The following is a 53,072-nucleotide window of genomic DNA, read 5'->3' as shown; positions in this document are numbered from 1 at the left end:
CTCACCCAAGCTGCGCTAGCCAGCAGGCTGGCAAGCTCCGCTAACCCTCTCCCCTGTCCAGGGGAGAGGGAAGAAGATGCAGTCCTGAATGTCGATACAGCCTAAGTCTGTGGCAGGCGGTGTCGCTTGGCCTTCGACTTCGCTCAGGCTGAACGGAGGTCCGAGGGTCAGCCCCGGAACAGATTCCCCAACACCCCGCGTACGACCGCCCCCATGATCCCCCCGCTGTTCGACCGCCGCCGCGATCCGCCACCGAACACCTGCTTGCCGATCTCGTTGGCGACCTGTCGCCCGATCGAGGAGCTGGCCGAGCGTGCCGCGCTGGTCGCGATCTTGGCCCAGGGGGAGTTGGCGGCCTCGCGCTGTTCGGCGATGCGCGCGCGTTCGGCCTCTTTGGCGGCCTTCGCCTCGGCCTTGGCCGCCTGCGCCGCCTGTTTGTCGGCTTCGGTCGCGGCCCGCGCTTCCGCAGCGGCGGCGGCGGCTTCCTGAGTCTTGGCGGCGAGCAGTTCCTCGGCCGATTCGCGGTCGATCGCCTGGTCATATTTCGCGCCGACCGCATCGGTCTCGACCAGAACCTTGCGCTCCTCGGGCGTGGCGGGGCCGACCCGGCTGCGCGGCGGGGCGATCATCGTGCGCTCGACCGGCGAGGGCGAGCCGTCGGGCTGGAGCAGCGACACCAGCGCCTCGCCGACCTTCAGCTCGGTGATCGCGCTGGCCACATCGACGCCGGGATTGGCGCGGAACGTCTCGGCGGCGGAGCGCACCGCCGCCTGGTCGCGCGGGGTGAAGGCGCGCAGCGCGTGCTGGACGCGGTTGCCCAGCTGCCCCGCGATCTTGTCGGGCACGTCGATCGGGTTCTGGGTGATGAAATAGACGCCGACACCCTTCGACCGGATCAGCCGCACGACCCGCTCGATCGTGTCGACCAAAGCGGGTGCGGCCCCGTCGAACAGCAGATGCGCCTCGTCGAAGAAGAACACCAGCTTGGGCTTGTCGGGGTCGCCGATCTCGGGAAGCTGCTCGAACAGCTCGGACAGCAGCCACAGGAGGAAGGTGGCATAAAGCTTGGGGCTGGCCATCAGCTGGTCGGCGGCCAGGATGTTGACCACGCCGCGCCCCGCCTCGTCGGTGCGGATCAGGTCGGCGAGTTCGAGTGCGGGCTCGCCGAAGAAATGCTCGCCCCCTTGCGTGCGCAGCTGGAGCAAGGCGCGCTGGATCGCACCGACTGACTGTTTGGAGACATTGCCATAGCTGGTGGTCAGTTCGTCGGCCCGCGCGGCGCATTCGGCCAGCATCGCCTGGAGGTCGTCGAGGTCGAGGAGCAACAGCCCTTCCTTGTCCGCGACATGGAAGGCGATGGTCAGCACCCCCTCCTGCGTCTCGTTAAGCCCCATCATCCGCGCGAGCAGCAGCGGCCCCATCTCCGACACGGTGGCGCGGACCGGATGCCCCTGGGTCCCGAACAGGTCCCAGAACTGCACGGGCGCGGCTTCATAGGACCAGTCGGTCATCCCCAGCTCGGCGGCGCGCGCGGCGAAGGCGGCATGGGTCTTGCCCAGCGCCGATCCCGCCAGTCCCAGCCCCGACAGGTCGCCCTTCACATCGGCGACGAAGCTGGGCACCCCGGCGCGCGAGAAGCCCTCGACCATGGTCTGCAACGTCACCGTCTTGCCGGTGCCGGTCGCGCCCGCGATCAGGCCGTGCCGGTTGGCGCGCTTGAGGTCGATCGCCTGCGGCTTGCCGCCGCCCATGCCGATGAAGATGCCGTCCATGGCCGCATATTATCGCGGCGTTCGGTGACGGGAATAGCAAAAGGGCCGCCGCATCGGGGAGATGCGACGGCCCTTTTCGGACGGGCGGGACCGTTACTTGATACGCAGCGGCATCAGGCGGTCGGCGATCCGGCCGCGGGTGATCTGCGCCAGCACCTGCGGACGACCGGCGGCCTTGGCGGCGGCGACGACGCGCTGGACGTCGGCGGCGCTGCGGACCGGGGTGCCGTTGATCGCCGTGATGACGTCGCCGCGCTTCAGCTTGGAGGCGGCATCGCTCGACGGATCGACCGCCGCGATCACCACGCCCTGGGTCGATGGTTCGACATTGATCGCGCGGGCGATCGCCGGGGTCAGCGTCTGCACCGACAGGCCCAGGCCGCCACCGGCCGCCGGAGCGACCTGCGCATCGTCGTCGCTGTCGGGGAAGGCGTCGGAGCCGTCACCCAGCGACGCGGCCAGTTCCTCGTTGGACGGACGCGTCGCGGCGGTCGCGGTCAGCGAGACCGGCTTGCCGCCGCGCAGCACCTCGAGGTTGACGCGGCCGCCCGGCGGGACATTGGCGATCAGATAGGACAGTGTCTGTTCGGGCGTGACCGACTGGCCGTTGACCTTGGTCACCACGTCGAACGCCTTCAGCCCGGCCTTGGCGGCGGGGCCGTTGGGCTCGACCTTGGCGATGACCTCGCCCTGGTTCTTGGGGATGCCCAGCGACGCGGCGACATCGTCGGTGACCGGGCCGCCGATCTGCACGCCCAGATAGCCGCGCTCGATCTTCTGGCCCTTCATCAGCTTGTCGATGATCGGCTTGGCATCCTCGGCCGGGATGGCGAAGCCGATGCCGATATTGCCGCCCGACTGCGAATAGATCTGGCTGTTGATGCCGATCACATTGCCGTTCATGTCGAACATCGGGCCGCCCGAATTGCCCTGGTTGATCGCGGCGTCGGTCTGGATGAAGCGGTCGTTCGCGCCGCCCTGGCCGGTAACGCGGTGGACGGCCGAGACGATACCGGCGGTCACGGTGCTCGACAGGCCGAAGGGCTGGCCGATCGCCAGCACCCAGTCGCCCGGCCGCGCGCGCGACGAATCGCCGAAGCGGACGAAGGGCAGGTTCTGGCCGTCGATCTTCAGGACCGCCAGGTCCGAGGTCTCGTCGCGGCCGACGACCTTGGCGGTATATTCCTTGCGGTCGTTGAGCGTGACGGTGATCGAATCGACCGAGGCACCCTGCGCGCCCGGTGCGATGACGTGGTTGTTGGTGACGATGTAACCGTCGGGCGAGATCAGGAAGCCGGAGCCCAGCGAGGCGCCTTCGCGCTTTTGCGGCTGCGGCCCGGTCTGGCCGCCGAACTGGCCGAACATGCCCTCGAACGGCGTGCCCGCGAACGGGTTCGGCTGCTGCTTGACGGTGATCGACTGCTTGGTGGAGATGTTGACGACAGCGGGCTGGAGCTTGGCGACCATGTCGGCAAAGCTCATCGGCGCGCCGGCGCGGGGGGCGACCGCCTGGATCGCGCCCGGTTCGTTCTGCGCGACCTGGGCGGTGCCGGGCTGGAGGGCCAGGGTCGCGGTCGCGCCACCGAGGAGGAGCGCACTGGTAATGGCGTAGGCGTAGCGCACTGGGCTAGGGTCCTCTCAAAGAAAATTCAGTTTGACCGTGTCCTATTTGTCACGGTTTGGCTGAACGACGCTTGAATATGAACGAGCGGAAAGGCGGGAAAACCGCCTATCGACCCGGCGCGGTGAATTCCTTCAAATAGCTGTTCTGCGGCGACAGAATGATCTGGGTGCTCCCATGTTCCTGAGTCGAGCCGTCCGCGCCGAAGGTATGGCGATAGGACTGCATGGCCCGGTAGAAGTCATAGAAATCCGCATCCTTGCCAAAGGCCTGGGCATAGATTTGCGCGGCCTGGGCATCGGCGTCGGCGCGGACGATCTGCGCCTGCTTCTGGCCTTGCGCGGCGATGGTGATCGCCTCCTGCTGGCGCGCGGTCTGCATCCGGGCGAGCGCGCTTTGCAGCGGGGTGCCCGGCGGCAGCTCGGCTTCCTTGATCCGCACGTCGACGATCTGCACGCCGTACTGGCGCGCGATCCGGTCGAGCCGGACCTGGATCGCGTCCATCACCTGCCCGCGCTCGGGGCTGAGCAGTTCGGACGACCGCCGCTTGCCCAGTTCGTTGCGCAGCGCCGATCCGAAGATCGGGCGAAGCTGGTTGATGACGCCGTCGACGCTGCCCGCCGTCGCCAGCATCCGGCGTGGGTCGATCACGCGGAAACGGGCAAAGGCATCGACGTTCATGCGCAGCTGGTCGGTCGACAGCACCTGGGTCTTTTCCAGGTCGAGGTCGAGCACCCGCTTGTCGACCCAGACGATGCGGTCGATGAAGGGAATGCGTGCGATCAGCCCGGCGCCGCTGTCGCCCAGTTCCTCGTTCGGGCGATAGCCGTTGACGATCCGGCGCGGCTGCTCGAACCGATAGATCACCGCCTGCTTGGTCTCGGGCACGATGGCGAAGGTCGCCGCCGCCACGATCACCGCGACCAGCAGGGCGACGCCCAGCACGATCGGATTGCGCATCGACAGACCGTTCACTGGCCGCCTCCCTGCGTCGCGACGGGCGCGGCGGGTTCGGGCGCCACCATCTCGGGCGCGGGGCGCGCCTTTTGCAGCGGCAGATAGGGCACGACGCCCGGCGCCTCGACGATGGTCTTGTCCGACTTGGCCAGCACGGCCTCCATGGTCTCGTAATACATGCGGCGGCGGGTCACTTCGGGGGCCAGGCGATATTGTTCGTACACCTTGTCGAACTGCGCCGCCTCACCCTGGGCGCGGGCGATCACCTGCTGCGCATAGGATTTGGCCTGGTTCACATCGGCCACCGCGCGCTGCTGCGCCGCCGTCACCTTGTTGAAGTCGTCGACGATCTGCTGCGGCGGGGCGGCCTGCTTGATCGCCACGCCCTGGATTCGCACGCCCGAGCGATATTCGTTCAGGATCGACTGGGTCAGCTCCTGCACCCGCTGTTCGATGCCGGTACGGCCCGACCCCAGCGCCTGGTCCAGCGTCGTCTCGGCGATGACCGCGCGCATCGCGCTCTCGGCGGCGGCGCGGACCGTCTCCTGCGGCTGGGCGAGGCGGAAGGCGAAGTCGCGCGGATTGGCGATGTCCCAGCGGACCGAATAGGTCAGGTCGATGATGTTCTGGTCGCCGGTCAGGACCAGATTTTCGCCCGAGCCCTCGGGGAAATTCTCGGTCCGGATCTTCTGCACGTCCAGGACGCGCACGGCGGCGATGGGGGCGGGGGCGGTCAGCTGGATGCCGGGTTCGAGCACGCCGGTATAGCGACCGAAATAGGTGACGACGCCGCGCTGCTGCGGGCCGATCGGATGGATAGAGGTGTAGAGCAGCCAGATGCCGACCAGGATCGCGGCCCCGATCGCCCAGAGGGTGCGTCCGCCGGGCGCGCCGGGCAGGCCGCCAAAGCCGCCGCCGCCCGATCCGCCGGGGCCTTCGCCCGGTCCGCCGCCGCCCGATCCGCGCGCCTTGCGGATGAACTCGTCCAGCGCGGTCGGCTTGGCAGGGGCCTTGCGACCGCCCGGCGGGACGGCCCAGGGATTGCGGGGCCCGCCATCGGAGTCTTCACCGGACCCGCCCCATGGGCCCTTCGGCGTCTCGGCGGCAAGAATGGGGGGGCGTCGGAAGCGACCCGTCAGCTTTCTCATAGTCATCGTTATAGGAACGGTTCGCCGACAAAAACAGTGCCAAGCCGCGTAACCCATCCTATCTGCCCCCCATGAGCATGATCGAGACGGTGAAGGCGGCGGTGGCCGCGGTGGCGGGCAAGCGCGCGAGCGTGCGGATGGAGGGCGCGCGCGCGGGCGTCGTGCTCGACGCCACGGGGCTGGACGGCGCGGGCCGACAGGCGCTGGAGGACGGGGTCAAGGCGGCCGCGATCCAGTCGGGGGCGGAGGATGTCCGCGTCGTCCTGACCGCCGAGAAACGCGAGCGCCGGATCGTCGCGGTCGCCAGCGGCAAGGGGGGAGTGGGCAAGTCCACCCTGTCGGCCAATCTCGCCATCGCGCTGGCGCGGGGCGGGCGCAAGGTCGGGCTGGTCGATGCGGACATCTATGGCCCGTCGCAGCCCCGGTTGATGGCGGCCGAGGGGGTGAAACCCGTCGCGCAGGACGGCAAGCTGCAACCCGTGCCGACCCCGCATGGCGTTCCCCTGCTGTCGATGGGCCAGCTGGTCGAGCCGGACAAGGCAATCGCCTGGCGCGGGCCGATGGCGGCGGGGGCGCTCAGCCAGCTGGTCGATGGCGACTGGGGCGCGACCGAGCTGCTGGTGCTCGACCTGCCGCCGGGGACGGGCGACGTTCAGCTGACCATGGTGCAGAAGCACCGCCCGGCGGGTGCGGTCATCGTATCGACGCCGCAGGACCTGGCGCTGATCGATGCCCGGCGGGCGATCGACCTGTTCGCCAAGGCCGGCGTGCCGATCATCGGGCTGGTCGAGAATATGGCGGGCTATTGCTGTCCGCATTGCGGCGGCATCTCGGACCCGTTCGGCTCGGGCGGGGCGGAAGCGGCGGCGGTGGAGCTGGGCATTCCCTTCCTGGGGCGGGTGCCGCTGACCATCGCGATTCGCACCGCCTCCGACGCGGGGCAGCCGCCCGCGGCGGGGGAGGGGGACACGGTCTTCGCCCCGCTGGCCGAACGGGTGGCGCAGTGGCTGGACGCGAGCCCGGCGGCGGCATGAAACCGGCGCGGCGGCAGGGCGTTAGAGCCGGATAAGCCGCCCGCATCCCCTTGATCCCGCAAGCCGGACGGGCGGTTCGAGAAAAGGGACCGTCCATGCCGCTGACCGCCGACGAGGATATCCGCGCCCTGCTGAGCGAGGCGCGCACCATCGCGCTGGTCGGTGCCTCGGACCGCCCCGACCGGCCCTCCTACGGGGTGATGAAGCGGTTGCAGGATCATGGCTATCGCGTGATTCCGGTCAATCCGCAGATCACCGGCGAGCATGTGCATGGCGAGTTCGTGTTCCGCGAGCTGGGCCAGCTGGGCGATCCCATCGACATCGTCGACATCTTCCGCCGCTCGGACGCGGTCGGCGCCATCGTGGACGAGGCGATCGCGATCGGGGCCAAGGCGATCTGGATGCAGCTGGGCGTCGTCAACGACGAAGCGGCGGCGCGCGCCGAGGCGGCCGGGCTGAAGGTGGTCATGAACCGCTGTCCGGCGATCGAGATACCCCGGCTGGGCATCGCGCCGGTGACCGGGGGCTGAGGTCGGGGGCCAAGAACAGGGAGATGCGACGATGATGATGCCGTTCCTGATCCTGCTGGCCGCGCCGCAAGCACCGGAGCGTCAGCTGGTGACACTTCCCCGGCTGACGGCGGGATGTGTGCCGGGTCGCTGTCCGATGACGGCACGCCCCTCGCCCTATCGGCTGGGCCCCGACAGGACGAGCGCGATCGATTCCAAGTCCCGCGCCTTTGCCAATGACGGCACCTATTGTGCTGTTGTCGGGGACAAATATTGCACCAGCAAGCCGCGAACCCTGTTCCGGATGCCGATCGACCAGTAATCGGTCGGCACTGGTGCAAAGGAATACTGGCGCGATGCCCGCGAAACAGGCATGATCCCGGCCGTGGCGGTCATCCGACCGCGCGCATGCACGATGCCGGGAGAGCGTCATGGTTGCGACGATTTGGGCGATAGGGATGATGGTGGCTCCTATTCAGGGGGAGATGCCGCCGCCCCAGCCATCGGTCGACGCAATCATGGCCAGGACCCGGCGACTGACCAGCGTCGAGAGCCGCTGCATCTATGATCCCAACGCGACCGATGTGACCGTCTGCGGTCGTCGCAATGCCGATCGCTTCCGCTTTCCTTATCAATCCGCACCCGATCCCGGCGACCCCAGGCATGAGGGGGTGATGGCCGAGCGCACCCGGATGCTGGCGCGCAGCACGCCGTTGAAGGATCTGTCCCCCTTCCAGGTCGGCGGCGGCCTTGCCGGCGTCACGGTCGGAACTGGTGGGCGAAGCGGCGCGCTGACCCTGCGGAAGCCCGCGCCATGATGCTGGTGCCGCTGATCCTCGCGCTCCAGGCGACTCCGGCGGCGGCCGGGCCGCCGCCGGGCACCGAGCGTTTCTCGATCCTGGCTCCCGATCCTTGCCCGCCCTCGGCCGGGACGAAGGACGAGGTGATCGTGTGCGGACGGCGTTTGGGGGACAATCGCCTGCCCCCCGATCCGGATGCGCCGCCCGCCAAGCCGCTGATGTCCAATCCCGACCTGACCGGCATCGGGGCGTTGCGGGCCGCGGGCACGCCCTGCGCCGCGCAGCTTGCGGGGTGCGGGGGGAAGGTGGACGTCGTGACGCCCGTGCTGATGCTGGCGAACGAGGCGCGGATCGGGCTCAGCAAGATCGTCGACAAGGCGCGCGACAAGCGCAACCGCGTGCCGATCGCGCTCGATGGGCCCGGGCCGCGAGGGCATTTGGAGCCATAGGCCGGATCGCCCCCAAATCCTCCCCTTCCAGGGGAGGAATGGACGGAATGTCGATCCGATCGAGACGCCCGCGCCGATGAAGCAGGCGCGCCCCTCAGCCGCGCGCCTGTCGCCGCGACCGGGCCGAGGGCGGCGGGGCGAACCAGTCGGCCAGCGTCAGCCCGGTCTGCGCCATCGCGCGCAGCACCACCTGTCCGGCCGCGCGCGCATCGCTCAGCGCGTCATGGTGGCGGTGTTCCAGCTCGAGGAAGGCGGCCAGCGTGCTCAGCTTGTGATTGGGCAGCTCGGGCCAGGCCCGCCGGGCGATGGTCACGCTGTCCAGCCAGCGCGCGGCGATCGGGGGCAGCGCGTCGCGTTCGCAGGCGCGGCCCAGCGCCCCCTTGTCGAACCCCGAATGCGCCACCGTCACCCGCCCGCCCAGATGCCCGGCCAGTTCGGGATGGAGCGCGGCGAAATTGGGCTTGCCCAGGACATGATCGGCGGTGATGCCATGGATGCCGATATTGAAGGGGCTGAACTCGTCGCACGGATCGACCAGCGTCTCATAGGCGAGCACCTCGACTCCGTCCGTATAGCCGACGATACCGATCTGGCAGATGCTGCTGGTACGCGAACAGGCGGTTTCGACGTCGATGACCACGAAATCGGGGGAAATCATCCCGCCACTTTAGCGCGATCTGGCGTTTCGAGCAATAAAAGGTCGCCTGCCCGCTCGACAGCGACCATTTCTATCCGCTACCCGCCCAGGCTCAACGAACGCTCTGGATACGGGAAAAGATGATGGGCGACGCATTGCGGGTGGCTTTGGCGGGACTCGGTACGGTGGGGGGCGGCGTCATTCGCCTGCTCGACGCGAACCGGGAGCTGATTACCCGGCGTGCCGGTCGCCCGATCGAGATCGTCGCCGTTTCCGCGCGCGACCGGACCAAGGATCGCGGCGTCGACCTGTCGCGGTTCGAATGGGTGGACGACACCGCCGCGCTCGCCGCGCGCGAGGATGCCGATGTCGTGGTCGAGCTGATCGGCGGATCGGACGGCCCCGCGCTGACGCTGGCGCGCACCGCGCTGGAGGCCGGGCGCGGCTTCGTCACCGCCAACAAGGCGATGCTGGCGCATCACGGGCTGGAGCTGGCGCAGAAGGCGGAGGCGTCGAAGGCGGCGCTGAAGTTCGAGGCGGCGGTGGCGGGCGGCATCCCGGTCATCAAGGGGCTGCGCGAAGGCGCGGCGGCCAATGCCATCGCGCGCGTCTATGGCATCCTGAACGGCACCTGCAATTTCATCCTGTCCAAGATGGAGGCGGAGGGCCGCGACTTTGCCGAGGTGCTCGCCGAGGCGCAGGCGCTGGGCTATGCCGAGGCGGACCCCAGCTTCGACATTGACGGGGTGGATGCCGCGCACAAGCTGTCGATCCTGGCCGCCATCGCCTTCGGCACGCAGCCGGCGTTCGGCGATGTCGCGATCGGCGGGGTGCGCCATGTCCTGGCCGCCGATATCGCGCAGGCGGCCTCGCTGGGCTACCGGGTCCGTCTGGTCGGCGTGGCGGAGGAAGGGGCGAACGGCCTGTTCCAGCGGGTGCATCCCCATCTGGTGCCGCTCGACCATCCGCTGGCGCATGTCACCGGATCGACCAATGCGGTGGTCGCGGAGGGCAATTTCGTCGGCCGCCTGCTGTTCCAGGGCGCGGGCGCGGGCGATGGCCCGACCGCCAGCGCGGTGGTCGCCGACCTGATCGACATTGCGCGCGGCGAATATGGCGCGTCCTTCGCCATGCCCGCGCACGAACTGATCCCGGCGGCCAAGGCCGATAGCGGCGAGCGGCGCGGGCGCGCCTATCTGCGCTTCACCGTGCAGGACAAGGTCGGCGTGCTGGCCGAGATCGCGGCGGCGATGCGCGATGCGGGCGTGTCGATCGAAAGCCTGATCCAGCGCGGCGAAGCGGCCGATGGCGGCGTGATGATCGCCATCGTGACTCATGAGGGGCCGGAGCGCGCGGTTGCCCAGGCGCTGGAGCGGTTGCGCGGCAGCCAGAGCCTCGTGGGGCAGCCGCTGTTGATGCATATTCTGGGGTGATTTTTCGGGGGTGTAGGGTCTCTGCGAGGCCCCTTGCCCTCCCCCAGCCCCTCCCGCCTGCGGGAGGGGAGCTTTAAGGTGACGCCTCCCGCCTGCTGGAGGGGAGTTTTAGGGTGATGCCTCCCGCTTGCGGGAGAGAAGTTTATGGAATTCGGCGTTTCGTCCTTGCCGCTCCCCTCCCGCAGGCGGGAGGGGCTGGGGGAGGGCGGTGTCTCACCGAGCCCTTCCCTTACTTCTTGATCAACCCGATCTCGACCAGCCGCTCGTACAGATAGTCATGTGCCGTGATCGGCGTCGGATAGCGGTTCGGATTGTCCGCCGTCACCGTGCCCGGCAGCGTCTCGATCAGGAAATCTGGCGCGGGGTGCAGGAAGAAGGGCATCGAGTAACGCGAGAAGCCGCGCCGCTCGACCGGCGGGTTGACCACCCGGTGCGTGGTCGAGGGCAGGACATGGTTGGTCAGCCGCTGGAGCATGTCGCCGACATTGACCACCATCGCCCCCTCGGGCGGGCGGATCGCCAGCCATTCGCCCGAATCGCGGTCGAGCAGTTCCAGCCCCGCCTCTTCCGCGCCCAGCAACAGGGTGATGAGGTTGATATCCTCATGCGCGCCCGCCCGCACGCCCTCGGCATCCGCCGGGATGGGGGGATAATGGAGCAGGCGCAGCACCGAATTGCCGTCCTTGACCGCCGGATCGAACCAATGCGGATCGAGCTTCAGATGCCGGGCGATGGCCGACAGCAGGCGATCCCCCGCGCGGTCGAACGCGGTGAAGAGTTCGAGAAAGTCGTCGCGGAACCCCTCGGGCCGGGTGGGCCAGATATTGGCGGGCATCCGGTCGGCATAGGCATGACCCTCGGGCAGTTCGCGGCCGACATGCCAGAATTCCTTGAGGTCGACGACCTTGGCATCCTTGGCGATCTCGGTCTTGAACGGGGTATAGCCGCGCGCACCGCCGCCGCCGGGGATGTGATAGCCGCGCTTCTCCTCCTCGGGCAGGTCGAACAGCGCCTTAGTCTGCGCCCAGGCGCGGTCGATCAGCTCGGCGGGGACGCCGTGGTCGGCGACGATCGCAAAGCCGAACCGCTCGAACGAACCGCCCAGCGCGGCGGCGAACGCCTGGGGATCGCGGTCCTGATCGGCCAGGCTGAGCGTCGGGACCTCGGCGGAGCGGGTGTCGGTCATGAATATATCGTCCAGAAATCGAATAGGCGTAAGGCTATATAATGTCCCTACCGGCCCGAACAGGCCAGCCGGTCGGCGGTCAATTTATCCGCCGAGCGTGATCGTGCCCGTCGATCGGTCGCCGCCCGCATCGCGCAGCTCGAGTCGGAAGCGCTTGTTCTCGGCGGTGGTGCCGACCAGCCCCTCGCCGCGATCGGTCAGGGTGAAATCGGCATCCGTCATCTTGTCGCGGAACCAGTCGCGCACCGTCTGCGGATCGGCGGGGCTGTCGAAGGTCATGACGAACGCCTTGTCGCGGCCATTGCCGACATCGACGTTGCGGATCTTCGAGCCGGGATAGAGGTGGACGCCGTTCAGCTCGAAATTATCCGCCTCCAGCGACACCTTGGGCAGCTTGAACGCGCCGGTGAAGCCGGGCAGCGCCAGCTTCACCTCGCCCGACCTGCCGTCGACCGCCGCCAGTGTCTGGCCGTCCGAGCTGTTGATCGTCACCGAGGTGCCGTCGGTCGGCCGGTCGCAACCCGCCAGCGTCCCCGCCAGCGCCAATGCCGTGCCCAGCGAGAGGGGCAGGGCGATTCGATGCAGGATGGTCATGACGGCAAACTCCCTCCAGTGTCCTGTCGGTCCGATACACGTGGGGGTGGTGTGTGGCGCGCGCAAGCTGTCGACGCGCTGAACGCGGTTGAGGGCGAAGGTGATCGGCTCGGTTGGGTTTTCCCGGTTTCCCTGGCGTCCGAACGCGCTTATGGGACAGGCATCATGTCCGAATCCCGTTCCGCTGATCCGGCGACCCCCGTCGCCGCCGACACCCCCGGCGCGCCCATCGGCTTTGTCGAATTCGTCCTGCTGATCGCGGCGCTGATGGCGCTGACCGCGCTGGGGATCGATTCGATGCTGCCCGCGCTGCCCGCCATCGGCGAGGCGCTGAACGCGTCGCCCACCCAGCGGCCGTTCGTCGTCACCGCCTTCCTGATCGGGTTCGGCGTGGCGCAGCTGGTGCATGGGCCGCTGGCGGACCGTTATGGGCGGCGGCGGGTGCTGATCGTGGCGCTGGTCATCTATATCATCGCCAATGGCGCGGCGGCGATGGCGGGCAGCTTCCTGCTGCTGATGGTCGCGCGCGTCTGTGCGGGCGCGGCGATCGCGGCGACGCGGGTGGCGACGGTGGCGCTGGTCCGCGACTGCTATCATGGTCGCGCCATGGCGCAGGTGATGTCGATCGCCTTCATGGTGTTCATGGTGGTGCCGATCCTGGCGCCCGCCTTCGGTGAGCTGGTGCTCTTGTTCGGCAATTGGCGGCTGATCTTCTGGACCATTGCGGGCCTCGCCACGCTGGTGCTGATCTGGTTCGCGGTCCGCATGCCCGAGACGCTGAAGCCCGAGGCGCGGCTGCCCATCTCGCTCGACCGGATCTGGCGCGGCTGGCGGCAGACGGCGGCCGACCGGCTGTCGCTGGGCTATACGCTGGCGGCGACCGCGCTGATGGCGGCGCTCTATGGCTATCTCAACTCGGTGCAGCCGATCATGGCGGTGACGTTCGGGCGCGAAAAGCTGCTCGCGCTGATCTTCGCCACGACCTCGGTGACGATGGCGGCGGCCAATCTGCTCAACTCGCGGATCGTCATGCGGCTGGGCACGCGGCTGATCAGCCACAGCTCGGTGACGATCCTGATTATCGTCTCGGCGCTGCATCTGGCGATCGCGTGGTTCGGTGGCGAATCGCTGATCGTGTTCGCGGTGCTTCAGGCGATCACCATGGCCTGTTTCGGTCTGGCGACCTCCAATTTCTCGGCGATGGCGATGGAGAATATGGGCGGCATCGCGGGCACCGCGTCGAGCGTGCAGGGCTTTGCCAGCGTCACCATCGGGTCGGTGATCGGCGCCGGGATCGGCCAGGCCTTTGACGGGACGACCCGGCCCTTGACGCTGGGCTTCCTGGTGGCGGGCTGCGCGGCCTTCGCCTTTGTCTTCGCGACCGAGCGCGGGCGGATGTTCCGCCCCCTCTGACACGCGCACGGCCCGCGCCGGGAACCGGCCGGGCCGCCGCACCGTTCCACCCTCCACAGATCACAGGAGGCAAGGATGGGCGGACATCAGGTTTCCAGCCAGGGACCCGGCGACGATGGCTGGGACGAGGAAGGCTATGACGAGAGCCAGCGCGCCGAAATCCTGGAGGCGACGCGCGACGGCCCCAGCGATGGCGTGCTGATCACCGATATCGACCCCGATCTGGGCGACGATACGGTGGAGGACGAGCCGATCGACGAACTCGACATGGACTCCGAAGAGGTGGGCGAGAGCGATGCCTCGGTCGACATGGCCGCCGAGGATATCGACGAAGACGATCTCCAGGAGGATTTCGAGGACGACACCGTCGCCGACGGCGATATCGACGAAGCCGACGACGCCGCGCTGCGGCCATGAACCGCCTGCCTGTCGCGCTGGCGGCCGGGGGGATTGTGTTGGTCGGCTGTTCGACCATGCCCGATCCCCGCTCCTCGATGCCGCCGATGGTCTCGACCGATTTCCGGTGCGAGAATGGCAGCCGCTTCTGGGTCCGTTTCGACAATCGCGATGACAGCGCGCTGATGCGGCTGGACGGCGATCTGGCGATACGCCTGACCGGTCAGCCGGTCGCGTCCGGCATCCATTATGCCGGGTTCGGTCATGATCTGCGCGGCAAGGGGGGTGAGGTTGTTTTGACACGCCCCGCCGGCGATTCCCTCCGCTGCCAGGCCGTCCGCTGAGGCGCAGCCATCATTCAAGGCGAAAAAATGGCGGAAAATCTGGGCCGCCGCATTCTCCCCTCAATTGGTTCATCTAGGTGACAGGAACTGTGTCATCACGGCAACAGGTTCCCACAACGCGACCAAAATGACGATCTTCGTGCAACCCCGCACGGTTTTGCCGGTTAAGCGGGCCTGGGCTGAGCGGTTCGATCCGCCGCCCCACATAGAATAAGAGAAGGGTATCTCACATGCGTAAGCTTTCCCTCGTCGCCGCTGCGGCGGCCGCGTTCGTTGCCGTGCCTGCCATGGCACAGGACATGAACACCACCGACACGACGGCTGCGGCACCCGCCCCGGCCGCCGACACCGCGACCGCTCCCGATGGCACCCGCGCCTTCGGTATCGAGCCGTACGTCGCGGTCATGGGTGGTTGGGAGCAGTTCGATCGCCAGTCGGTCGCCGGCATTCCCACGCAGCCCAAGGGCTATAACCTGGACGGCGCACTGGTCGAGGGCATCGTCGGCTTCAACGTGCCGCTGGGCCCGGTGTTCGTCGGCGCCGAGGGCGCGGTCGCCAAGGGCGTGTCGGGCGACATCGACTGGCAGTATGGCGCCTATGGCCGCGCGGGCTTCCGCGCCGGTGAGAGCGGCCTGTTCTACGGCAAGGTCGGCTATCGCTGGAACAACTTCCACAACTTCGCTCCGGGCGTCGCTGGCGACCTGAAGCGTGACTATCACGCGACCGTCTATGGCGTCGGCGCCGAAGTCGGCCCGAAGGACATCGGTCTGGGCGGCCTGACCGGCAACTCGGGTCTGCGCCTCCGTCTGGAAGTTTCGACCTTCGACGACGCACATTCGTTCCGCCCGATGGCGGGTGTCGTCGCACACTTCTGATCCCTCGGGGTCCAGTTGGCTTAAGGTGGCGGGGTTCGGCAGTGATGCCGGACCCCGTTTTCCTTTGTGGACAGGCTTCCCATATCGATGGCGATGGTCGGTCGGGTAAAACGCAAGGCGGGACTGGCGGCCGCCGCCGAACGGGTCGAGCGGGCACCGCCGCGATCTTGCGCGCTGTGCGATCGGCCGCTGGGGGCGAAGGTGGAATGGCACCACCCCGTTCCCAAGAGCGAAGGCGGGCGCGAGACGGTGCCGGTTCATCCCATCTGTCATCGGACCATCCATGCGACCTTTTCCAACGCGGAACTGGCGCGGGGGTTTTCGGACTTCGTGGTATTGCGGGCGCATCCGGAGATGGCGCGGTTCCTGCGGTGGATTGCCGGGAAACCGGCGGACTTCCATGCGCCGACGCGCGCGGCGCGGTGATTTGGTTCGCGCGAAGACGCGATGGCGCGAAGAAGTTTGGTTCGCGCAGAGGCGCAGAGGACGCGGAGAGAAGAGGGCGGGGATTATATTCTCACATCCGTTCAGCCTGAGCGTAGTCGAAGGCCACGGAATAACGCCTGTCACACTATGAAATGTCGAGTTTGGCCTGCGGCCGTGAGGGCTGTGGGGAGACGGTTTCCCTTGGCCTTCGACTACGCTCAGGCTGAACGGAAGTGGGGAGCGGGCAGCGCACCCGAATGATCTCTGCGCCCTCCGCGCCTCTGCGCGAACCACACCTCTTCGCGCCATCGCGGCTTCGAGCGAAAAAAAAGGGCGGACCGAAGCCCGCCCTTTCGGCAATCACTCCGCCGCGACGCCCGCGGCCGAGAACATGTCGCCGGTCTCGCCCGGCTCCTCGTTCGCCGCCTTGGCGGTCTTGGCCTTTTGCCGCGTGTCGAACGCGTCCCAGACGTCGTTCCACTGGCCGCGCGTCGCCGCCTTCGAATATTCGGTCGCGCGCGTCTCGAAGAAGTTCGCATGCTCCACGCCGTTGAGCAGCGGGGTCAGCCAGGGCAGCGGGTGCTCGTCGATCATGTAGATCGGCTTCAGGCCCAGCTGGCCCAGGCGCCAGTCGGCGATGTAGCGGATATACTTCTTGATCTCCTTGGGCTTCATCCCTTCGACCGGGCCCATTTCAAAGGCGAGGTCGATGAAATTGTCCTCCAGGCGGATCGTCGTCTGGCACACATCGGCGATGTCGTCCTTCACCGCCTTGGTCAGGCACTGGCGCTCCTGGCAGAAGGCGTGGAACATGCGGATGATGCCCTCGCAGTGCAGACTCTCGTCGCGCACCGACCAGCTGACGATCTGGCCCATGCCCTTCATCTTGTTGAAGCGCGGGAAGTTCATCAGCATCGCGAAGCTGGCGAACAGCTGGACGCCCTCGGTGAAGCCGCCGAACATCGCCAGCGTGCGCGCAATGTCCTCGTCGCTGTCGACGCCGAAATTCTGCATGTAATCATGCTTGTCCTTCATCTCGGCATATTCGAGGAAGGCGCCATATTCGCTTTCGGGCATGCCGATCGTGTCGAGCAGATGGCTGTACGCCGCGATGTGCACCGTCTCCATGTTGGAGAAGGCGGTCAGCATCATCTTGATCTCGGTCGGCTTGAACACCCGGCCATATTTCTCGTGATAGCAGTCCTGCACCTCGACGTCCGCCTGGGTGAAGAAGCGGAAGATCTGGGTCAGCAGGTTGCGCTCATGATCGGTCAGCTTCTGCGCCCAGTCGCGGCAATCCTCGCCCAGCGGCACCTCTTCGGGCAGCCAGTGGAGCTGTTGCTGGCGCTTCCAGAACTCGAACGCCCAGGGGTATTCGAAGGGCTTATACTGCTTGGAGGCTTGGAGAAGTGGCATCGGGGTTACTCCGGATACGAATGACGTGAAGAGGGTGAAGGCCGGTTCAGCCGCTGCTGGCCCAGGAGCGCAGAGCGGTGGCGAAACCGGCGAGAATGATCCCGCCCATGGCGAACATGGTGCCCGCGATCAGCCGGGCGTAACGGCCCTGCTCCGACCGGGGCGTGCGGAGCTGCAACAGCAGGATCAAGCCGATCCCGCCCAGCAAGGCGGAGACGGCGTACATGATGAACGCCGATGTCATGCGACCAATTCCGGTGTGGCGCGTTCCGAAACCGAACCCAACACAGGAGATTCAAGATGGTCGATGTCAGCCAGATCAAGGAACATGCCGAAGTCATCGGTGCGGACGGCGTCCATGTCGGGACGGTCGACCATGTCCAGGGCGACCGCATCAAGCTGACCAAGAACGACAGCCCCCAGACCGAGGACGGGCAGGGCGCCAAGCATCATTACCTGCCGATCGGCCTGGTCGCCGAGGTCGAGGGCGATCAGGTCCGCCTGTCGGCGACCGCGCAGAACGCCGTCGACCAGTTCGAAGAGGCGGAGTGAGGCATAGTCTCCCTCTCCCTGTGGGAGAGGGAGGGAGCGCCCGTCAGGGCGCGGAAGGGTGAGGGCGGTGTCGGTCATGCGGCGCCGCCCTTTTCCGTGGGCGATCCACCCTCATCCTTCCCACGCGGCTGTGCCGCGCGGGCCCCTTCCTTCTCCCGCAGGGAGAAGGAGATTTGAGCGATCACGCCTTCAAGATTTTGCATTACCTCCGCGTTGGTCACGCGGACCGTCCGATACCCCTCGCGCGCCATATAGGCTTCGCGGGACGCGTCATGGCCTTCCGCGACGACATGAGTGTCGCCGTCGACCTCGATGACCAGCTTTTCGGAAAAGCACAGCATGTCGGCGAAGAAAGGTCCCAGCGGCGTCTGATGACGCCATTTCAGATGCGGATAGGTTTCACGCAGCGCGCGGAGCAGGCGGCGTTCGGGGTCGGGCGCGTCGCGGCGGAGTTGGCGGGCGCGTTGCACCGTGCCGGAGCGATGATTGTCGTAGTGACGCACACCCTCACCCTTCCGCCGCCTTCGCGGCTCCCTCCCTCTCCCGAGGGGAGAGGGATTGACAGCTCACCTCACTGACAGGCCAGGCACTCGTCGTAATCGGTCGTCTCGCCGATCTCGAACTTGGGTGCGCTGATCGTGTTGTCCGCCTCAACGCCGCCGCTCCCGGCGAAACCGGCGCGCTGCACCGACTTCGAGCGGAGATAATAGAGCGACTTGATGCCCAGCTCCCACGCGCGGAAGTGGAGCATCAGCAGGTCCCACTTCTCCACGTCGGCCGGGATGAACAGGTTCAGCGACTGCGCCTGGTCAATATAGGGCGTCCGGTCCCCCGCCAGTTCGAGCAGCCAGCGCTGGTCGATCTCGAACGAGGTCTTGAACGTGTCCTTCTCTTCCTGGCTCAGAAAGTCGAGATGCTGGACCGAGCCGCCATGTTCGAGGATCGAGTTCCACACCGCGTCCGAGTTCTTCGACTTCTCGATCAGCAGCTTTTCAAGATAGGTGTTCTTGACCGAGAACGAACCCGACAGCGTCTTGTGGGTATAGATGTTCGCCGGGATCGGCTCGATACAGGCGCTGGTGCCGCCGCAGATGATGCTGATCGACGCGGTCGGCGCGATCGCCATCTTGCAGCTGAAACGTTCCATCACGCCGACGTCCGCCGCGTCGGGACAGGGCCCACGCTCGACCGCCAGGGTCATCGACGCCTGGTTCACCTGCGCGTTGATGTGCTTGAACATGCGCAGGTTCCACGACTTGGCCATCGCGCCCTCAAAGGGGATGCCGCGCGCCTGGAGGAAGCTGTGGAAGCCCATCACGCCCAGGCCCACCGATCGCTCGCGACCGGCCGAATAGGCGGCACGCTCCATGCCCGGTTCGTGGCGGTCGATATAGTCCTGCAGGACATTGTCGAGGAAGCGCATCACGTCCTCGATGAACTGCTTGTCGTCCTTCCACTCGTCCCAGGTTTCCAGGTTCAGCGACGACAGGCAGCACACCGCGGTGCGGTCCTTGCCCTTATGGTCGATGCCGGTCGGCAGGGTGATTTCCGAGCACAGGTTCGAGGTCGACACCTTCAGCCCCAGCTCGCGGTGGTGCTTGGGCATGTTCTTGTTCACATGGTCGGCGAAGACGATGTACGGCTCGCCGGTCGCCAGACGGGTCTCGACCAGCTTCTGGAACAGCGCGCGCGCGTCGACCGTGGCGCGGACTTCGCCGGTCTTCGGGCTCTTCAGATGCCATTCGGCGCCGTCGCGCACCGCCTCCATGAAGGCGTCGGGGATCAGCACGCCGTGATGGAGGTTCAGCGCCTTGCGGTTGAAGTCGCCCGAGGGTTTCCGGATTTCCAGGAACTCCTCGATCTCGGGGTGCGAGATGTCGAGATAGCAGGCGGCCGAACCGCGACGCAGGCTACCCTGGCTGATCGCCAGCGTCAGCGAGTCCATCACGCGGACGAAGGGGATGATGCCGCTGGTCTTGCCGTTCAGGCCGACCGGCTCGCCGATGCCGCGCACCTGGCCCCAATAGGTGCCGATGCCGCCGCCGCGCGAGGCGAGCCAGACATTCTCGTTCCAGGTGGTGACGATGCCGTCCAGGCTGTCGGGCACCGAGTTGAGGTAGCAGCTGATCGGCAGGCCGCGACCCGTGCCGCCGTTCGACAGGACGGGCGTGGCGGGCATGAACCACAGCTTGGAGATATAGTCGTACAGCCGCTGCGCATGCTCGGCATTGTCGGCATAGGCCGAGGCGACGCGCACGAACAGGTCCTGATAGCTTTCGCCGGGCAGGAGGTAGCGGTCGTTCAGCGTTTCCTTGCCGAAATCGGTCAGCCGCGCGTCGCGGGCATGGTCGACCTCGACCGGATAGGGCTGCGGCCGGACCGACTTGGTGTCGGCGGGCGTCGGGGCCGGGGCGGCAATGTCCGCCGCCATCTTCTCAAGCATGTCAGTCGTCATGTCGCTATCCCGGTCATCCCTGAAGTCCATCATTGATGCCGCTCCTTTGTTCCTGATCCGTTCGGGTCGGTGCCCCGCCCCCGGCACAGCCGTGCCACAGGCGTCGCGAACGGTGGGAAATGGCATCGCAAAGGCCGTTTTCCGGCGCTTCCGCGATCCCGACCGGGCCTGTCGGTCCGATCCCTTCCTACCAGCGATTGGGGTTGTCCCCGACCTCTTCCACTATCCATAGTGGAAAATCCCGGCGATCACCGCAAGGGGGGTAAAGCGCGGAAAGGGGGTTGGTTGCGACGAATGGCGGTCGTCAAAGCGGTGTCGAAACCCGCGACGCATGGATGTCTGCGGGGTTCGCGAAGCGCAAGCCCCTAAAAATATTTTTGAACGTCGATGGCGCCCGCCCCGGTCAGCCGAGCGACAGCCAGAACAGTGCCGCCAGCCCGACCAGGGCGACCAGCATCTGGGGCGGGCGCAGCCGCGCGAAGTGGCGCGGCGCCCCGCCCCACCGGGCGAGCCAGGGATCGGTCAGCGCGATCGAGGCATAGCCGATCAGCAACAGCGCAAAGCCCGTCGACGGCCCCGCGACCAGCGCCAGCAGCCCCAGCGAGAAGCGCAGGATCATGGTCAGCATCTGCGACACATGGGGGCCGCCGGGCGTGAAGAAGCTCAGGCCGCGTGCCACGCCCGCCAGGAAGATCAGGATCGCCGCCCCCCAGATCTGCCCGATCAGCAGCGCCAGCGGCACCTTCGCCCAGGCGGCCAGCGCCGCGATCGGCAGGACGAGCACCGGCCCATAGCCGAAGATCAGGCTGAGCGGGGGAATCCGCGCGTCGGCGGCCTCCGCCATGGGGAGGGCGCCGGGGGCGGGGGGCGGTGCGGGGGAAGACATGACGGCGCGAACGTGCGGCGACCCTTTCCTATCCCGCCATCCGCCTCATGCCGATCGATGATGCGGCTCGGCCTCGTCGCGCGCGACCTCCAGCCAGGGGTGGTCGTCGGGCAGCGGGGTGGCGAAGGCGATGCCGACCCGTCCTTCGCGCTCCCAACGGATATAGCCGCGCAAGGGCGGGTTGACACCCAGCCGGACACCCACCGCAGCCCCACCCACGATATAGGCGGGGGGCAGTCCCTCGATCATCATGCCGGTGGTCGACAGGTCGCGAAGCCGGACATCGACGGTCGCCCCGCCCGAGACGATCTGCGCGACGCGCAGGACCTTGGTGCGCGGCCGACGGTGAGACTTCATGCCCACCGGCGTGGCGCGCGCGCCCTGTTCGCCCAGCAGGCGGTGGACCTCCTCCACGCCGCTCGGCTTGCCATAGACATAGCCCTGGATCTGGCTGCACCCCAGATCGCGGATCAGCGCGATCTCGTCCTGCAACTCGACGCCCTCGGCGGTCGTCTCCATGCCCAGCGTGTCGGCCAGCGTCACGATCGCGCGGATGATCGCGGCATTGCGGCTGCCGGTCCCGACCGCGCCGCGCACGAAGGACTGGTCGATCTTGATCTTGTCGAACGGCGCATGGCGCAGATAGCCGAGCGAGGAATAGCCGGTGCCGAAATCGTCCAGTGCCAGCCGCACGCCCAGCGCCTTGAGCGTCACGAACTGGCGCTGCGATTCCAGATCGTCGTTCAGGAAGACGCTCTCGGTGATCTCCAACTCCAGCCGCGACGGGGCCAGCCCCGATTGCTCCAGCGCCTGGCCGATCAGCACGGGCAGATGCGGCTTGGCGAACTGGATGGACGAGACGTTGACCGCCACCCGCGCGGCACGCGGCCAGCTCGCCGCCTCGAGGCAGGCGGTGCGCAGCACCCATTCGCCGATCTGTTCGATCAGGCCGCATTCCTCGGCCACCGGCACGAACTGCGCGGGCGAGATGTCGCCCTGGGTCGGATGGGACCAGCGCAGCAGCGCCTCGAACCCGACAATCTCTTCGTCGCGGGTCGACACGACCGGCTGATAGGCGAGGCGGAACTGGTTCTGCGCGATGGCGGTGCGCAGATCCTCCTCCATCCTCTTGCGGCTGCGCGCGCCCTCCAGCATCGCCTCGGCATAGAATCGGTGGACGCCGCGCCCGTCGCCCTTGGCGGCATAGAGCCCCAGATCGGCGTTGCGGATCAGCGTCTGCGAATCGGCGCCGTCCTGGGGCGCGATGGCGATGCCGATCGAACAGCCGATCGTCACGTCATGGCCCTGGATGCCATAGGGTTGCGACAAGGTGTCGATGATGACCCTGGCCAGCGCCGCCAGCCTTTCGCGCGAATCGGTGCCGGGCAGCAGGATCTGGAACTCGTCGCCGCCCAGACGGCCGACCAGCCCGGCATCGCCCACCGCCTGTTCCAGCCGCCGCGCCACCTGTTGCAGCAACAGGTCGCCCGCCTGGTGGCCCAGCGTGTCGTTGACCGCCTTGAACCGGTCGAGGTCCATCAGGAACAGCGCGGTCGGGCGATAGGGGCTGACCGATTGCTTGAGCATCGTGTCGAGCGACAGCTTCATCCGCTGGCGGTTGGCGAGGCCGGTCAGGCTGTCGAACAGCGCCAGCCGGGTAATCTCCGCCTCCGAGCGACGCTTTTCGGTCAGGTCCGAGCCCGAGCCGATAAAGCCGCGGAACCGGCCGATGCCGTCGATGATCGGACGGCCGGAGATCGACCACCATCGTTCCGGATCGCCCGCACCCGAATCGACTGCGCAGACGGTATAGTCGGAAAAACTGGTGCGCGAGGCCATGTGGAAGGACAGCGTCCGTTCGGTCCCCGGTGCCGAGGGGTCCATCTGGAACAGATCGGTCAGCAGCCGGCCCTTGCAGGCGAGGCCGGTGGACTGGAGGTCCTCGGCCACCTTCCTCGACAGATAGGTCAGGCGCCCGTGCCGGTCGGTTTCCCAGAACCAGCCGGTGCCATGTTCCTCGAACTCGGCGATCATCTTGACCGCCTGCTGCCCCTCGCCAAAGGCGCGCGCGCGGGCGTCCGCGACATTATAGTCCAGGCGGCCGACGCGCCGGGCGTTGAGGACCAGGATGATCAGCGGCGGCACCACCGCGCCGAGAATCGGGGCCAGCGGCACCCGCCAGGCCAGCGCCGCGATCACCGCCATGAAGGCGAAGCCGAAGGAATAGCCGATCATCGCCCCGCGCACCGGATGCAGCATCGCGGCGGTCGTCCACATCGCGCAGATCAACGCCAGCGTCGGCGTCCAGGGGCCGGGGGCATGCTGCGACCCGATGACCAGCGCCAGCAGTGCGCCGGTCGCCAGCGCCACGAGGAAACCCAGTCCGACCAGATATTGCTTGAGCCGGTAGAAGGGCCATTGGCGCGCCTCGCCACAGGCGAGCACGATGCCGAAGATCAGCGTGCTGCCGACCAGCACGCCGCTCGCAATCTCCTTCTGGACCTGCATCCAGGATGGGTCGTCGCGCAGGCTGAAGCTGAGGACGAGCGCGACCGCGACCAGATTCTGCAGGATCGCCAGCGGCCAGGTCCGGCACAGCGTCTGCAACCGCTTGAGATGCACCTCGACCAGCAGCTCGTCATTATCCTCGACGAGCCCCAGCAAGGCCAGAAACGATAGGCGGTCGGAAGCGGAAGGCATGCGCGAAAGGGGGTCCCGATCGGTGGTCCCCCGTCTTGCCTCAGCGAAGTTAAGATAGATTAAAGTCTGGCCGGACGCGAAATGCCGTCCTGGCTCCGCTGCGGCGTTGCAAGCCACGCGCCGCTGTCGCACAAGGCGCGCATGACGACCCTGATCCGCGACACCGACCTGATCGAGAGCGTGGCCGACGCGCTCCAGTTCATCAGCTATTACCACCCGATGGATTATATCCGCGCGCTCGGCAAAGCCTATGAGGCGGAGAAGAGCCCGGCGGCCAAGGATGCCATCGCGCAGATCCTGACCAACAGCCGGATGTGCGCGGAGGGGCATCGCCCGATCTGTCAGGACACCGGCATCGTCACCGTCTTCGTCAAATGGGGCCAGGACTGCCGCCTGTCGGGCGACCGGTCGCTGCAGGAAGTGGTCGATGAAGGCGTGCGCCGCGCCTATCTCCACCCGGAGAACAAGTTGCGTGCCTCGATCCTCGCCGACCCCGCCTTCACGCGCCGCAATACCAAGGACAACACGCCCTCGGTCCTCCATGTCGAGATGGTGCCGGGCAACAAGGTGACGGTCGACGTCGCGGCCAAGGGCGGCGGGTCGGAGAACAAGTCCAAGTTCAAGATGATGAACCCGTCCGACTCGATCGTCGACTGGGTGCTGGAAATGGTGCCGCAGATGGGCGCTGGCTGGTGCCCGCCCGGCATGCTCGGCATCGGCATCGGCGGCACCGCCGAAAAGGCCGTGCTGCTCGCCAAAGAATCGCTGATGGGCGCGATCGACATGGGCCAGTTGAAGGAGCGTGGGCCGCGCAACGATATCGAGGCGCTGCGCATCGAGCTGTTCGACAAGGTCAATGCGCTGGGCATCGGCGCGCAGGGGCTGGGCGGCCTGTCCACCATCCTCGACGTCAAGATCCTCGACTGGCCGACCCATGCCGCGTCCAAGCCCGTCGCGATGATCCCCAATTGCGCCGCGACCCGCCATGCGCATTTCACGCTGGACGGCTCGGGCCCTGTCTATCTCGAAGCCCCCAAGCTGGAGGAATGGCCCAAGGTCGACTGGAAGCCCGACCTCCAGGCCGCTCGCCGCGTCGACCTGAACACGCTGACGCCGGAAGAGGTGAAGAGCTGGAAGCATGGCGACCGGCTGTTGCTGAACGGCAAGATGCTCACGGGGCGCGACGCCGCGCACAAGCGGATCAAGGACATGCTCGATCGCGGCGAGGAACTGCCGGTCGAGTTTCGCGGCCGCGTGATCTATTATGTCGGCCCGGTCGATCCGGTCGGCGAGGAAGTGGTCGGCCCGGCGGGCCCGACGACCGCGACCCGCATGGACAAGTTTACCCGCATGATGCTCGACCAGGGCCTGCTGGCGATGGTCGGCAAGGCCGAGCGCGGTCCGGCGGCGACCGACGCGATCCGCGAATACCAGTCCGCCTATCTGATGGCGGTCGGCGGCGCGGCGTACCTCGTCGCCCGCGCGATCAAGGGATCGAAGGTCGTCGGCTTCGAGGATCTGGGCATGGAGGCGATCTACGAGTTCGACGTGGAGAATTTCCCCGTCACCGTCGCGGTCGACTCCGAAGGCCAGAACGTCCACACCCTGGCGCCTTTGGTGTGGCGCGAGAAGATCGCGAAGGAAGGGCTGCTGACCCCGGCGTAAGCCAGTATCGCGGAAGGGGGCGACATCATCCCTCCTTCCGTTCAGGTCAAGCGGGGGGCAGGCATTAGTGGCCCTGCTCATCCTTGTCCCACCGCACCGTCCAGCTGGCATGGGCGGTGGGCATAGCCGAGACGAGCGTCATGAGGAAAAGGGCTGTCGCCGTCAGGGCCATCGACAATCGGGGCATGTCCCATCCAGCCAAATTGGCGCAGGCTGCGAGCAGGATCAGACCGAGCGGCGCTGTGATCGACATGATCGCATAGGTGAAGGCGACGGCCCGGTACCGTGTGGCTTCATCCCATTCGTCGACGCGCTCCATACTGCCCCAGGGCTTGAGCGGTCCGAAGATTCGCATGAAATTCCCGACGGACATGCCGAACGTCAGGATTATATAGCCCGCAAGCCAATAGCGCTGAGACGCGAGCACCATGGCATAGCCCGTCGCCGCCAGCACCAGCGCCAAAGTCGCGGGACCACGCAAGGGCCGACGTCTGGGCTTTCCTTCAGCCAGAGCAGGCACGCCGGTCCAGCGCACCATCGCGTCGAGCCGTTCGAAAAACCGCTGGTTCGTCACAGAGTCTCGTCCTCCGCATCGGGCATCGGGACCATGAACTCGGCGAACATGATGGGCAGGATCAGCATCATCATGACCGTCGCATATCCGACGGCGCCCCATTGCCGGTATGTCTGGGGCATCGGCCAGCCCACACGCGCGGCAAACGTTAGCCATGTGAAGAGCAGGCCGATGACGATCAGATTGACAAGATATGCCCGCCGCGCCGCGGACAGCAGGGCGTCGCGTTCATACTCGTCATAGGATTCGAAACCGCGCTTCGTCAGCCACGATTGCCGCGCGAAAGGCGAGGAAAGAGAGGTGGCGACCAGAAGCATGCTCATCGACATGACATTGGGAAACACGCCATTCGCGTCGCCTGGAACCAGCATCTCCATGACGGGGATGGCGGCGACGAAGCCCAATCCGCCGAGCAAACCCCACCGCACCCAGTAGCGGCGCGGCCGCCGCTTCATCTCGTTGGCGCTCCATTTGTGGATGTCATAGCCGTCGCGATAGCCGGTCATGCGTCGCGCTCCTGTTCGGGCAAGGGAATGGCGATTTCGGCCAGCAGCGCGGGCAGCGTCGTGAACAGCGACGCCAGCGCCATGGCCCAGAGCAGCCAGCATCGCGCGCCGATCACGACCGGCGCACCAGCATGGCTCGCCCAGGCGGCGGCCAGGGTAAGAGCGATCAGAAATGCCGCGATCGCCGCATGGGCGCGTGCTGTGGCGATCCCCAGGGCCGCCGCCTCGAACTCGTCATATCGGCCGCGTCCCGGCAGGAATAATGGCGTGCGGGCGAACGGCGGCAGGCCAAAGGCGTTGGTGATATTGAAGAACGTTACCACCAATAGTGACCCGTCCGGCTCCGTCCCCGCCACCGTGACCGCCAGTGCGACGGCGACCGGCCAGATCATCCCGAAAGCAAGAGCCCAGCGAACCCATTTGCGCCGCCGGATCACCGGGGCAGGCGGCTCTGCGGGCTCGAAGCGGGCATCGTAGCGCATCACGCGTCTCCATCCCGGCGCAGCGCGTCGGTAAGCGAGGGGAAGGGGGCAAGGGAGAAGACCAGCTCGACCGGCGCGTCGAAATAGGCCGCGATCTTCAGGCCGAGTTCGAGGCTGGGCTTATAGTCGCCGCGTTCGAGATAGCCGATCGTCTGCGGATTGACGCCGACCGCCTCCGCCAGCTCGCGTCGCGACACATTGCGGTCGTTGCGGAACAGGGCGATGCGATTGTGCATATAGGTAGGCTATATGCCTTGTTGTGTTTACACAACGATTCGTTTTGAGGGTGCGAAGGTGGAAGCATCCATTTCTTCCCTGCAGGGAAGGTGGCAGGGCGAATCCCTGATGGAGGGCTGTCACGGCTGGCGGTGACACCCCTCCACCACCGCTTCGCGGCGGCCCTCCTCCCCTTGCAGGGGGGAATGGACACGTTCAATTCCGGTAGAGCGCGTCCAGGCGCTCGCCATAGATCTCGCGCAGGACGTGGCGGCGGATCTTCAAGGACGGGGTCAGCTGCTCGTTTTCGATCGTGAAGGGTTCGTCGGCGATGATGAAGCGGCGGATGCGTTCGGTCACCGACAGGTCGCGATTGACCCGGTCGACCGCCGCCGAGACCGCCGCGCGGAAGTCGAGATCGTCGTCCAGCGCGGTGCGGTTGCACCCCGTCCCCGACTTCGCGCACCATTCCGCCGTCCACTCCGCATCGGGTACGATCAGCGCGACCATATAGGGGCGCCGGTCGCCCGCGATCATCGCCTGGCCGATCTCGGGCTGGAGCGTCAGCATCCCCTCGACCTTCTGGGGGGCGACATTCTCGCCCTTGTCGTTGATGATCAGGTCCTTCTTGCGGTCGGTGATGCGCAGGCGACCGGCCGCGTCGAACTCGCCGATATCGCCGGTATGCAGCCAGCCGTCCTTCAGCACCCGCTCGGTTTCGACCGGATTGCGCCAATAGCCGTGCATGACCAACTCGCCGCGCACCAGTATCTCGCCATCCTCGGCGATGCGGACCTCGGTATCCGCCAGCGGCGGGCCGACCGTTTCCATCCGCACGCCGGCGCGCGGCCGGTTGCAGGCAATGACCGGCGCGGCCTCGGTCTGGCCATAGCCTTGCAGCAAGGTGAGGCCGATCGAATGGAAGAACAGCCCGACCTGGGGGTTCAGCGGCGCGCCGCCCGACACCATCGCCTTCAGCCTTCCGCCGAACTTCTTGGCGATCTTGGGCTTGAACAGCGTCGCCACCGCCAGTTGCGCGGGCCGGTCGATCAGCCGCAGCTTGCCGTCATAGCTGCGCGCGCCCAGCGCCAGCGCCTGGTCGAGCAGCCGCGCGCCGAGCCCGCCCTTCTTCTCGATCGCCTTGGCGATGCGGGTGTGCAGCACCTCGAACAGGCGGGGTACGACGAACATGATCGTCGGGCGCACCTCCTCGATATTGGCGGCCAGCTTGTCGAGGCCCTCGGCGTAATAGATCTGCCCGCCCAGCGCGATCGGGAAATGCTGGCCGCCGGTATGCTCATAGGCGTGGGAGAGGGGGAGGAAGGACAGGAACACCTCGTCCTCCCAGCCGAAATCCTCCGCGATCACCGCGCTGCACCCGGCGCAATTGTGCAGGATCGCGCCGTGATGCTGCATCACCCCGCGCGGCGCGCCGCCGGTGCCCGAGGTGTAGATGATGCAGGCCAGGTCCTTGCGGCCGAAATCGGCCTGTGCGGCCACCGCATCGGGCGCGGTCGGATGCGCGGCGATCAGCGCGTCATATTGGCGGCACTCGATCTGCGCGGGGCCGAGCTTGAGCGGCTCGAACCCGATCACCGTCTGGACATGGTTGGAGCGTAGCGCGGCGGGGAGCAGCGTCGTCGCCAGCTTCTGGGTCGAGACGATGACCGCGCGCGCGCCCGAATTCTCGATGATATGGGTATGATCGCGCTCGGTATTGGTGGTGTAGGTCGGCACCGTGACGCAGCCCGCCGCCATGATGGCGAGGTCGGCGATGCACCATTCGGGGCGGTTCTCCGACACCAGCATCACCCGGTCGCCGCGTTGCAGCCCGGTCGCGCGCAGCCCCGCCGACAGGCTGGCCACCTGCCGCGCCGCCTCGGCCCAGCTGATCGCGTGCCACGCGCCGCCCTGCTTGCGCCACAGGAACGGCGCGTCGCCCTTCTCGGCGGCACGGGTGAAGAACATGGTGACGAGATTGGGGAAATATTCGAGCGTACGCATGGTGCCTCTCCCACCGGCCCGTATCGTGCACGTCAACGCGCGATCGGGCTCTTTGTTTGCTGGTTCGTCGCTTACTCGGCCGGACGGCCCGGCTTGTCGCCGACACGCCGGATCGCCGTCATGCGACCCGTCACGTCGATCGCCACGCCCTCGCTGCGCGGATCGGCGGCGCCGACCCAGCGGCCGCCGACGCGCTCGATGGCATTGGCCTTCAGCCCCATCGGCGCGACCGTCACCGTCTCGCCCAGCGCCTGGAGGCCGGGGACCAGCGCGACCAGCGAGGTGCCCTGTTCGACCGTCGCCACATGGCCCGGCGCGAAGAGCAGCCCCTGCGCGATCGCATCCTGCGCGCTCAGCTTCCAGTCGATGACGCCGATGATCGCCTTGGCGACCTGCGCGATGATGGTCGACCCGCCCGCCGCGCCGATCGCCAGCCGGACCTTGCCGTCGGGGCCATAGACGATGGTCGGCGACATCGAGCTGCGCGGACGCTTGCCGCCCTCGACCCGGTTGGCGACGAGGTCGCCGTCCTTGACCGGCACGATGTCGAAATCGGTCAGTTCGTTGTTGAGCATCGTGCCGTCGACCGACAGGCCCGATCCGAACGAGCCCTCGACGGTGGTCGTCACCTCGGCGACATTGCCCGCGTCGTCCACGGTCACGAGGTCGGTGGTGCCGGGCACCTCGCTGACCGGCGCGCGGACGCGCGGCGGGGCACCGGGCGGGGTGCCGGGCGATACCGACGCCATGGTGCGATCGGGCGAGATCAGCGCCGAGCGGACGGCGATATAGGCCGGATCGAACAACCCTTTCAGCGGTACGCGGACATAATCGGGATCGCCCAGATACATGTCGCGATCGGCATAAGCGAGGCGCGAGGCCTCGGCGAACAGATGCCAGGCCACCGGCGAATCCTTGCCCAGCTTGGCCATGTCGAAGCGTTCGAGCAGCTTCAGGATCGACAACATGGTCGATCCGCCGCCCGAGGACGGGCCCATGCTGCAAATCCGGTAGCCGCGATAGGGCGCGCAGAGCGGCGGGCGGGGCTTGGCGGCATAGGCGGCGAGATCGCCGGTCGTCATCTTCGACGGATTGCGCGTCGCGGTGTTGACGGTCGTGACCAGCTTCTGCGCCTGGGGGCCGACATAGAAACTGTCGGGGCCGAGCCGAGCGATCCGCTCGAGCAGCGCGGCCTGTTCGGGATTGCGGATGATGCTGCCCAGCGGGAGGACCTGGCCATCGGGGCCGGTCAGCCGCGCGCGGGTCGCGGCATCGACATGGCCGCCATAGCGGGTCAGCGCGGTCTGGAGCCGCGGGGTCAGCTGGAACCCGTCGCGCGCCAGCCGGATCGCGGGCTGGAACAGCCGCGCCCAGGGCAGCCTGCCGCCCCTGGCATGCGCCAGCGCCATGCCGCGCAGCGCGCCGGGGACGCCGACGCTGCGCCCGCCGGGAACCGCCTCGGCATGGGATAGCGGGCGGCCATCGGGGCCGTAGAACCAGTCGGGTGTGGCGGCCATCGGCGCGGTCTCGCGCGCGTCGATCGTGTCGGTGCCGCGCGCGCCGTGGCGGACCCAGTAGCTGCCGCCGCCGATGCCGGAGCTTTGCGGCTCGACCACGTTGAGCGCCAGCATGGTCGCGATCGCGGCGTCGGTCGCGCTGCCCCCGGCGCGCAGGATCTCGACCCCGGCGGCGGCGGCGCGGGGATCGGCGGCGCTGACCATGCCCTGGGTGGGGGCCTTGGCGGCGGGCTGGCGCGCCTCAACGGGCGCGACGGGGGCCAGCGCGAGCGCCGCCACGGAGAGGAGCCAGTGCTTCATGCCGCCGACCCTAGCGGCAAGGGTCGGCCCCCGCCAAGCCGTAACGTCAGGCGCCGACCGCTTCGGCGATGCTGGCGAAACCGTCGCGGGCGAGCAGCGCGTCGAGATCGGCGAGGATGCGCGCGGCCAGCCCCGGCCCCTCATAGACCAGCGCGGAGTAGAGCTGGACCAGGCTCGCGCCGCTGCGGATGCGGGCATAGGCCTCCGCGCCCGAATCGATCCCGCCCGCCGCGATCAGGGTCATGGCCGCCCCGGTGGCCTTGCGGAACTCGGCGAGCCGCGTGCGGGCGAGCGGGGCGAGCGGACGGCCCGACAGTCCGCCGGTCTCGGCGGCGTTGCTGCTCTTCACGTCCGGCCGGGTGATGGTGGTGTTGCCGATGATGATTGCGTCCAGCCGGTGGTCGATCGCGGCGCGGGCGATCTCGTCGATCTGCGCGGGCTCCAGGTCGGGGGCGACCTTCAGGAACAGCGGCACGGCACCCGCGGCTTCGCGCGAGGCGGCCAGCAGTTCGGCAAGGGCGGGCCCGTGTTGCAGGTCGCGCAGGCCCGGCGTGTTGGGGCTGGAGATGTTGATCGTGACATAATCGGCGATCGGCGCGGCCTGGGTCACGCCGTGGCGATAGTCGGCGATCCGGTCCGTGGCATCCTTGTTCGCGCCGACATTGATGCCCAGCACGCCCTTGCGCTTCGCAGCGCGCGCCCGCGCCAGTCCCGCATCCAGCCCGCCATTGTTGAAGCCATAGCGGTTGACCACCGCCTTGTCCTCGACCAGCCGGAACAGGCGGGGCTTGGGGTTGCCGGGCTGGGGCCTGGGGGTCAGCGTGCCGATCTCCACCATGCCGAAGCCCAGCCCGAAAAAACCGTCGATCGCCTCGCCATTCTTGTCGACCCCCGCCGCCAGCCCCAGCGGATTGGCGAAATCGATCCCCGCCACCCGCGTCGCCAGCCGGGGATAGCGCGCCGGATCGGTCCCCATCGGCGCGCCCAATGCGCCCCAGCGCGACAGCATCGAAACCGTCAGACCATGGGCGCGCTCGGCATCGAGGGCAAAGAGGAGCGGGTGATAAAAGGCCATGTCGGCCCGGTTAGCGGATTGCGGGGGGATGGGGAAGATGTGGGCCGTTACGCCTTTTTCTTCTCCTTCTTGCTCCCCTCCCGCAGGCGGGAGCGGGTCGTGGGGGGCGTGCCAAGAGGAGAGGGCCTGTGCTTGGAAGGAACGCTATCACCCAACATGGGTTGGTGGGGACCCACAGGGAGATCCCCCCGATGAAGACCCCCGTCGCATTCACCCCCCAGGTCGAAGACGTGAAGCCCGATGAAGGCGAAACCGTCGACCAGATGAAACAATCCTTCGCGCATATCCTCGACACCACGTCCAGGGACTATGGTCACGGCGTCCGCGCCGTCCATGCCAAGGCGCATGGCATCATCCGGGGTAAGCTGAAGATCCACGACGCCCTTCCCGCCGAACTGGCGCAGGGGCTGTTCGCGACGCCGGGCGAATATGAGGCGGTGGCGCGCATCTCGACCAATCCGGGGGACATATTGGACGATGCGATCGGCCTTCCGCGCGGACTGGCGCTGAAGGTGATCGGGGTCGAGGGCGAGCGGCTGCCCGGTTCGGAGGGCGATGCGACCCAGGATTTCGTGATGGCCAATGCGTCGGTCTTCACCGCACCGACGGCGGATGCCTTTGCCAAGAATCTGAAGATGCTGGCCTCCACCACCGACAGGTTCGAAGGCGGCAAGAAACTGCTGTCCGGCATCCTGCGCGGAATCGAGGCGACGCTGGAGACGGTCGGGATCGAGAGCGCGACGCTCCAGACGCTGGGCGGGGCCAAGCAGGTCCACCCGCTGGGCGAGACCTATTACAGCCAGACGCCGTTCCGCTATGGCGACCATATCGCCAAGTTCGCGCTATTCCCGGTCAGCCCCGCGCTGACCCAACTGACCGGCGACACGGTCGACACCCATGACCGTCCCGATGCGCTGCGCGAGGTGGTGCGCGAGGTGATGATCGAGCAGGGCGGCCAGTGGGAGTTGCGGGTCCAGCTCAACCGCGATCTCGATGCCATGCCGATCGAGGATGCGACCGTCGAGTGGAGCGAGGCGGACAGCCCCTATGTCACCGTCGCGACCTTCACCGCCGAACCGCAGATCAGCTGGCGTGACGGCGAGACGAATGCGATCGACGATACGCTGTCCTACAGCATCTGGCACGGGCTGGCGGCGCACCGGCCGCTGGGCAATATCAACCGTGCGCGCAAGGACACGTACCGCTTCTCCGCCGAGTATCGTGGCCGGGTGAATGGCTGCCCGATGCACGAACCGCGTGCCATGGCCGAGTTGCCGTGACGGGCGCGCGCAGGCTAGGACGGGCCGCATGATCCGCCTGTTTCATGTCAGCGACGTGCATTTCGGTGCCGAGGACCCCGCCGCGCTCGCCTGGTTCGCCGAGCGCGTGGCGGTGGAAAAGCCCGATGCCGTCATCATGACCGGCGACCTGACCATGCGCGCGACCAAGCGCGAGTTCCAGGCGGGCGGCGCGTGGCTGCAATCGCTCGGCGTGCCGGTGACGGTCGAGGTCGGCAATCACGACATCCCCTATTATTGGGACCCGTTCCGGCGGTTGTTCGCGCCCTATCAGCGCTATGCGGCGGTCGAGCGGATGATCGAGAAGCCGCTCGACCTGCCCGGCGTGACCGTGGTGCCGCTCAAGACCACGGCGCGCGCCCAGTGGCGGTGGAACTGGTCCAAGGGGCGGGTCAGCACGGGGTCGCTGCGCCGCGCGCTGGCGCTGATCGAGCAGGCGCCCAAGGATCACCTGATCCTGGTCGCGGCGCACCATCCGTTGATCGAAGGGCCGACCAAGGGCACCGCCAAGACCCGCAATGGCGATGTCGCGCTGACCCAGCTTGCGGCGGCGGGCGCGCATGCGGTGCTGAGCGGGCATGTCCATGACCCGTTCGACGTGCCGATCGACCGCGATGGCCGGATCATCCGGATGATCGGCGCGGGCACCCTGTCCAAGCGGACGCGCAAGACGCCGCCCGCCTTCAACGAGCTGCGGATCGAGGGGTTGGGGTTCGAAACGCTGGTCCGCAGCCTGGACGAAGCCCCGCCGCATGTCATTACCGAGGATATGCGGGCGGGGTGATCGGTCCGCCCGGGTGAAGTCGGGGCGCGGCCCTTGCGCCGACAGCCGTTCGGGCTGAGCGAAGTCGAAGCCCACGCCCCGACCTCGCCGGAAATCACCCCCGCATCACATGCGGCCGCGCCGCGATCTGGTCGTACATCCGCCCCGGCTGGTCGAGCCAGATCGGCGACAGCTTGGTCGAATCCGCCCGCGCCAGCCCGACCGCATAGGTGCAGCGCGCCACACCCCAGTCGGTATGCGCGGCGGCGGCCAGGATGGGCACGAACATCGGGCGGCCCGCCGCATCGATCACATGGATCGCCTCGCGCGGCAGCGCGGTGACCCCGCGGACCGTCCGGCTCTCGCCTGGCGCCAGCGCGAAGGGCGGGACCACCGGCCGTCCCTGCGGCTGATAGGCGAGTTCGACCAGCTGCTCGTCCAGCCCGGCATGCGCGCTGAGCAGCCGCAGATCGACCGCGACCCGCCCGATCGGCGTCGCGCCGGTGTTGCGGACCGTCACCTCCGCCTCGATCGTCGCCGACAGCATGTTGAGCCCGACGCGCAGCGGCTTGGCCTCGACCGCCAGGAAGCTGGGCTCGGGCGGCAGCGGCGGCAGCGCCGGGGGGGTGACCGGCTCGGGCGTAGGTGTGGCGGGGGCGGGGCGCGGGTCAGGCGCCGCCGAACGCGTCGCCACCGGCTCGGCGGCGGGTTCGGGGCGGGGCGACGGCGCGGGGAGCGCGCGCGCGGGGCGGCTGCGCCGACCCAGCCAGATTCCGATCAGCAAGGCCGCCAGCCCGGTGCCGATCAGCAGCGGCCAGAAGGGCAGGGCGCGATCCGTGTCGACCTGTTCGGGCGCGGTGGTGCCCGGCGCGACGATGGCCGGGGACTGGCCATTGCCGATCGTCATGCCGTCCATCGATTCGGTCCGGTCGACCATCGGCGTCTCGGGATCGGGCAGGCGCGTCGCGGGCGGCTCGGGCGAGGGCAGCGGCGTCGGCTCGGCGGCCGGGGTGGGCGTCGGGGTCGGCGACGGTGCGGGCGCGGGGCGCGGCGTCGGCCGGGGGGCCGGGGTCGCACGCGGGGTCGGCGTCGGCGTCGCCTCGGGCGTGGACTGGCCGGGCAGGACCAGGCGCGGCGTGGGCGGCGTCGGCACCGGGGTCTGGGTGGATTGGGGCGAGGATGCGCGCGGCGTCAGGCTGAATCCGTCCAGCCCGCCGGAGGAACGGCCCGCGGCGTCACTGTCCTGCGTGGTGGTCTGGGCGAGGACGGGGCTGGCGAGCATCGGGGCAAGCACCGGCGCCAGCGTCAGGGCAAGAAGGCGCGCGATGCGACGCGGCCCGGACGATGTCATCAACTGCATTCCTCGTGGTAACTACAATCTTCACCGGCCGCCTGAGCCATCGACCCGACCATATAGCCGTGCCCGGTAGGCCCGGCGGATGCAACCCCTTGTGTAGCGCGATATGCGGCCAATATATGGCAGAGCGCGCCGGGGCCGGAACTTTCCCGCCCTTGTGGCGTGCGGCGGCTGGACAGTTCGGGTGTCCGTCCCTATATGGCAATCATCCACCACAATCTTCGGGAAATGATGCGCCTTCGCGCAGCGTGTCGGTCGAATGGAAGATTGCTGGTTCAACGGACGCCGGATGCCGCCGCATGCGAATGCGAGCGGCCTTTCGGCGTCCGATGTTGCGTCCCGTCCGGAGGCATCCGGGCAGCGAATTGACGGCTGACGAGGCAGACAGACCCATGGCAACCAAGGCGATCGACAGCGGCTCCGCCCCGCGCAAGGGCGATGGCGGCACCGCCAAGCGGCGTATCCGCAAGGTGTTCGGCGACATCCACGAAGTGGTGCAGATGCCGAACCTGATCGAGGTTCAGCGCGAAAGCTACGAACAGTTCCTCCGTTCGGACAAGTCGCGGGGCCATGTCTCCGGGCTGGAAAAGACGCTGCGCAGCGTCTTCCCGATCCAGGATTTCGCCGGGACGGCGTATCTCGATTTCGACGATTACGTCCTCGAGGATCCCAAGTTCGACGTCGAGGAATGTCGCCAGCGTGGCATCACCTATGCCGCGCCGATGCGCGTCACCCTGCGACTGACCGCGTTCGAGGTCGATCCCGACACCGAAGCCAAGTCGGTCATCGATATCAAGGAGCAGGACGTCTACATGGGCGACATGCCCCTGATGACGGAGAACGGCACCTTCTTCATCAACGGCACCGAGCGCGTCATCGTCAGCCAGATGCACCGTTCGCCGGGCGTGCTGTTCGACCATGACCGCGGCAAGACGCATGCGAGCGGAAAGTATCTGTTCGCCGCGCGCGTGATCCCGTATCGCGGCTCGTGGCTGGACTTCGAGTTCGACGCCAAGGACATCGTCAACGTCCGTATCGACCGCAAGCGCAAGCTGCCGGTGACGGCGCTGCTCTATGCGCTGGGCATGAACTCGGAAGAGATCCTCAACTATTTCTACAACCGCCTGACCTTCGTTCGCGGCGACGGCGGCTGGAAGATCCCGTTCCAGGCCGAGAACTGGCGCGGCGCCAAGCCGATGTTCGACATCGTCGATGCGAACTCGGGCGAGGTCGTGTTCCCCGCCGGTCAGAAGATTTCGCCGCGCGCCGCCAACAAGGCGGCCAAGGACGGCCTGACCCAGCTGCTGATCCCGACCGAGGAAATCTTCGGTCGTTACTCGGCCTATGACCTGATCAACGAGCAGACCGGCGAAATCTATGTCGAGGCCGGTGACGAGATCAGCGCCGAGAATCTCGAAGCGCTGGACAAGGCGGGCGTCGACACGATCGAGCTGCTCGACATCGACCATGTCGCCACGGGTCCGTGGATCCGCAACACGCTGAAGGCGGACAAGGCCGAAGAGCGCGAGCAGGCGCTGTCGGACATCTACCGCGTCATGCGCCCCGGCGAGCCGCCGACGCTGGAGACGGCGGAAGCGCTGTTCGCAGGCCTGTTCTTCGATCCCGATCGCTACGACCTGTCGGCCGTGGGTCGCGTCAAGCTGAACATGCGCCTCGACCTCGACTGCCCGGACACGGTGACGACGCTGCGCACCGAGGACATTCTGGCGGTCGTCAAGACGCTGGTCGACCTGAAGGACGGCAAGGGCGAAATCGACGATATCGACAATCTCGGCAACCGCCGCGTGCGTTCGGTGGGCGAGCTGCTGGAGAACCAGTATCGCGTCGGCCTGCTGCGTATGGAGCGTGCGGTCAAGGAGCGCATGTCGTCGGTCGACGTGTCGACGGTGATGCCGAACGACCTGATCAACGCCAAGCCCGCGGTCGCCGCGGTGCGCGAGTTCTTCGGTTCGTCGCAGCTGTCGCAGTTCATGGATCAGACCAACCCGCTGTCCGAAGTGACGCACAAGCGTCGCGTCTCGGCGCTTGGGCCGGGCGGTCTGACGCGTGAGCGTGCGGGCTTCGAAGTCCGCGACGTTCACCCGACCCATTATGGCCGTATCTGCCCGATTGAAACGCCGGAAGGCCCGAACATCGGTCTGATCAACTCGCTGTCGACCTTCGCCCGCGTCAACAAGTATGGCTTCATCGAGACGCCGTACCGCAAGGTGATCGACGGCCGCGTGACCGACGAGGTCGTGTACCTGTCGGCGATGGAGGAGCAGAAGCACACCGTCGCACAGGCTTCGGCCGCGACGGATGCGGACAACCGCTTCACCGAGGATCTGGTCTCGGCGCGTCAGGCGGGCGAGTTCCTGATGGCGCTGCCCGATCAGATCACCCTGATGGACGTGTCGCCGAAGCAGCTCGTCTCGGTCGCCGCCTCGCTCATTCCGTTCCTGGAAAATGACGACGCCAACCGCGCGCTCATGGGCTCGAACATGCAGCGTCAGGCCGTGCCGCTGGTGAAGGCGGAAGCGCCCTTCGTCGGCACCGGCATGGAAGAGACGGTGGCCCGCGACTCGGGCGCGGCGATCGCGGCGAAGCGCGCCGGTATCGTCGACCAGGTCGATGCGAGCCGCATCGTGGTTCGCGCGACCGGAGAGGTCGATGCGGGCAAGTCGGGCGTCGACATCTACACGCTGATGAAGTTCCAGCGTTCGAACCAGTCGACCTGCATCAACCAGCGTCCGCTGGTGAAGGTGGGCGACGTCGTGCGGGCGGGCGACGTGATCGCCGACGGCCCCTCGACCGAGTTCGGCGAGCTGGCGCTGGGCCGCAACGCGCTCGTCGCGTTCATGCCCTGGAACGGCTATAACTATGAGGATTCGATCCTCATCTCCGAGCGGATCGTGAAGGACGACGTGTTCACGTCGATCCATATCGACGAGTTCGAAGTCATGGCGCGCGACACCAAGCTCGGGCCGGAAGACATCACCCGCGACATTCCGAACGTGGGTGAAGAGGCGCTGCGCAACCTCGACGAGGCGGGCATCGTCTATGTCGGGGCCGAGGTGGAGCCGGGCGACATCCTGGTCGGCAAGATCACGCCGAAGGGCGAATCGCCGATGACGCCGGAAGAAAAGCTCCTCCGTGCGATCTTCGGTGAAAAGGCCAGCGACGTGCGCGACACCTCGCTCCGCCTGCCGCCGGGCGTCGCCGGTACGATCGTCGACGTCCGCGTCTTCAATCGTCACGGCATCGACAAGGACGAGCGCGCGATGGCGATCGAGCGCGAGGAGATCGAGCGTCTGAAGAAGGACGCCGACGACGAGCGCACGATCCTCAACCGGGCGACCTGGAGCCGCCTGCGCGAGATGCTGCTCGACCAGACCGCCACCGCCGCGCCCAAGGGCGTGAAGAAGGGCATCGTCATCGATGCCGAGGTGCTGGAATCGGTCGATCGTCACGAATGGTGGAAGTTCGCCGTCGCCGACGACGCGCGCCAGAGCGATCTGGAAGCGGTCAAGGCGCAGTATGACGAAGCCGCCAAGCGGATCACGGACAAGTTCCATGACCGCCGCGACAAGCTGGAGCGTGGTGACGAACTGCCGCCGGGCGTGCTGAAGATGGTCAAGGTCTTCGTCGCGGTGAAGCGCAAGCTGCAGCCGGGCGACAAGATGGCCGGCCGTCACGGCAACAAGGGCGTCATCAGCCGCATCCTGCCGCAGGAGGATATGCCCTTCCTCGCGGACGGTACCCCGGTCGATCTCGTGCTGAACCCGCTGGGCGTGCCGTCGCGCATGAACGTCGGTCAGATCTTCGAGACCCACCTGGGCTGGGCGGCGCGCAACCTGGGTATGCAGGTCGCGGCGCAGCTCGAGGATTGGCGCGAAGCCAACCCCGACGCCAAGCCGGGCGCAGTGCCGGAAGCGGTCAAGTCGCGGCTCGTGGAAATCTACGGCGATCACTATGCCGAAGACATCCAGAACCGTGACGACGAGGAAGTGGCCGAGCTGGTCCAGAACATCCGCACCGGCGTGCCGATGGGGACCCCGGTGTTCGACGGCGCGCGCGAGAGCGACGTGTCGGAGATGCTGGAGCTGGCGGGTCTCCACACCTCGGGCCAGTCGGACCTGTTCGACGGGCGCACCGGCGATCAGTTCGACCGCAAGGTGACCGTGGGCATCATCTACATGCTGAAGCTCCACCACCTGGTCGACGACAAGATCCACGCGCGTTCGATCGGGCCGTACAGCCTCGTCACCCAGCAGCCGCTGGGCGGTAAGGCGCAGTTCGGTGGCCAGCGCTTCGGTGAGATGGAAGTGTGGGCGCTGCAGGCTTATGGCGCGGCGTACACGCTCCAGGAAATGCTGACGGTGAAGTCGGACGACGTGGTCGGCCGCACCAAGGTCTACGAAGCGATCGTCAAGGGCGACGACACCTTCGAGGCGGGCATTCCGGAGAGCTTCAACGTGCTGGTCAAGGAAATGCGCTCGCTGGGTCTCAACGTCGACCTCAAGTCGATGGAAGACGCCCAGGACGACGGTCTGGCCGAGGCGGCGGAGTAAGAAACGGAGCCGGTGGGGCCACCCGCCCCGCCGGCGCCTTCTCGCTCGCCCGATGAATTTTCCCTCCCTGTGAGGAAAGCAAAATGAACGAACTGACCAACTTCGCCAATCCGGTGGCCAAGCCGGAAACCTTCGACCAGATTCAGATCGGCATCGCGTCGCCCGACAAGATCCGTTCCTGGTCGTTCGGCGAGATCAAGAAGCCCGAGACGATCAACTATCGCACGTTCAAGCCGGAACGTGACGGCCTGTTCTGCGCGCGCATCTTCGGTCCGATCAAGGATTACGAATGCTTGTGCGGCAAGTACAAGCGCATGAAGTACAAGGGCATCGTCTGCGAGAAGTGCGGTGTCGAAGTCACGGTGTCGAAGGTCCGCCGCGAGCGGATGGGCCATATCGAACTGGCCGCCCCCGTCGCGCATATCTGGTTCCTGAAATCGCTGCCGTCGCGCATCGGTCTGCTCCTCGACATGCAGCTCAAGCAGCTCGAGCGCGTGCTGTACTTCGAAGCCTATATCGTCATCGAGCCGGGCCTGACCCCGCTGGAGAAGTATCAGCTTCTCACCGAGGACGAACTGCTCGACGCGCAGGATGAATATGGCGAGGACGCCTTCTCCGCCGGTATCGGCGCCGAGGCGGTCCGCATCATGCTCGAGAGCCTCGACCTCGAGGGCGAGCGCGTGCAGCTTCTGGAAGAGCTGGCGACGACCAAGTCGGAGCTGAAGCCCAAGAAGATCATCAAGCGCCTGAAGGTCGTCGAGAGCTTCATCGAATCGGGCAACCGTCCCGAATGGATGATCCTAGAAGTGATCCCGGTCATTCCGCCCGAGCTGCGCCCGCTGGTGCCGCTGGACGGTGGCCGCTTCGCGACCTCGGACCTGAACGACCTGTATCGCCGCGTCATCAACCGCAACAACCGCCTGAAGCGCCTGATGGAGCTGCGTGCGCCGGACATCATCGTCCGCAACGAAAAGCGCATGTTGCAGGAAGCGGTCGACGCGCTGTTCGACAATGGCCGTCGCGGTCGCACGATCACGGGCGCCAACAAGCGTCCGCTGAAGTCGCTGTCCGACATGCTGAAGGGCAAGCAGGGCCGCTTCCGTCAGAACCTGCTCGGCAAGCGCGTCGACTATTCGGGCCGTTCGGTCATCGTGACCGGTCCGGAACTCAAGCTGCACCAGTGCGGCCTGCCCAAGAAGATGGCGCTCGAGCTGTTCAAGCCGTTCATCTATGCCCGTCTGGACGCCAAGGGTCTGTCGATGACCCTGAAGCAGGCCAAAAAGTGGGTCGAGAAGGAGCGCAAGGAAGTCTGGGACATCCTGGACGAGGTGATCCGCGAGCACCCGGTCATGCTGAACCGCGCGCCGACGCTCCACCGTCTGGGCATCCAGGCGTTCGAGCCGGTGCTGATCGAGGGCAAGGCGATCCAGCTTCACCCGCTGGTCTGCTCGGCGTTCAACGCCGACTTCGACGGCGACCAGATGGCCGTTCACGTTCCGCTGTCGCTGGAAGCGCAGCTGGAAGCGCGCGTCCTGATGATGTCGACCAACAACATCCTGTCGCCCGCCAACGGCAAGCCGATCATCGTGCCGTCACAGGACATGGTGCTGGGCCTGTATTACCTCTCGCTCGAAAAGCAGAAGGAACCGGGCGAGGGCATGATGCTGGCGGACATGGAGGAGGTCCATCAGGCCCTCTTCGCCGGTGCCGTGACGCTGCACACCAAGATCATCAGCCGCGTTCCGCAAACCGATGAGCAGGGCAACCAGTATCTCAAGCGTTATGAGACCACGCCGGGTCGCATGCTGCTGGGCGAGTGCCTGCCCAAGAGCCACAAGGTGCCCTTCGACATCGTCAACCGCGTCCTGACCAAGAAGGACGTCGGCGAGGTGATCGACGAGGTGTATCGTCACACCGGCCAGAAGGAGACCGTGCTGTTCGCCGACGCGATCATGGCGCTGGGCTTCCGTCACGCGTTCCGCGCCGGCATCTCGTTCGGCAAGGACGACATGATCATCGCGCCGGACAAGGATCGTCTGGTCGACGAGACGCGTGAGCAGGTGAAGGACTTCGAGCAGCAATATCAGGACGGCCTGATCACGCAGCAGGAGAAGTACAACAAGGTGATCGACGCCTGGAGCCGTTGCGGCGACCAGGTCGCGAACTCGATGATGAACGAGATCAAGGCGGTCCGGCATTACGAGGACGGCCCGATGGAGGGCCGCGAAAAGCCGATCAACTCGATCTACATGATGGCCCACTCGGGTGCGCGTGGTAGCCCCGCCCAGATCAAGCAGCTGGCGGGCATGCGCGGCCTGATGGCCAAGCCGTCGGGCGAGATCATCGAAACGCCGATCATCTCGAACTTCAAGGAAGGTCTGACCGTTCTTGAATATTTCAACTCGACCCACGGCGCGCGTAAGGGCCTGGCCGACACGGCACTGAAGACGGCGAACTCGGGTTACCTGACCCGCCGTCTGGTCGACGTCAGCCAAGACTGCGTCATCATCGAAGAGGATTGCGGCACGACCCGCGCCCTGGAGATGAAGGCGATCGTGCAGGGCGGTTCGACCATTGCCTCGCTCGGCGAGCGTATCCTGGGCCGCACCACGGCCGAGGACATCGTCAACGCCAAGACCGGCGAAGTGATCATCGCATCGGGCGTCCTGCTCGACGAGCCGATGGTGGCGAAGATCGAGGCGGCGAACACCCAGTCGGTCAAGATCCGCAGCCCGCTGGTCTGCGAATCGAAGGTCGGCGTCTGCGGCAAATGCTATGGCCGTGACCTCGCCCGCGGTACGCCGGTGAACATCGGCGAAGCGGTCGGCGTCATCGCGGCGCAGTCGATCGGTGAGCCGGGCACGCAGCTGACCATGCGCACCTTCCACATCGGTGGCGCGGCGCAGCTGAACGAGCAGTCCAACTTGGAAGCGGCGGTGGACGGTGTCGTCCAGTTCCGCGACCTGCGTCTGATCGTCGACCAGCGTGGCCGCCGCGTGGTGCTGAGCCGTTCGGGTGAGATCGCGATCGTCGACATGGACGGCCGCGAGCTGTCGGTGGATCGTATCCCTTACGGTGCGTACGTCCTGTTCGACGATGGTCACATCGTGTCGAAGGGCGACCGCATGGCTGAGTGGGACCCGTTCACCATGCCGGTGATCACCGAAAACCCCGGTACGGTGAAGTTCCAAGACCTGATCGAGGGCAAGACGCTGACCGAGCAGGTCGACGAAGCCACGGGTATCGCCCAGCGCGTCGTCACCGAGTACCGCGCCTCGACCAAGTCGAAGGAGGATCTGCGTCCGCGCATGACCCTGCTCGACGACAATTCGGGCGAGGCCGGTCGCTACATGCTGGCACCGGGTGCGACGCTCTCGGTCGAGGACGGGGCGCAGGTGCAGGGCGGTGACGTTCTGGCCCGTGTCGCTCGCGAGTCGGCCAAGACCCGCGACATCACCGGCGGTCTGCCGCGCGTCGCCGAGCTGTTCGAGGCACGCGTTCCCAAGGACTCGGCGATCATCGCCAAGGTCTCGGGTCGTGTCGTGTTCGGCAAGGACTATAAGGCGAAGCGCAAGATCGGCATCCAGCCCGAGGATGGCGGCGAGGTCGTCGAGTATCTGGTGCCCAAGTCGAAGGTGATCGACGTTCAGGAAGGCGACTACGTCAAGCGTGGCGACAACCTGATCGGCGGCTCGCCCGATCCGCACGACATTCTGGAAACGATGGGCGTGGAGCCGCTGGCCGAATATCTGGTCAGCGAAATCCAGGAAGTCTACCGTCTCCAGGGCGTGAAGATCAACGACAAGCACATCGAGACGATCGTTCGTCAGATGCTGCAGAAGGTCGAGATCACCGACGGCGGCGACACCACGCTGCTGAAGGGCGAGCAGGTCGATCGCGAGGAAATGGACGCGATCAACGACAAGCTCGACGCCAACCAGGTCCGTGCGCAGGGCAAGCCCGTCCTGCTCGGCATCACCAAGGCGTCGCTGCAGACCCGCAGCTTCATCTCGGCGGCGTCGTTCCAGGAGACCACCCGCGTCCTCACCGAGGCGGCGGTCCAGGGCAAGCAGGACACGCTGATGGGCCTGAAGGAGAATGTCATCGTCGGCCGCCTGATCCCGGCGGGTACCGGTGCGGGCATGAACCGCCTGCGCGTGGCGGCCTCCAGCCGCGATGCCGCACTCCGCGCGCAGCAGCGCAAGCTGGCCGAGGCGATCGTCGCGCCGGTCAGCGCGGCCGAGCAGCGGGCGGCGGAAAACGCCCGTTCGCCGCGCGAAGACGTCGGCACGGGCAATGACCCGCTCGCCGAGGTCGCGCCTTCGGGTCACGGCACTGATGCGGATGCCGGTGAGTATCTGAACGACTGATCCGGCTAACGGATTGGAAACAAAGGGCCGCCGTCCGGGCAACCGGGCGGCGGCTTTTTTTGGAACGCCGCCGATCGGGTTTATCGTTGACGCGGATGCGTGGCTGATCGAGAGGCCGACGCGACGAAAGTCCCGGATTTGCGCCGAATGGAGGGTGCGTAGAGCCGGATACGGGAACCGAAATGCCCTCCCAACCATATACGAATATTGGAGAAGATCCCGGACGCGCGCGGGTTGTTGGCGTGCCGATGGGACCCCGGAGACCTGAAATGACGTCCCCCGAGATTGACGAAGACTATTTCTACCAGCGTGCCGAAACCGAACTCGAACTGGCCCAGAAAGCGACCCACCCCGCTGCGGTTCGAGCCCATTACATCATCGCGAACCACTATCTGGATCGCGCCTATAACCAGCCCGCCCATGGCGAGGTGATCGAAGCAGCGGAGTAACGAAAAGGGGGCCTGCGGGGCCCCCTTTTTTCCCCAAGGGCTAAGGGGGCCGATCGCCATTCAGCGATGCCTTTCCTTCCCTCGCCCCTCGCAGAGGGGAGAGGGTTGCGCAGACTTGGTCTTTGCGAAAGCAAAGGCTTAGTCGGAGCTGGGTGAGGGGTGGGTGCTCGCTCCGCGAGCGCGCGAGCCTTTGGGCTCGCTCAACCCCTCACCCAAGCTGCGCTAGCCAGCAGGCTGGCAAGCTCCGCTAACCCTCTCCCCTGTCCAGGGGAGAGGGAAGAGGAAATCGCGAACGTCGGTCCCGCCTAGTCTTCGCAACCCTCTCGCATCACGGAGGGGAAAGGGTAGGCGGGGCGGAATGGTGATACGACCTGGGACATGACGATATGAAGTTGAGTCGACGCGAGCCCCTTTAGGTTGGGCGGGGCATTGCCGCGAACCCCACGCTTGCGGAGGCTCCCCACCCCCGGCGATCTCCTGGCATGTTTCTCGCCTGGAACTCGGCGCACGGAGCCCCTATGGCCATCGCCCGGTCAGGGCGTTCTGGCGGGCGGGATCGGCGTATATTGCGTGGAGATCAGTCGCCACTGGCCGCGATCCCGTCGCGCGACATAGCGGGCTCGAACTGCGCGGGTCGTGCCGTTGGGAAAGGTGATCGATCGCCTGGCTGTGACGAGCGCGACCGGACCCTGCGCCCTGACGACGACGTCATCGGTCGTGATGGGTGGCACCGGGGTCTTGGCGGTCGGCGTATAAAAGCCCAGCACCTGGGCGCGGGAATCGACATCGCCGATCGGCGAGATTTCCTCATAATCGGGGGCCAGCGTGTCGGCCAGTGCAGCGGGGTCGAACCGGCTCCGCGCCGTCTCGAAGCGGTCGACCAAGTGGCGTAGCGGCGCCTCCTGGGCGGAGGCCGTCGGTGTCATGCCGATTCCCGCGACGGCCAGTCCCAAGGCCAGAATGTTCATTGCGATCCCCCTCTCATCCGGTCCGGCATCACAACCGATATCGGGCATCGGCGCAAGATGCGGAAGGATTGGCGATTCCCCGGTGCCCGACACCGACAGCCAGGTCACTCTATTGTCGTCGAAAACGAGAGTCGGTGGACTTGGAGGAAACCCGCGGTCGCTGATTAAGTCTTTGGGCAAACACAAGGAATATGGCGGCTGGGCGCGCGCGGCGGGAATGGGGCTTGGCGCGACGGCGGGCGAAGGCTCGACAGGGGCTCGGGCTGGCCATAGGCGGCAGCCATGGCCCTTTCCCGCCCGCATGACGCCCGCGTTTCGCTTCCCTTCCCGTCATGGGCCCCGGCTTCGGGCGGCGTGATGGCCTGGGTGGCCACCTATGCGCTGGCCATGGCGATCTTCTTTCGCACGGTGATCGCGAGCGGTTTCGATCTGGGCTTTGGCGAGCGGGGGGACGCACTGATCGAGATGACCATTCTCGAACATTGGCGCAATGTCCTGTCGGGCGTGTCGCCCTGGGATGCGGCCTTCTACTTCCATCCCTATAGCGGCTCGCTCGGCTATAATGACGGCTATTTCCTCTATGGCCTGTCCTATTCGGTCTGGCGGCTGGTCGCGGACCCGTTCCATGCCGACACGCTCAACATCCTGACCTTCAAGACGATCGGGTTCGCGGCCGCCTATCATCTGGTGAAGCGGACGCTGGGCTGGGGGCGGGGGAGCGCGCTGCTGGTGGCGCTGCTCTTGAGCATCGCCAGCAACATTCACCTCCAGGCCGTCCATGCCCAGTTGCAGAGCGTCGCGCTGCTGCCGGTGGCGATGATCCTGGCGATAGGCTGTGTCCGCGCCGAGGGACGCGGCGATCGCATCGCTGCGCGGTGGCGGGCGGTTGCGCTGGCGGCGCTGATGGCGGCGTGGCTGCTGACCTCCTATTACATGGCCTGGTTCACCATCTTTTCCGCCTGTCTGTTCGTGCTCTGCTGGGCGATGCTGAGCGGGAACGCCAGGCCCGCCGCGCTGGCCGGGCTGGTCCGGCGACATGGCGGGACGCTGGCCTGGGGCGGCGGTGCCTTTGTCGTGCTGATCCTGCCCTTCCTGGCCGTGTATCTGCCCAAGCTGCGTGAGACGGGGGGCGAGGGCTATTATGAGATGCTCGGCTATCTGGTGACGCCGGGGGTCGACATGATCAATGTCGGGCCGGGCAATTATCTGTGGGGCTGGCTCTTCCGACCGCTGTTCGCGCTGCTGCACGCGCTGTTCCCCGACGACCCGCTATTGCCGGGGCGGGTGCTGGGCGGCGAGCATGAGGCGGGGTTCCCGCCGTTGCTGTGCGCGCTGCTGCTCGTCGCGGCGTGGCGGATCGTGGTGCGGCGGCGGATCGGGATCGCGGGGGAGGCGCCGGTGGCGTGGCGTGCCTTTGCGCTGGCGATGATCGTCGCCTGGGCGCTGACGCTGCAATTCTGGGTGGCGTCGCCCTGGAACCTCGTCTTCTGGCTGGTGCCGGGGGCCAAGGGGCTGCGCACCGTATCGCGCTATCAACTATGGCTGAGCCTGCCGTTCCTGCTGATCGTCCTGGCGGCGTGGCGCGAGCAGGCGGCGCGGCTGGGGGGCACGCGTCCCTGGTGGCTGGCGGGGATCGTCGCCTTGCTGGTAGCCGAGAATCTGAGCGCGGAGACGCCCAACCAGATCAGCCATGCCGTCCATCACGACGCGCTGGCGGCCATTCCCGTGCCGCCCCGCGACTGCGCGGTCTTCTACGTCGTCGCGACGCGGGTGAACGAGCCGCTCTATATCAATGCCGAACTCAACGCGCTCTATCCGCACAATGTCGATGCGATGTTCCTGGCGGAGCGGTGGCGGGTGCCGACGATCAACGGCTTCTCGACCTTCAATCCGCCCGACTGGCATTTCGCCGATCCAAAGGCGGCCGATTATGATGCGCGGGCACGGACCTATGTCCGGGCGCATGGGCTGCGGCATGTCTGTCGGCTGGACATGCGGTCCGCGCGGCCGTGGAGCCGGATGGCGGGATAGGGATCTGGGCCAAAGAAAAAGGGCGACCCCCGCAAAGGGGCCGCCCTTTCTTTAGCTCGCCAAGCGAACGGTTGCGGGGGTCGCCCCCCGCAGTCCGATTACTTGAGCTCGACGGTCGCGCCGGCTTCTTCGAGCTGCTTCTTGATCTTCTCGGCCTCGTCCTTGGCAATGCCTTCCTTGACGGGCTTCGGAGCGCCTTCGACCAGCGCCTTGGCTTCGGTCAGGCCCAGGCCGGTGATCGCACGGACTTCCTTGATGACGTTGATCTTCTTGCCACCGTCGCCGGTGAGGATCACGTCGAACTCGGTCTTCTCTTCAGCGGCCGGAGCAGCAGCGCCGCCAGCAGCAGGAGCAGCGGCAACGGCCGCAGCGGCCGAGACGCCCCACTTCTCTTCGAGCATCTTCGAGAGCTCAGCGGCCTCGAGGACGGTCAGCTCGCTCAGCTGGTCAACCAGCGCGTTCAGGTCTGCCATGATCTTATCTCCAATACGGGCCGTCTAAAATGGCCCGAGTGTGTCAGTTCAAATCGTATTCGCCCGAAGATCAGGCGGCTTCCTTGTCCTTGTCGGCATAAGCCGCGAGGACGCGGGCGATCTGCGCCGCGGGAGCCTGGGTGATGGTGGCCAGCTTCGTGGCAGGCGCCACGATGAGACCAACCAGCTTCGCCCGGAGCTCGTCCAGCGAGGGCAGAGTCGCCAGCGCCTGCACGCCTGCGACATCAAGGACGTTCGCACCCATCGATCCGCCGACGATCTCGAACTTGTCGGTCGTCTTGGCGAATTCCACGGCCACCTTGGCGGCGGCCACGGGATCGATCGAGCTGGCGATGCCGACGGGACCCGTCAGCATGTCAGCGACACCGGCATAGTCGGTGCCCTGGGCTGCGATCTTGGCAAGCCGGTTCTTCGAGACCTTGTAGGTCGCGCCGGCTTCCCGCATCTTCGTGCGCAGGGCCGTCGACTGGGCGACGGTCATGCCGTGGTTGCGGGTGATGACCACCACGCCAACCTCGTTGAAGTTGCGGTTCAGTTCGGCGACGGCCTGGGTCTTTTGATCGCGATCCATGCCATTCTCCATGGTTGGAACGACCGCGAACGGTCATCCCGGTTGCTTGACCGGGGGGTGTGACCACCCCTCGGGGTGTCCAGCGATGGGGAATGGGCAACCGACGCGTGAGAAACGCGGGGCAGACCGGACGGAACCAGCGAGTGGCACGACCGGCAAAATCCTTTTCCCCGTCTCGGCAGGCCATTAAGCCAGGGCATATTCCCCGGCACCTGCTGTCTAGGACGGAATCCGAACGGGCAAGCCCATCCGGATGCGGGGCTGCCCTTAGGCCGATCGTCATGGGGAGTCAAGCAGGCTGGCATGATGAAGCAAGCGTCATCTAGGAGTCATGGCGATGTCACCGTCATGACGCGGAAGTGAAGCCTGTGTGACTTGGTTGCGCGGCAAAGCCCGGCGCGAGGCCGCGCATCTTTCCCGACGCGGTATCGGGGGAAATTCCATGTCCGATATCAATAGCATGGTCGCCTATGATGATGGTGACGTCGATACCAACCGCTCGACCAACATGCATATGAGCGAGCTGATCGCCACCCGCCTGTCGCGCCGCCAGACGCTGCGCCACGGGGTGTCGGCGATGACCACCGCGCTGTTCGGCGGCATGTTGCTGGCGGGCTGTGACGACGAGAATCCGCAGGGCGTCACCGCCACGGCGGCGGGCAGTACCGCCAGCGTCGCGGCGGGCCGCTTGGTCACGCTGACCGGCACGGTGAGCAGCGGCCAGGTCGCCAATGTCAACTGGAGCCAGACGGCGGGCCCCTCGGTCACGCTGACCAACGCCAACCAGCTCGTCGCCACGTTCCGCGCACCCGCCGTGGCGACCGCGACCCAGCTGGCGTTCAAGCTGGAGATCACCAGCCGCGACGGCCTGGTCACCAACAACAGCGTGACGATCACGGTGACGCCGATCGCGCTCGATTTCACCGCCGTCCCGCACAGTCTGGCCGACGTGGTGACGGTGCCCTCGGGCTATAGCGTCAGCGTCCTCTATCGTCTGGGCGATCCGATCGCCTCGGGCGTGGCGGCGGCGGCCAATAACGGCACCGACAGCAATTTCGCGCAGCGTGCGGGCGACCATCATGACGGCATGAGCTATTTCGGCCTCGCCGCCAGCGGGGCGAACCCCGATCCGACCAACAGCACGCGCGGGCTGCTCGTCCTGAATCACGAGAATATCACCCAGCTCTATCTCCATGCCAACGGCCCCACGCCGTCGCCGCGCCCCGAATCGGAGGCGATCAAGGAGATCGAGTGCCACGGCGTCTCGGTGGTCGAGGTCACCCGCACCAACGGCAGCTGGGCCTATGTTCAGAATTCGGCGCTGAACCGTCGCATCACCCCCAACACGCCGATGGCGTTCAGCGGCCCGGTAAAGGGTAATGCCTGGCTGAAGACCGCCTATTCGACCGATGGCACCGGCGGGCGCGGTACGATCAACAACTGCGCCAACGGCACGATGGCGTGGAACACGTACCTGACCAACGAAGAGAATTGGGCGGGCTATTTCCGGCGCACCAGCGGCGATGCGGCGGTGCGCGCCGCCACGACGCCCAAGCAGAATGTCTCGCTCGCCCGCTATGGCATCGGTGAGGGGCGCTCGGGCAATTATGGCTGGACGACCGTCACGCCGTCGGATTCGTCCAGCACGGTCTTCCGCCGCTGGAACGTCACGGCCAATGCCGCGCTGGCGGCGGACGGCACCGCCGATTTCCGGCACGAGCCGTTCCAGTTCGGCTGGGTGGTCGAGATCGATCCGTTCAACCCCAGCTCGACCCCGCGCAAGCGCACCGCGCTCGGCCGCATGAACCATGAAGGCTGCCAGAGCGGCCGGATGATCGCGGGGGTCCGCCCCGCCTTCTACATGGGCGACGATGCGCAGAACGAATATATCTACAAGTTCGTCTCGGCCACGCCGTGGAGCGCCTCGGACGCCAGCGCCAGCGACCGTCTGGCGGTGGGCGACAAATATCTCGACAACGGCACGCTCTATGTCGCCAAGTTCAATGCGGACGGCACCGGCACGTGGATGCCGCTGGTGTTCGGGCAGAACGGGCTGACCGCCTCGAACAGCGTCTATCCCTTCGCCGACCAGGCCGATGTCCTGATCAACACGCGGCTGGCGGGCGATGCGCTGGGCGCGACCAAGATGGACCGGCCGGAGTGGACCGCGGTCAATCCGGCGACCGGCGAGATGTATTGCACGCTGACCAACAACGCCTCGCGCCGCCCGGTCGCCTCGGGCAGCCTGACCGGGGTCGATGCGGCCAATCCGCGCGCCTATGTCGATCCGCCCTCGACCTCGGTCGGCAACCGCAACGGCCATATCATCCGTATCCGCGAGACGAACGACACGACCGAGGCGACCAGCTTCACCTGGGACGTCTATGCCTTTGGGGCGGGGGCGGACCTGGATGCGACGAACATCAACCTGTCGGGGCTGGACGCGACCAACGACTTCTCGTCGCCCGACGGCCTGTGGTTCAGCCTGCCGAGCAATGTCGCGGGGCAGCAGACGCCGGTGATGTGGATCCAGACCGATGACGGCGCCTTCACCGACGTCACCAACTGCATGATGCTGGCCGCGATCCCCGGCCGGGTCGGCGATGGCGGCACGCGTTCGGTCACCAGCAGCGCGGGCGGGGCGAGCGCGACCGTCACCACCCGGATCGGCAAGGCGCCCGGCGTCACGCTGAAGCGCTTCCTGGTCGGCCCGAAACAATGCGAGATCACCGGCATCCACTCGACGCCGGACGGCACCTCGGTCTTCGTCAACATCCAGCATCCGGGCGAGGACGCCAGCAGCGTCGCCGCACCGACCAGCAACTGGCCCGACAGCCAGAGCGGCAGCGCGGCCGCGACGATCCGCCCGCGCTCGGCCACGATCGTCATCACCAAGAATGACGGCGGCGTCGTCGCGATCTGATCGGCTGGTCGCATCGTGACCCCATGAGGGGGCGGGAAGTGATTGCCTTCCCGCCCCCTTTCGCGTTCAAGGGCTGGCGGACAAGGGAGGGGCGGCATGACGACGACACGGCGCGAGGTGATGGCGGGCGCGGCCGCGATCGGGCTGGGGACGGCGATCGGGCCGGTGCTGGCGCAGGTGCCGGGCCGCGACAGGCTGATCGCGGGCACCTATGCCAATGAAGGGGGCCGGGGCCTCTATCCGATCGTCGATGGCCGTGTGGGACCGCCGGTGGCGGGGATCATCAACGCCTCTTACGGCGTGGGCAACGGGCCGGGCGGCGCCTTCTACCTGTTGCGGGAGCAGGCCGAAGGGCGTGTCACCGGCTATGGCCCCGGCTGGGCGTCGCGGGGCGGGGCGTCGACCGGCGGGGCCGATCCCTGCCATGTCGCGCTCGACCGGTCCTCCGCCTGTCTGGCGGTCGCCAATTATTCCAGCGGCTCGGTCGCCTTCTATCGGCTCGACCGGCGGACCGGCGCGCCGGGCGAGGCGCAGGTCTTTCGCCATCGGGGTCACGGCCCCAATGCCGAGCGGCAGGCGGGGCCGCATGCGCATTGGGTGGGGTTCAGCCCCGACCGGCGCTGGCTGCACGCTATCGATCTGGGGGCGGATGCGATCTTCGCCTATCGCTTCGACCCCGCCGCGCGGACGCTCGCCGAGCCGGTCATCGGCTGGCAGGCCCCGGCAGGGGCGGGGCCGCGCCACATGGTCCGCCACCCGACCCTGCCGCGCGCCTATGTCGCCTGCGAGTTGCAGCCCCGGCTGTTCGTCCTCGACGCGCTGCCCGAGGGGCGTTTCCGCACGGCGGGCGAACGGGCGCTGCTGGCCGAGGGCACGGCCACACCCTCCTATGCGGCGCATATCGCGATCGATCGGGCGGGGCGGACGCTCTATGTCTCCAATCGCGGAGCGAACAGCATCACCGTCTTCCGCCTGAACGCCAAGGGCGATCCCGAGCCGGTCCAGCATGTCCCGACCGGCGGCGACTGGCCGCGCTTCTTCCTGCTGCGCGAGAGGCGGGGCGAGATGCTGGTCGCGAACGAGCGTTCGGCTATGGTGAACGCCTTCCAGATCGGCAAGGACGGCCGCCTGACCGCCACCGGCCGGAGCATCGCCATTCCGGGCGTGGTCTTCCTCGCCGAGGTTTGAGGGGCGCACCCCAACCCCGTTCTTGAGTGGATCGCCATTCCGCGATGCCTTTCCTTCCCTCGCCCCTCGTAGAGGGGAGAGGGTTGCGCAGACTTGGTCTTTGCGAGAGCAAAGGCTTAGTCGGAGCTGGGTGAGGGGTGGGCGCTC

Annotated in this window: 45 protein-coding genes; 21 read left to right on the top strand and 24 right to left on the bottom strand. The window is 66.9% G+C overall.

The window, feature by feature from the left end:
* Positions 1-167 precede the first annotated feature (167 nt).
* From ACFX59_RS16695 to hflK, 4 genes are all read right to left on the bottom strand, one after another.
* Entirely contained in the window at positions 168-1,772 is a 1,605-nt protein-coding gene (locus tag ACFX59_RS16695; RefSeq protein WP_387433876.1) for a helicase HerA-like domain-containing protein, read from the bottom strand.
* Positions 1,773-1,865: 93 nt separating this feature from the next.
* Positions 1,866-3,395: a Do family serine endopeptidase gene (locus ACFX59_RS16690; RefSeq protein WP_309692345.1), complete on the bottom strand. Its 1,530-nt coding sequence runs from the start codon at positions 3,393-3,395 to the stop codon at positions 1,866-1,868.
* A 106-nt stretch (positions 3,396-3,501) separates the two neighbouring features.
* Complete coding sequence (locus ACFX59_RS16685; protein WP_309692347.1) at positions 3,502-4,368, bottom strand: protease modulator HflC; 867 nt, start codon at positions 4,366-4,368, stop codon at positions 3,502-3,504.
* Entirely contained in the window at positions 4,365-5,498 is a 1,134-nt protein-coding gene (gene hflK / locus ACFX59_RS16680) for a protease modulator HflK (protein ID WP_387433872.1), read from the bottom strand. Before hflK ends, ACFX59_RS16685 begins: the two co-directional genes overlap by 4 nt.
* A gap of 71 nt (positions 5,499-5,569) precedes the next feature.
* On the opposite strand from hflK, the gene ACFX59_RS16675 reads away from it, so the two are divergent.
* The 5 genes from ACFX59_RS16675 (at position 5,570) to ACFX59_RS16655 (ending at position 8,290) form a co-directional block, all read left to right on the top strand.
* Complete coding sequence (locus ACFX59_RS16675; protein ID WP_387433869.1) at positions 5,570-6,532, top strand: Mrp/NBP35 family ATP-binding protein; 963 nt, start codon at positions 5,570-5,572, stop codon at positions 6,530-6,532.
* A gap of 95 nt (positions 6,533-6,627) precedes the next feature.
* The gene (locus ACFX59_RS16670) at positions 6,628-7,062 is read left to right on the top strand and encodes a CoA-binding protein (protein ID WP_387433866.1); all 435 of its coding nucleotides are present in this window, start codon (positions 6,628-6,630) and stop codon (positions 7,060-7,062) included.
* A gap of 31 nt (positions 7,063-7,093) precedes the next feature.
* Positions 7,094-7,363 carry a hypothetical protein gene (locus tag ACFX59_RS16665; RefSeq protein ID WP_387433863.1) on the top strand — a complete coding sequence of 90 codons (270 nt, stop codon included), beginning with the start codon at positions 7,094-7,096 and terminating at the stop codon, positions 7,361-7,363.
* Positions 7,364-7,559: 196 nt separating this feature from the next.
* Positions 7,560-7,859: a hypothetical protein gene (locus tag ACFX59_RS16660; protein WP_387433860.1), complete on the top strand. Its 300-nt coding sequence runs from the start codon at positions 7,560-7,562 to the stop codon at positions 7,857-7,859.
* Positions 7,856-8,290: a hypothetical protein gene (locus ACFX59_RS16655; RefSeq protein ID WP_307102630.1), complete on the top strand. Its 435-nt coding sequence runs from the start codon at positions 7,856-7,858 to the stop codon at positions 8,288-8,290. Before ACFX59_RS16660 ends, ACFX59_RS16655 begins: the two co-directional genes overlap by 4 nt.
* 94 nt (positions 8,291-8,384) lie before the next feature.
* On the opposite strand, the gene ACFX59_RS16650 is transcribed toward ACFX59_RS16655, so the two are convergent.
* Positions 8,385-8,948, bottom strand: coding sequence for a 3'-5' exonuclease (locus ACFX59_RS16650; RefSeq protein ID WP_309692365.1), 564 nt, complete (start codon positions 8,946-8,948; stop codon positions 8,385-8,387).
* Between the two features lie 122 nt (positions 8,949-9,070).
* Here ACFX59_RS16650 and ACFX59_RS16645 point away from each other — a divergent pair, with 122 nt between their 5' ends.
* Positions 9,071-10,360, top strand: a complete 1,290-nt coding sequence (locus ACFX59_RS16645) for a homoserine dehydrogenase (RefSeq protein ID WP_307102634.1) — start codon at positions 9,071-9,073, stop codon at positions 10,358-10,360.
* Positions 10,361-10,589: 229 nt separating this feature from the next.
* On the opposite strand, the gene ACFX59_RS16640 is transcribed toward ACFX59_RS16645, so the two are convergent.
* Together ACFX59_RS16640 and ACFX59_RS16635 are read right to left on the bottom strand one after the other, a co-directional pair.
* On the bottom strand, positions 10,590-11,546 hold the full coding sequence (locus ACFX59_RS16640) for an isopenicillin N synthase family dioxygenase (protein WP_387433857.1): 957 nt from the start codon (positions 11,544-11,546) through the stop codon (positions 10,590-10,592).
* An 84-nt stretch (positions 11,547-11,630) separates the two neighbouring features.
* A complete protein-coding gene (locus tag ACFX59_RS16635; RefSeq protein ID WP_387433854.1) occupies positions 11,631-12,140 on the bottom strand; it encodes a hypothetical protein in 510 nt (169 codons plus the stop codon).
* A gap of 165 nt (positions 12,141-12,305) precedes the next feature.
* On the opposite strand from ACFX59_RS16635, the gene ACFX59_RS16630 reads away from it, so the two are divergent.
* From ACFX59_RS16630 to ACFX59_RS16610, 5 genes are all read left to right on the top strand, one after another.
* Positions 12,306-13,553: a multidrug effflux MFS transporter gene (locus ACFX59_RS16630; RefSeq protein ID WP_387433852.1), complete on the top strand. Its 1,248-nt coding sequence runs from the start codon at positions 12,306-12,308 to the stop codon at positions 13,551-13,553.
* A 75-nt stretch (positions 13,554-13,628) separates the two neighbouring features.
* Complete coding sequence (locus ACFX59_RS16625) at positions 13,629-13,970, top strand: DNA primase (protein WP_387433850.1); 342 nt, start codon at positions 13,629-13,631, stop codon at positions 13,968-13,970.
* Positions 13,967-14,293, top strand: coding sequence for an MliC family protein (locus ACFX59_RS16620; RefSeq protein WP_387433848.1), 327 nt, complete (start codon positions 13,967-13,969; stop codon positions 14,291-14,293). Before ACFX59_RS16625 ends, ACFX59_RS16620 begins: the two co-directional genes overlap by 4 nt.
* Positions 14,294-14,523: 230 nt before the next feature.
* Positions 14,524-15,168 (top strand): outer membrane protein, encoded by a 645-nt coding sequence (locus ACFX59_RS16615; RefSeq protein ID WP_307102644.1) that lies wholly within the window; start codon positions 14,524-14,526, stop codon positions 15,166-15,168.
* A 93-nt stretch (positions 15,169-15,261) separates the two neighbouring features.
* On the top strand, positions 15,262-15,594 hold the full coding sequence (locus ACFX59_RS16610; RefSeq protein ID WP_387433878.1) for an HNH endonuclease: 333 nt from the start codon (positions 15,262-15,264) through the stop codon (positions 15,592-15,594).
* Positions 15,595-15,954: 360 nt separating this feature from the next.
* Here ACFX59_RS16610 and ACFX59_RS16605 read toward each other — a convergent pair whose 3' ends face one another.
* Together ACFX59_RS16605 and ACFX59_RS16600 are read right to left on the bottom strand one after the other, a co-directional pair.
* Positions 15,955-17,010 carry a ribonucleotide-diphosphate reductase subunit beta gene (locus ACFX59_RS16605; protein WP_261268832.1) on the bottom strand — a complete coding sequence of 352 codons (1,056 nt, stop codon included), beginning with the start codon at positions 17,008-17,010 and terminating at the stop codon, positions 15,955-15,957.
* Positions 17,011-17,056: 46 nt separating this feature from the next.
* The gene (locus ACFX59_RS16600) at positions 17,057-17,254 is read right to left on the bottom strand and encodes a hypothetical protein (RefSeq protein ID WP_387433845.1); all 198 of its coding nucleotides are present in this window, start codon (positions 17,252-17,254) and stop codon (positions 17,057-17,059) included.
* 56 nt (positions 17,255-17,310) lie between these two features.
* Here ACFX59_RS16600 and ACFX59_RS16595 point away from each other — a divergent pair, with 56 nt between their 5' ends.
* Entirely contained in the window at positions 17,311-17,562 is a 252-nt protein-coding gene (locus tag ACFX59_RS16595; protein ID WP_261268835.1) for a DUF2171 domain-containing protein, read from the top strand.
* 74 nt (positions 17,563-17,636) lie between these two features.
* On the opposite strand, the gene ACFX59_RS16590 is transcribed toward ACFX59_RS16595, so the two are convergent.
* From ACFX59_RS16590 to ACFX59_RS16575, 4 genes are all read right to left on the bottom strand, one after another.
* Entirely contained in the window at positions 17,637-18,065 is a 429-nt protein-coding gene (locus tag ACFX59_RS16590) for an endonuclease domain-containing protein (protein ID WP_387433842.1), read from the bottom strand.
* A gap of 68 nt (positions 18,066-18,133) precedes the next feature.
* On the bottom strand, positions 18,134-20,047 hold the full coding sequence (locus ACFX59_RS16585; RefSeq protein ID WP_309704047.1) for a ribonucleoside-diphosphate reductase subunit alpha: 1,914 nt from the start codon (positions 20,045-20,047) through the stop codon (positions 18,134-18,136).
* A gap of 373 nt (positions 20,048-20,420) precedes the next feature.
* On the bottom strand, positions 20,421-20,861 hold the full coding sequence (locus tag ACFX59_RS16580; protein WP_387433840.1) for a DUF3429 domain-containing protein: 441 nt from the start codon (positions 20,859-20,861) through the stop codon (positions 20,421-20,423).
* A gap of 87 nt (positions 20,862-20,948) precedes the next feature.
* Positions 20,949-23,603 carry a putative bifunctional diguanylate cyclase/phosphodiesterase gene (locus ACFX59_RS16575; RefSeq protein ID WP_387433837.1) on the bottom strand — a complete coding sequence of 885 codons (2,655 nt, stop codon included), beginning with the start codon at positions 23,601-23,603 and terminating at the stop codon, positions 20,949-20,951.
* Positions 23,604-23,744: 141 nt separating this feature from the next.
* On the opposite strand from ACFX59_RS16575, the gene ACFX59_RS16570 reads away from it, so the two are divergent.
* Positions 23,745-25,268 (top strand): fumarate hydratase, encoded by a 1,524-nt coding sequence (locus ACFX59_RS16570; protein WP_387433835.1) that lies wholly within the window; start codon positions 23,745-23,747, stop codon positions 25,266-25,268.
* Between the two features lie 64 nt (positions 25,269-25,332).
* On the opposite strand, the gene ACFX59_RS16565 is transcribed toward ACFX59_RS16570, so the two are convergent.
* The 7 genes from ACFX59_RS16565 to ACFX59_RS16535 form a co-directional block, all read right to left on the bottom strand.
* Complete coding sequence (locus ACFX59_RS16565; RefSeq protein ID WP_387433832.1) at positions 25,333-25,842, bottom strand: hypothetical protein; 510 nt, start codon at positions 25,840-25,842, stop codon at positions 25,333-25,335.
* Positions 25,839-26,348, bottom strand: coding sequence for a hypothetical protein (locus tag ACFX59_RS16560; protein ID WP_387433830.1), 510 nt, complete (start codon positions 26,346-26,348; stop codon positions 25,839-25,841). Before ACFX59_RS16560 ends, ACFX59_RS16565 begins: the two co-directional genes overlap by 4 nt.
* Positions 26,345-26,830, bottom strand: coding sequence for a hypothetical protein (locus ACFX59_RS16555; RefSeq protein WP_387433827.1), 486 nt, complete (start codon positions 26,828-26,830; stop codon positions 26,345-26,347). The genes ACFX59_RS16560 and ACFX59_RS16555 overlap by 4 nt, the downstream gene beginning before the upstream one ends.
* Positions 26,830-27,066 (bottom strand): helix-turn-helix transcriptional regulator, encoded by a 237-nt coding sequence (locus tag ACFX59_RS16550; RefSeq protein WP_387433825.1) that lies wholly within the window; start codon positions 27,064-27,066, stop codon positions 26,830-26,832. The genes ACFX59_RS16555 and ACFX59_RS16550 overlap by 1 nt, the downstream gene beginning before the upstream one ends.
* A gap of 196 nt (positions 27,067-27,262) precedes the next feature.
* Positions 27,263-29,050 (bottom strand): AMP-dependent synthetase/ligase, encoded by a 1,788-nt coding sequence (locus ACFX59_RS16545; RefSeq protein ID WP_387433823.1) that lies wholly within the window; start codon positions 29,048-29,050, stop codon positions 27,263-27,265.
* Between the two features lie 71 nt (positions 29,051-29,121).
* Positions 29,122-30,867 carry a gamma-glutamyltransferase gene (gene ggt / locus ACFX59_RS16540; protein ID WP_387433821.1) on the bottom strand — a complete coding sequence of 582 codons (1,746 nt, stop codon included), beginning with the start codon at positions 30,865-30,867 and terminating at the stop codon, positions 29,122-29,124.
* A 46-nt stretch (positions 30,868-30,913) separates the two neighbouring features.
* Positions 30,914-31,942, bottom strand: a complete 1,029-nt coding sequence (locus ACFX59_RS16535; protein ID WP_387433818.1) for a quinone-dependent dihydroorotate dehydrogenase — start codon at positions 31,940-31,942, stop codon at positions 30,914-30,916.
* 191 nt (positions 31,943-32,133) lie between these two features.
* Between ACFX59_RS16535 and ACFX59_RS16530 the strand changes: the two genes are divergently transcribed.
* Together ACFX59_RS16530 and ACFX59_RS16525 are read left to right on the top strand one after the other, a co-directional pair.
* Positions 32,134-33,222, top strand: coding sequence for a catalase family protein (locus ACFX59_RS16530; RefSeq protein WP_387433815.1), 1,089 nt, complete (start codon positions 32,134-32,136; stop codon positions 33,220-33,222).
* A gap of 28 nt (positions 33,223-33,250) precedes the next feature.
* Positions 33,251-34,024, top strand: a complete 774-nt coding sequence (locus tag ACFX59_RS16525) for a metallophosphoesterase (RefSeq protein WP_307102667.1) — start codon at positions 33,251-33,253, stop codon at positions 34,022-34,024.
* Between the two features lie 94 nt (positions 34,025-34,118).
* Here the strand turns inward: ACFX59_RS16525 and ACFX59_RS16520 are convergent, their stop codons facing one another.
* Entirely contained in the window at positions 34,119-35,354 is a 1,236-nt protein-coding gene (locus tag ACFX59_RS16520) for a hypothetical protein (protein ID WP_387433812.1), read from the bottom strand.
* A 398-nt stretch (positions 35,355-35,752) separates the two neighbouring features.
* Here ACFX59_RS16520 and rpoB point away from each other — a divergent pair, with 398 nt between their 5' ends.
* The 3 genes from rpoB (at position 35,753) to ACFX59_RS16505 (ending at position 44,750) form a co-directional block, all read left to right on the top strand.
* Positions 35,753-39,931 carry a DNA-directed RNA polymerase subunit beta gene (gene rpoB / locus ACFX59_RS16515; RefSeq protein WP_387433809.1) on the top strand — a complete coding sequence of 1,393 codons (4,179 nt, stop codon included), beginning with the start codon at positions 35,753-35,755 and terminating at the stop codon, positions 39,929-39,931.
* Positions 39,932-40,014: 83 nt separating this feature from the next.
* Positions 40,015-44,301 (top strand): DNA-directed RNA polymerase subunit beta', encoded by a 4,287-nt coding sequence (gene rpoC, locus ACFX59_RS16510; protein WP_309692420.1) that lies wholly within the window; start codon positions 40,015-40,017, stop codon positions 44,299-44,301.
* 269 nt (positions 44,302-44,570) lie between these two features.
* Entirely contained in the window at positions 44,571-44,750 is a 180-nt protein-coding gene (locus ACFX59_RS16505) for a hypothetical protein (protein ID WP_307102675.1), read from the top strand.
* Positions 44,751-45,283: 533 nt separating this feature from the next.
* Here ACFX59_RS16505 and ACFX59_RS16500 read toward each other — a convergent pair.
* Positions 45,284-45,718, bottom strand: a complete 435-nt coding sequence (locus tag ACFX59_RS16500) for a DUF4440 domain-containing protein (RefSeq protein ID WP_387433806.1) — start codon at positions 45,716-45,718, stop codon at positions 45,284-45,286.
* 282 nt (positions 45,719-46,000) lie between these two features.
* Here ACFX59_RS16500 and ACFX59_RS16495 point away from each other — a divergent pair, with 282 nt between their 5' ends.
* Positions 46,001-47,749: a hypothetical protein gene (locus ACFX59_RS16495; protein ID WP_387433804.1), complete on the top strand. Its 1,749-nt coding sequence runs from the start codon at positions 46,001-46,003 to the stop codon at positions 47,747-47,749.
* A 98-nt stretch (positions 47,750-47,847) separates the two neighbouring features.
* Here the strand turns inward: ACFX59_RS16495 and rplL are convergent, their stop codons facing one another.
* Positions 47,848-48,222 (bottom strand): 50S ribosomal protein L7/L12, encoded by a 375-nt coding sequence (rplL, locus tag ACFX59_RS16490; RefSeq protein WP_007403895.1) that lies wholly within the window; start codon positions 48,220-48,222, stop codon positions 47,848-47,850.
* A gap of 70 nt (positions 48,223-48,292) precedes the next feature.
* Positions 48,293-48,814: a 50S ribosomal protein L10 gene (gene rplJ / locus ACFX59_RS16485; protein ID WP_007403805.1), complete on the bottom strand. Its 522-nt coding sequence runs from the start codon at positions 48,812-48,814 to the stop codon at positions 48,293-48,295.
* Between the two features lie 442 nt (positions 48,815-49,256).
* Here rplJ and ACFX59_RS16480 point away from each other — a divergent pair, with 442 nt between their 5' ends.
* Positions 49,257-51,737, top strand: a complete 2,481-nt coding sequence (locus ACFX59_RS16480; RefSeq protein ID WP_387433801.1) for an alkaline phosphatase PhoX — start codon at positions 49,257-49,259, stop codon at positions 51,735-51,737.
* 96 nt (positions 51,738-51,833) lie between these two features.
* The gene (locus tag ACFX59_RS16475) at positions 51,834-52,925 is read left to right on the top strand and encodes a lactonase family protein (protein WP_387433799.1); all 1,092 of its coding nucleotides are present in this window, start codon (positions 51,834-51,836) and stop codon (positions 52,923-52,925) included.
* Positions 52,926-53,072 lie beyond the last annotated feature (147 nt).

The organism is Sphingomonas sp. NCPPB 2930 (assembly GCF_042867205.1).
GTDB lineage: Bacteria > Pseudomonadota > Alphaproteobacteria > Sphingomonadales > Sphingomonadaceae > Sphingomonas.
This window is presented reverse-complemented; position numbering and strand designations above follow the sequence as displayed.

Excerpts from the sequence above, each read along its gene's own strand:
- ACFX59_RS16695 (WP_387433876.1), bottom strand. The coding sequence starts at position 1,772 with ATGGACGGCATCTTCATCGGCATGGGCGGCGGCAAGCCGCAGGCGATC.
- hflK (WP_387433872.1), bottom strand. The coding sequence starts at position 5,498 with ATGAGAAAGCTGACGGGTCGCTTCCGACGCCCCCCCATTCTTGCCGCC.
- ACFX59_RS16675 (WP_387433869.1), top strand. The coding sequence starts at position 5,570 with ATGAGCATGATCGAGACGGTGAAGGCGGCGGTGGCCGCGGTGGCGGGC.
- ACFX59_RS16670 (WP_387433866.1), top strand. The coding sequence starts at position 6,628 with ATGCCGCTGACCGCCGACGAGGATATCCGCGCCCTGCTGAGCGAGGCG.
- ACFX59_RS16665 (WP_387433863.1), top strand. The coding sequence starts at position 7,094 with ATGATGATGCCGTTCCTGATCCTGCTGGCCGCGCCGCAAGCACCGGAG.
- ACFX59_RS16660 (WP_387433860.1), top strand. The coding sequence starts at position 7,560 with ATGGCCAGGACCCGGCGACTGACCAGCGTCGAGAGCCGCTGCATCTAT.
- ACFX59_RS16655 (WP_307102630.1), top strand. The coding sequence starts at position 7,856 with ATGATGCTGGTGCCGCTGATCCTCGCGCTCCAGGCGACTCCGGCGGCG.
- ACFX59_RS16650 (WP_309692365.1), bottom strand. The coding sequence starts at position 8,948 with ATGATTTCCCCCGATTTCGTGGTCATCGACGTCGAAACCGCCTGTTCG.
- ACFX59_RS16645 (WP_307102634.1), top strand. The coding sequence starts at position 9,071 with ATGGGCGACGCATTGCGGGTGGCTTTGGCGGGACTCGGTACGGTGGGG.
- ACFX59_RS16640 (WP_387433857.1), bottom strand. The coding sequence starts at position 11,546 with ATGACCGACACCCGCTCCGCCGAGGTCCCGACGCTCAGCCTGGCCGAT.
- ACFX59_RS16635 (WP_387433854.1), bottom strand. The coding sequence starts at position 12,140 with ATGACCATCCTGCATCGAATCGCCCTGCCCCTCTCGCTGGGCACGGCA.
- ACFX59_RS16630 (WP_387433852.1), top strand. The coding sequence starts at position 12,306 with ATGTCCGAATCCCGTTCCGCTGATCCGGCGACCCCCGTCGCCGCCGAC.
- ACFX59_RS16625 (WP_387433850.1), top strand. The coding sequence starts at position 13,629 with ATGGGCGGACATCAGGTTTCCAGCCAGGGACCCGGCGACGATGGCTGG.
- ACFX59_RS16620 (WP_387433848.1), top strand. The coding sequence starts at position 13,967 with ATGAACCGCCTGCCTGTCGCGCTGGCGGCCGGGGGGATTGTGTTGGTC.
- ACFX59_RS16615 (WP_307102644.1), top strand. The coding sequence starts at position 14,524 with ATGCGTAAGCTTTCCCTCGTCGCCGCTGCGGCGGCCGCGTTCGTTGCC.
- ACFX59_RS16610 (WP_387433878.1), top strand. The coding sequence starts at position 15,262 with ATGGTCGGTCGGGTAAAACGCAAGGCGGGACTGGCGGCCGCCGCCGAA.
- ACFX59_RS16605 (WP_261268832.1), bottom strand. The coding sequence starts at position 17,010 with ATGCCACTTCTCCAAGCCTCCAAGCAGTATAAGCCCTTCGAATACCCC.
- ACFX59_RS16600 (WP_387433845.1), bottom strand. The coding sequence starts at position 17,254 with ATGACATCGGCGTTCATCATGTACGCCGTCTCCGCCTTGCTGGGCGGG.
- ACFX59_RS16595 (WP_261268835.1), top strand. The coding sequence starts at position 17,311 with ATGGTCGATGTCAGCCAGATCAAGGAACATGCCGAAGTCATCGGTGCG.
- ACFX59_RS16585 (WP_309704047.1), bottom strand. The coding sequence starts at position 20,047 with ATGGACTTCAGGGATGACCGGGATAGCGACATGACGACTGACATGCTT.
- ACFX59_RS16580 (WP_387433840.1), bottom strand. The coding sequence starts at position 20,861 with ATGGCGGAGGCCGCCGACGCGCGGATTCCCCCGCTCAGCCTGATCTTC.
- ACFX59_RS16575 (WP_387433837.1), bottom strand. The coding sequence starts at position 23,603 with ATGCCTTCCGCTTCCGACCGCCTATCGTTTCTGGCCTTGCTGGGGCTC.
- ACFX59_RS16570 (WP_387433835.1), top strand. The coding sequence starts at position 23,745 with ATGACGACCCTGATCCGCGACACCGACCTGATCGAGAGCGTGGCCGAC.
- ACFX59_RS16560 (WP_387433830.1), bottom strand. The coding sequence starts at position 26,348 with ATGACCGGCTATCGCGACGGCTATGACATCCACAAATGGAGCGCCAAC.
- ACFX59_RS16555 (WP_387433827.1), bottom strand. The coding sequence starts at position 26,830 with ATGCGCTACGATGCCCGCTTCGAGCCCGCAGAGCCGCCTGCCCCGGTG.
- ACFX59_RS16550 (WP_387433825.1), bottom strand. The coding sequence starts at position 27,066 with ATGCACAATCGCATCGCCCTGTTCCGCAACGACCGCAATGTGTCGCGA.
- ACFX59_RS16545 (WP_387433823.1), bottom strand. The coding sequence starts at position 29,050 with ATGCGTACGCTCGAATATTTCCCCAATCTCGTCACCATGTTCTTCACC.
- ggt (WP_387433821.1), bottom strand. The coding sequence starts at position 30,867 with ATGAAGCACTGGCTCCTCTCCGTGGCGGCGCTCGCGCTGGCCCCCGTC.
- ACFX59_RS16535 (WP_387433818.1), bottom strand. The coding sequence starts at position 31,942 with ATGGCCTTTTATCACCCGCTCCTCTTTGCCCTCGATGCCGAGCGCGCC.
- ACFX59_RS16530 (WP_387433815.1), top strand. The coding sequence starts at position 32,134 with ATGAAGACCCCCGTCGCATTCACCCCCCAGGTCGAAGACGTGAAGCCC.
- ACFX59_RS16525 (WP_307102667.1), top strand. The coding sequence starts at position 33,251 with ATGATCCGCCTGTTTCATGTCAGCGACGTGCATTTCGGTGCCGAGGAC.
- ACFX59_RS16520 (WP_387433812.1), bottom strand. The coding sequence starts at position 35,354 with ATGACATCGTCCGGGCCGCGTCGCATCGCGCGCCTTCTTGCCCTGACG.
- rpoB (WP_387433809.1), top strand. The coding sequence starts at position 35,753 with ATGGCAACCAAGGCGATCGACAGCGGCTCCGCCCCGCGCAAGGGCGAT.
- rpoC (WP_309692420.1), top strand. The coding sequence starts at position 40,015 with ATGAACGAACTGACCAACTTCGCCAATCCGGTGGCCAAGCCGGAAACC.
- ACFX59_RS16505 (WP_307102675.1), top strand. The coding sequence starts at position 44,571 with ATGACGTCCCCCGAGATTGACGAAGACTATTTCTACCAGCGTGCCGAA.
- ACFX59_RS16500 (WP_387433806.1), bottom strand. The coding sequence starts at position 45,718 with ATGAACATTCTGGCCTTGGGACTGGCCGTCGCGGGAATCGGCATGACA.
- ACFX59_RS16495 (WP_387433804.1), top strand. The coding sequence starts at position 46,001 with ATGGCCCTTTCCCGCCCGCATGACGCCCGCGTTTCGCTTCCCTTCCCG.
- rplL (WP_007403895.1), bottom strand. The coding sequence starts at position 48,222 with ATGGCAGACCTGAACGCGCTGGTTGACCAGCTGAGCGAGCTGACCGTC.
- rplJ (WP_007403805.1), bottom strand. The coding sequence starts at position 48,814 with ATGGATCGCGATCAAAAGACCCAGGCCGTCGCCGAACTGAACCGCAAC.
- ACFX59_RS16480 (WP_387433801.1), top strand. The coding sequence starts at position 49,257 with ATGTCCGATATCAATAGCATGGTCGCCTATGATGATGGTGACGTCGAT.
- ACFX59_RS16475 (WP_387433799.1), top strand. The coding sequence starts at position 51,834 with ATGACGACGACACGGCGCGAGGTGATGGCGGGCGCGGCCGCGATCGGG.